Origin of the sequence: Pantoea sp. ANP04, assembly GCF_041982285.1 — a bacterium.
Taxonomy (GTDB): Bacteria; Pseudomonadota; Gammaproteobacteria; order Enterobacterales; family Enterobacteriaceae; genus Pantoea; species Pantoea eucalypti.
In genome coordinates, this window is the sequence record NZ_JAUTYS010000003.1 from 1 (window position 1) to 57,671 (window position 57,671).

Annotated in this window: 50 protein-coding genes (1 of these 50 running past the window's edge); 17 read left to right on the forward strand and 33 right to left on the reverse strand. The window is 55.2% G+C overall.

From position 1 onward, the window contains the following. Positions 1-397: 397 nt before the first annotated feature. On the reverse strand, positions 398-958 hold the full coding sequence (gene gmhB / locus Q7C21_RS04860) for a D-glycero-beta-D-manno-heptose 1,7-bisphosphate 7-phosphatase (RefSeq protein WP_003852609.1): 561 nt from the start codon (positions 956-958) through the stop codon (positions 398-400). Positions 959-1,147: 189 nt separating this feature from the next. On the opposite strand from gmhB, the gene metN reads away from it, so the two are divergent. The 6 genes from metN (at position 1,148) to proS (ending at position 6,707) form a co-directional block, all read left to right on the forward strand. After that, positions 1,148-2,179, forward strand: a complete 1,032-nt coding sequence (gene metN, locus Q7C21_RS04865) for a methionine ABC transporter ATP-binding protein MetN (protein WP_003852611.1) — start codon at positions 1,148-1,150, stop codon at positions 2,177-2,179. Continuing rightward, on the forward strand, positions 2,172-2,825 hold the full coding sequence (locus Q7C21_RS04870) for a methionine ABC transporter permease MetI (protein ID WP_003852613.1): 654 nt from the start codon (positions 2,172-2,174) through the stop codon (positions 2,823-2,825). Before metN ends, Q7C21_RS04870 begins: the two co-directional genes overlap by 8 nt. A 30-nt stretch (positions 2,826-2,855) precedes the next feature. Further along, positions 2,856-3,671, forward strand: a complete 816-nt coding sequence (locus Q7C21_RS04875) for a MetQ/NlpA family lipoprotein (protein WP_003852616.1) — start codon at positions 2,856-2,858, stop codon at positions 3,669-3,671. 128 nt (positions 3,672-3,799) lie between these two features. Beyond that, the gene (gene rcsF, locus Q7C21_RS04880) at positions 3,800-4,198 is read left to right on the forward strand and encodes an Rcs stress response system protein RcsF (RefSeq protein WP_003852619.1); all 399 of its coding nucleotides are present in this window, start codon (positions 3,800-3,802) and stop codon (positions 4,196-4,198) included. Then, on the forward strand, positions 4,195-4,899 hold the full coding sequence (tsaA, locus tag Q7C21_RS04885; protein WP_182629974.1) for a tRNA (N6-threonylcarbamoyladenosine(37)-N6)-methyltransferase TrmO: 705 nt from the start codon (positions 4,195-4,197) through the stop codon (positions 4,897-4,899). Before rcsF ends, tsaA begins: the two co-directional genes overlap by 4 nt. Before the next feature lie 89 nt (positions 4,900-4,988). Beyond that, positions 4,989-6,707: a proline--tRNA ligase gene (gene proS / locus Q7C21_RS04890; RefSeq protein ID WP_003852621.1), complete on the forward strand. Its 1,719-nt coding sequence runs from the start codon at positions 4,989-4,991 to the stop codon at positions 6,705-6,707. Positions 6,708-7,057: 350 nt separating this feature from the next. Here the strand turns inward: proS and arfB are convergent, their stop codons facing one another. After that, positions 7,058-7,468 carry an alternative ribosome rescue aminoacyl-tRNA hydrolase ArfB gene (gene arfB, locus Q7C21_RS04895; RefSeq protein WP_003852622.1) on the reverse strand — a complete coding sequence of 137 codons (411 nt, stop codon included), beginning with the start codon at positions 7,466-7,468 and terminating at the stop codon, positions 7,058-7,060. A 217-nt stretch (positions 7,469-7,685) separates the two neighbouring features. Between arfB and Q7C21_RS04900 the strand changes: the two genes are divergently transcribed. After that, on the forward strand, positions 7,686-7,886 hold the full coding sequence (locus Q7C21_RS04900) for a YaeP family protein (protein ID WP_003852623.1): 201 nt from the start codon (positions 7,686-7,688) through the stop codon (positions 7,884-7,886). Further along, on the forward strand, positions 7,873-8,133 hold the full coding sequence (gene rof / locus Q7C21_RS04905; RefSeq protein ID WP_008925644.1) for a Rho-binding antiterminator: 261 nt from the start codon (positions 7,873-7,875) through the stop codon (positions 8,131-8,133). Before Q7C21_RS04900 ends, rof begins: the two co-directional genes overlap by 14 nt. A gap of 40 nt (positions 8,134-8,173) precedes the next feature. Here the strand turns inward: rof and Q7C21_RS04910 are convergent, their stop codons facing one another. From Q7C21_RS04910 to rpsB, 21 genes are all read right to left on the reverse strand, one after another. Next, the gene (locus Q7C21_RS04910; protein WP_003852625.1) at positions 8,174-8,482 is read right to left on the reverse strand and encodes a cytochrome c; all 309 of its coding nucleotides are present in this window, start codon (positions 8,480-8,482) and stop codon (positions 8,174-8,176) included. After that, positions 8,482-9,801 carry a tRNA lysidine(34) synthetase TilS gene (gene tilS / locus Q7C21_RS04915; protein WP_110411634.1) on the reverse strand — a complete coding sequence of 440 codons (1,320 nt, stop codon included), beginning with the start codon at positions 9,799-9,801 and terminating at the stop codon, positions 8,482-8,484. Before tilS ends, Q7C21_RS04910 begins: the two co-directional genes overlap by 1 nt. Before the next feature lie 52 nt (positions 9,802-9,853). Further along, positions 9,854-10,243, reverse strand: coding sequence for a VOC family protein (locus Q7C21_RS04920; RefSeq protein WP_003852628.1), 390 nt, complete (start codon positions 10,241-10,243; stop codon positions 9,854-9,856). 64 nt (positions 10,244-10,307) lie between these two features. Next, entirely contained in the window at positions 10,308-12,458 is a 2,151-nt protein-coding gene (locus tag Q7C21_RS04925; protein WP_375150481.1) for a lysine decarboxylase LdcC, read from the reverse strand. 171 nt (positions 12,459-12,629) lie between these two features. Then, a complete protein-coding gene (accA, locus tag Q7C21_RS04930; protein ID WP_003852630.1) occupies positions 12,630-13,586 on the reverse strand; it encodes an acetyl-CoA carboxylase carboxyl transferase subunit alpha in 957 nt (318 codons plus the stop codon). Between the two features lie 12 nt (positions 13,587-13,598). Beyond that, positions 13,599-17,081, reverse strand: coding sequence for a DNA polymerase III subunit alpha (gene dnaE / locus Q7C21_RS04935; protein ID WP_003852631.1), 3,483 nt, complete (start codon positions 17,079-17,081; stop codon positions 13,599-13,601). Positions 17,082-17,112: 31 nt separating this feature from the next. Then, positions 17,113-17,739: a ribonuclease HII gene (gene rnhB, locus Q7C21_RS04940; RefSeq protein WP_008925641.1), complete on the reverse strand. Its 627-nt coding sequence runs from the start codon at positions 17,737-17,739 to the stop codon at positions 17,113-17,115. After that, a complete protein-coding gene (gene lpxB, locus Q7C21_RS04945) occupies positions 17,732-18,880 on the reverse strand; it encodes a lipid-A-disaccharide synthase (RefSeq protein ID WP_003852634.1) in 1,149 nt (382 codons plus the stop codon). The genes rnhB and lpxB overlap by 8 nt, the downstream gene beginning before the upstream one ends. Before the next feature lie 3 nt (positions 18,881-18,883). Further along, positions 18,884-19,672 carry an acyl-ACP--UDP-N-acetylglucosamine O-acyltransferase gene (gene lpxA, locus Q7C21_RS04950; protein ID WP_003852636.1) on the reverse strand — a complete coding sequence of 263 codons (789 nt, stop codon included), beginning with the start codon at positions 19,670-19,672 and terminating at the stop codon, positions 18,884-18,886. 3 nt (positions 19,673-19,675) lie between these two features. After that, positions 19,676-20,131, reverse strand: coding sequence for a 3-hydroxyacyl-ACP dehydratase FabZ (gene fabZ, locus Q7C21_RS04955; RefSeq protein WP_003852639.1), 456 nt, complete (start codon positions 20,129-20,131; stop codon positions 19,676-19,678). A gap of 152 nt (positions 20,132-20,283) precedes the next feature. Next, the gene (gene lpxD, locus Q7C21_RS04960; protein WP_008925640.1) at positions 20,284-21,309 is read right to left on the reverse strand and encodes a UDP-3-O-(3-hydroxymyristoyl)glucosamine N-acyltransferase; all 1,026 of its coding nucleotides are present in this window, start codon (positions 21,307-21,309) and stop codon (positions 20,284-20,286) included. A gap of 3 nt (positions 21,310-21,312) precedes the next feature. Then, positions 21,313-21,810 (reverse strand): molecular chaperone Skp, encoded by a 498-nt coding sequence (gene skp, locus Q7C21_RS04965; RefSeq protein WP_003852644.1) that lies wholly within the window; start codon positions 21,808-21,810, stop codon positions 21,313-21,315. A gap of 110 nt (positions 21,811-21,920) precedes the next feature. After that, entirely contained in the window at positions 21,921-24,332 is a 2,412-nt protein-coding gene (gene bamA, locus Q7C21_RS04970; protein WP_003852645.1) for an outer membrane protein assembly factor BamA, read from the reverse strand. A gap of 51 nt (positions 24,333-24,383) precedes the next feature. Beyond that, on the reverse strand, positions 24,384-25,730 hold the full coding sequence (rseP, locus tag Q7C21_RS04975; RefSeq protein WP_003852647.1) for a sigma E protease regulator RseP: 1,347 nt from the start codon (positions 25,728-25,730) through the stop codon (positions 24,384-24,386). A gap of 12 nt (positions 25,731-25,742) precedes the next feature. After that, entirely contained in the window at positions 25,743-26,600 is an 858-nt protein-coding gene (gene cdsA / locus Q7C21_RS04980) for a phosphatidate cytidylyltransferase (RefSeq protein WP_033743116.1), read from the reverse strand. 18 nt (positions 26,601-26,618) lie between these two features. Beyond that, on the reverse strand, positions 26,619-27,371 hold the full coding sequence (gene ispU, locus Q7C21_RS04985; RefSeq protein WP_003852651.1) for a (2E,6E)-farnesyl-diphosphate-specific ditrans,polycis-undecaprenyl-diphosphate synthase: 753 nt from the start codon (positions 27,369-27,371) through the stop codon (positions 26,619-26,621). Positions 27,372-27,552: 181 nt separating this feature from the next. After that, entirely contained in the window at positions 27,553-28,749 is a 1,197-nt protein-coding gene (ispC, locus tag Q7C21_RS04990; RefSeq protein WP_008925638.1) for a 1-deoxy-D-xylulose-5-phosphate reductoisomerase, read from the reverse strand. A gap of 111 nt (positions 28,750-28,860) precedes the next feature. After that, complete coding sequence (gene frr / locus Q7C21_RS04995; protein WP_003852653.1) at positions 28,861-29,418, reverse strand: ribosome recycling factor; 558 nt, start codon at positions 29,416-29,418, stop codon at positions 28,861-28,863. Positions 29,419-29,561: 143 nt separating this feature from the next. Continuing rightward, a complete protein-coding gene (pyrH, locus tag Q7C21_RS05000; protein WP_003852654.1) occupies positions 29,562-30,287 on the reverse strand; it encodes a UMP kinase in 726 nt (241 codons plus the stop codon). Positions 30,288-30,444: 157 nt separating this feature from the next. Then, positions 30,445-31,296 (reverse strand): translation elongation factor Ts, encoded by an 852-nt coding sequence (tsf, locus tag Q7C21_RS05005; RefSeq protein WP_008925637.1) that lies wholly within the window; start codon positions 31,294-31,296, stop codon positions 30,445-30,447. Between the two features lie 182 nt (positions 31,297-31,478). After that, a complete protein-coding gene (rpsB, locus tag Q7C21_RS05010) occupies positions 31,479-32,204 on the reverse strand; it encodes a 30S ribosomal protein S2 (protein ID WP_008925636.1) in 726 nt (241 codons plus the stop codon). Between the two features lie 318 nt (positions 32,205-32,522). Between rpsB and map the strand changes: the two genes are divergently transcribed. From map to Q7C21_RS05030, 4 genes are all read left to right on the forward strand, one after another. Continuing rightward, positions 32,523-33,317, forward strand: coding sequence for a type I methionyl aminopeptidase (map, locus tag Q7C21_RS05015; RefSeq protein ID WP_105099578.1), 795 nt, complete (start codon positions 32,523-32,525; stop codon positions 33,315-33,317). Between the two features lie 66 nt (positions 33,318-33,383). Continuing rightward, positions 33,384-36,038, forward strand: coding sequence for a bifunctional uridylyltransferase/uridylyl-removing protein GlnD (glnD, locus tag Q7C21_RS05020; protein WP_105099577.1), 2,655 nt, complete (start codon positions 33,384-33,386; stop codon positions 36,036-36,038). An 83-nt stretch (positions 36,039-36,121) separates the two neighbouring features. Continuing rightward, positions 36,122-36,946 (forward strand): 2,3,4,5-tetrahydropyridine-2,6-dicarboxylate N-succinyltransferase, encoded by an 825-nt coding sequence (gene dapD, locus Q7C21_RS05025; RefSeq protein WP_008925633.1) that lies wholly within the window; start codon positions 36,122-36,124, stop codon positions 36,944-36,946. A 224-nt stretch (positions 36,947-37,170) separates the two neighbouring features. After that, positions 37,171-37,563 (forward strand): DUF3461 family protein, encoded by a 393-nt coding sequence (locus Q7C21_RS05030; RefSeq protein WP_008925632.1) that lies wholly within the window; start codon positions 37,171-37,173, stop codon positions 37,561-37,563. A 61-nt stretch (positions 37,564-37,624) separates the two neighbouring features. Here Q7C21_RS05030 and Q7C21_RS05035 read toward each other — a convergent pair whose 3' ends face one another. The 3 genes from Q7C21_RS05035 to dgt form a co-directional block, all read right to left on the reverse strand. Beyond that, complete coding sequence (locus Q7C21_RS05035; protein WP_105099576.1) at positions 37,625-38,782, reverse strand: CdaR family transcriptional regulator; 1,158 nt, start codon at positions 38,780-38,782, stop codon at positions 37,625-37,627. Positions 38,783-38,966: 184 nt separating this feature from the next. Then, a complete protein-coding gene (gene degP / locus Q7C21_RS05040) occupies positions 38,967-40,412 on the reverse strand; it encodes a serine endoprotease DegP (protein ID WP_008925630.1) in 1,446 nt (481 codons plus the stop codon). Between the two features lie 133 nt (positions 40,413-40,545). Beyond that, on the reverse strand, positions 40,546-42,036 hold the full coding sequence (gene dgt, locus Q7C21_RS05045) for a dGTPase (RefSeq protein ID WP_008925629.1): 1,491 nt from the start codon (positions 42,034-42,036) through the stop codon (positions 40,546-40,548). A gap of 92 nt (positions 42,037-42,128) precedes the next feature. On the opposite strand from dgt, the gene mtnN reads away from it, so the two are divergent. The 3 genes from mtnN to Q7C21_RS05060 all read left to right on the forward strand — a co-directional run bounded on the left by mtnN (position 42,129) and on the right by Q7C21_RS05060 (position 43,988). After that, positions 42,129-42,827: a 5'-methylthioadenosine/S-adenosylhomocysteine nucleosidase gene (gene mtnN, locus Q7C21_RS05050; protein ID WP_008925628.1), complete on the forward strand. Its 699-nt coding sequence runs from the start codon at positions 42,129-42,131 to the stop codon at positions 42,825-42,827. Continuing rightward, positions 42,820-43,614, forward strand: a complete 795-nt coding sequence (btuF, locus tag Q7C21_RS05055) for a vitamin B12 ABC transporter substrate-binding protein BtuF (protein ID WP_008925627.1) — start codon at positions 42,820-42,822, stop codon at positions 43,612-43,614. The genes mtnN and btuF overlap by 8 nt, the downstream gene beginning before the upstream one ends. 122 nt (positions 43,615-43,736) lie before the next feature. Further along, entirely contained in the window at positions 43,737-43,988 is a 252-nt protein-coding gene (locus Q7C21_RS05060) for a hypothetical protein (RefSeq protein WP_008925626.1), read from the forward strand. Between the two features lie 30 nt (positions 43,989-44,018). Here Q7C21_RS05060 and erpA read toward each other — a convergent pair whose 3' ends face one another. Next, positions 44,019-44,366, reverse strand: a complete 348-nt coding sequence (gene erpA / locus Q7C21_RS05065) for an iron-sulfur cluster insertion protein ErpA (RefSeq protein ID WP_008925625.1) — start codon at positions 44,364-44,366, stop codon at positions 44,019-44,021. Positions 44,367-44,569: 203 nt separating this feature from the next. On the opposite strand from erpA, the gene hemL reads away from it, so the two are divergent. Then, the gene (gene hemL / locus Q7C21_RS05070; RefSeq protein WP_187512973.1) at positions 44,570-45,850 is read left to right on the forward strand and encodes a glutamate-1-semialdehyde 2,1-aminomutase; all 1,281 of its coding nucleotides are present in this window, start codon (positions 44,570-44,572) and stop codon (positions 45,848-45,850) included. A gap of 46 nt (positions 45,851-45,896) precedes the next feature. Here hemL and fhuB read toward each other — a convergent pair whose 3' ends face one another. The 6 genes from fhuB to hrpB all read right to left on the reverse strand — a co-directional run bounded on the left by fhuB (position 45,897) and on the right by hrpB (position 57,123). Further along, positions 45,897-47,876, reverse strand: coding sequence for a Fe(3+)-hydroxamate ABC transporter permease FhuB (gene fhuB, locus Q7C21_RS05075; protein WP_187512972.1), 1,980 nt, complete (start codon positions 47,874-47,876; stop codon positions 45,897-45,899). Further along, positions 47,876-48,754 carry a Fe(3+)-hydroxamate ABC transporter substrate-binding protein FhuD gene (gene fhuD, locus Q7C21_RS05080; RefSeq protein WP_008925622.1) on the reverse strand — a complete coding sequence of 293 codons (879 nt, stop codon included), beginning with the start codon at positions 48,752-48,754 and terminating at the stop codon, positions 47,876-47,878. Before fhuD ends, fhuB begins: the two co-directional genes overlap by 1 nt. Before the next feature lie 10 nt (positions 48,755-48,764). Beyond that, a complete protein-coding gene (gene fhuC, locus Q7C21_RS05085; protein WP_039658726.1) occupies positions 48,765-49,559 on the reverse strand; it encodes a Fe3+-hydroxamate ABC transporter ATP-binding protein FhuC in 795 nt (264 codons plus the stop codon). 43 nt (positions 49,560-49,602) lie between these two features. Beyond that, the gene (gene fhuA / locus Q7C21_RS05090; RefSeq protein WP_008925620.1) at positions 49,603-51,810 is read right to left on the reverse strand and encodes a ferrichrome porin FhuA; all 2,208 of its coding nucleotides are present in this window, start codon (positions 51,808-51,810) and stop codon (positions 49,603-49,605) included. Between the two features lie 199 nt (positions 51,811-52,009). After that, positions 52,010-54,541 carry a bifunctional glycosyl transferase/transpeptidase gene (gene mrcB, locus Q7C21_RS05095; RefSeq protein WP_008925619.1) on the reverse strand — a complete coding sequence of 844 codons (2,532 nt, stop codon included), beginning with the start codon at positions 54,539-54,541 and terminating at the stop codon, positions 52,010-52,012. A gap of 98 nt (positions 54,542-54,639) precedes the next feature. Further along, positions 54,640-57,123, reverse strand: a complete 2,484-nt coding sequence (gene hrpB, locus Q7C21_RS05100) for an ATP-dependent helicase HrpB (protein ID WP_375150482.1) — start codon at positions 57,121-57,123, stop codon at positions 54,640-54,642. 30 nt (positions 57,124-57,153) lie between these two features. Between hrpB and thpR the strand changes: the two genes are divergently transcribed. Continuing rightward, positions 57,154-57,671, forward strand: partial view of an RNA 2',3'-cyclic phosphodiesterase gene (thpR, locus tag Q7C21_RS05105; protein ID WP_192377820.1) — the 5' portion only. 40 nt of this gene lie beyond the right edge of the window; 518 of the gene's 558 nt are visible here — the first part of the coding sequence; the start codon lies at positions 57,154-57,156; its stop codon lies off the right edge, out of view.

Here is a 57,671-nt window from a genome sequence, read left to right on the forward strand (position 1 = left end):
TTTGCTTAAACAAGTTAAGCGGTGCTCATCTGTAAAACGTCATAATGAATTTCATTATGTGTTCACTCGTGAGGCTTGATATTTTTTTACGTCCGGAGACGCTGATATCAATCCTGCGAGTGCCCACACAGATTGTCTGATAAATTGTTAAAGAGCAGTGCGAACAGTGCGTTAGCGTCCTGTCGCGAGGTGGCGTATATTACGCTTTCCTCCTGCAGAGTCAACCTCTATTTCAGAAGTTTTTCTCCGGCGGCGCAGTCTCCTGTGCCTGCTGACCCGTTTTCCGTTGCCGGTTTGCCGTGTCAGTGGAGGCGCATTATAGGGAACGGCTGAGATAGCGCAAGTGCAAATTACAACTTTTTCACTGTTCGCCTGAAATTTGCACAAAAGCGCCGTTTTAACCCTTTTTAATGCGTCCTGGCAGCTCTGCAAGGCTATTAATTACCCAATCTGCTGCGGCTTCACCTTCAGCGGTAATCGGTTTGCCACTGCGCACCAGCACTTTGGTGCCGACACCGGCAGCCTGCCCGGCCAGCATATCCTCCAGCTTGTCACCCACCATATAAGAAGCAGCCATATCAATGTGCAGCTCTTCCTGTGCCGTCAGCAGCATGCCTGGCTGCGGCTTACGGCAGTCACATTCCTGACGAAACGCTTCAACTGTTGCTTCAGGATGGTGAGGACAGAAATAGATGCCATCAAGATCAACGTCGCGATCGGCCAGCGACCAGTCCATCCATTCAGTCAGCCGCATAAAGGTATCTTCGGTAAACATACCGCGCGCGATACCAGACTGATTGGTCACAACCACCAGCGCATATCCCATTGCCTTCAGTTGTTGCAGCGCTTCAATGGTGCCGTCAATAAACTGGAAGTCATCAATCTCATGGACATAGCCATTATCGACATTAAGGGTGCCATCACGATCAAGAAAAATAGCGGGGACTTTATTCGCCACGTAGAAACTCCTGCTGTAAAAATTGCCGATCAGTATCGCATGATTGCTATAAAAGGGAGAATGTCAGATTGAATCACTTTCATTGATTTAGACGTCTGGATGCCTTAACATCCATCCAGCTTTTATAATGAACAAAAGCGACGAGGTTTCCCACACCACGGACAACGCAATACGATAATTAATAACATAATGATTAAACTTGAAAATATCACCAAAGTGTTTCAGCAAGGCTCGCGGACTATTCCGGCATTAACGGATGTGAGCCTGCATGTGCCTGCCGGACAGATTTATGGCGTTATCGGCGCTTCCGGTGCCGGTAAAAGTACACTGATTCGTTGCGTTAACCTGCTGGAGCGCCCAACCTCGGGCCGCGTACTGGTCGATGGGGCGGATTTAACCGCACTCAACGAACGCCAGTTAACCCAGGCGCGCCGCCAGATCGGCATGATCTTCCAGCATTTTAACCTGATGAACTCACGAACGGTTGCGGGCAATGTCTCTCTGCCACTGGAACTGGGTAATCTCTCGCGTGCGCAGATCAACGCTCGCGTCACTGAGTTGCTGGAACTGGTGGGATTATCCGATAAGCATGATGCCTGGCCCGCCAATCTGTCGGGCGGACAGAAGCAGCGCGTCGCGATTGCTCGTGCCCTGGCCAGTAATCCCAAGGTCCTGCTGTGTGATGAAGCGACCAGCGCACTGGATCCCGCGACCACACGTTCAATTCTGGAATTGCTCAAAGACATCAACCGCCGCCTGGGGCTGACGATTCTGCTGATTACCCATGAGATGGATGTGGTGAAACGCATCTGCGATCAGGTTGCGGTCATCAGTCACGGTGAGCTGATTGAGAAAGATAGTGTCAGCGAAGTCTTCTCTCATCCTAAAACGCCACTGGCGCAGCAGTTTATTCAGTCCACGCTGCATCTGGATATCCCGGATGATTACCAACAACGTCTTTCTGCCACCGCATCTGAAAATACCGTGCCGCTGCTGCGACTGGAATTCACCGGTAAATCGGTTGATGCGCCGCTGCTTTCCGAAGCGGCCCGCCGTTACAACGTGAATAACAACATTATCAGTGCGCAGATGGATTACGCCGGTGGCGTGAAGTTCGGCATTATGCTGGCAGAAATGCACGGCACAGAGAGCGATACCCGCGAGGCGATTGCCTGGCTGAAGGAGAATCATGTGAAAGTAGAGGTGTTAGGTTATGTCTGAAGCGATGATGTGGTTGCTGGGACGGGGCGTGTGGGAAACGCTGATGATGACCTTCGTCTCCGGTTTTTTCGGTTTTGTGCTGGGCCTGCCGGTCGGCGTTTTACTCTATGTGACCCGTCCAGGACAGATTCTTCAGAATCAGGGTCTTTATCGCGTGCTTTCTGCGCTGGTAAATATCTTCCGCTCGATTCCTTTCATTATCCTGCTGGTCTGGATGATTCCCTTTACCCGCGTGATCGTCGGCACCTCAATCGGACTGCAGGCGGCTATCGTGCCGTTGACCGTCGGTGCTGCGCCGTTTATTGCGCGTATGGTTGAAAACGCCTTACTGGAACTGCCAACCGGCCTGATTGAAGCGTCACGTGCCATGGGTGCCACGCCAATGCAGATCATCCGTAAAGTTCTGCTGCCGGAAGCGATGCCGGGCCTGGTGAACGCGGCGACCATCACGTTGATTACGCTGGTCGGTTACTCCGCCATGGGTGGCGCGGTGGGTGCTGGTGGCCTGGGCCAGATCGGTTATCAGTATGGTTATATCGGATATAACGCCACTGTGATGAATACGGTATTAGTGTTGTTAGTGGTTTTAGTGTATCTCATTCAATTCTGTGGCGACCGCATCGTGCATGCTGTGTCCCATAAGTAAGCAATATCACATTATTAAGAAGGAAAGGATATGTCTTTCAGATTCAAGAAAATTGCCGCTGTGGGTGCACTGATTGGCGCGATTGCGCTGGCAGGTTGCGATCAAAAAGAGAAAGACCCTAACCACATCAAAGTGGGCGTGATTGTCGGTGCTGAGCAGCAGGTTGCTGAAGCCGCGCAGAAAGTGGCTAAAGATAAGTATGGTCTGGACGTTGAGCTGGTCACTTTCAACGATTACGTTCTGCCGAATGAAGCGCTGAGCAAAGGCGATATCGACGTTAACGCCTTCCAGCACAAACCTTACCTTGATCAGCAGATCAAAGATCGTGGCTACAAGCTGGTTTCAGTGGGTAATTCTTTCGTCTACCCAATCGCGGGCTATTCGAAGAAGATCAAATCACTGGATGAGCTGCAGGATGGCGCGCAGGTTGCTATTCCAAACGATCCGACCAACCTGGGCCGTACACTGCTGCTGCTGCAGAAAGTCGGTCTGATCAAACTGAAAGATGGCGTGGGCTTGCTGCCAACCTCACTGGATATCACTGAGAACCCTAAGCATCTGAAAATTGTTGAGCTGGAAGCGCCGCAGCTGCCACGTTCACTGGACGATCAGCAGATTGCTCTGGCGGTGATCAACACCACTTACGCGAGCCAGATTGGCCTTACACCCGCGAAAGATGGCATTTTCGTCGAAGATAAAGATTCACCTTATGTGAACCTGATTGTCGCGCGTGAAGATAATAAAGATGCGGAAAACGTGAAGAAATTCGTTAAGGCTTACCAGTCTGACGAAGTTAACGCAGAAGCTAATAAAGTCTTTAACGGCGGCGCGGTTAAAGGCTGGTAATTCAGTCCGTGATCTCCTTAAGGGCGGCGCTATGCCGCCCTTTCTGCTATTGGGTGCCCTGCCCGACTTGTTATTTATTCTTGTCCTTGTTTCAATAACGCCACTTTTTGAAACCTGAGGATGTTGCCATGCGTTTTTTACCGCTCTGCTTGTTAGCATTGATGCTGACAGGGTGTGTTCATGAGTATCACCCGATAAGCAGCGCACCGTCCCGGCCGCAGCAATCCAGTGAACCGACCCATAAGCCTGTGGCACGACCCGCACCCGTTAAGCTCTATACCGATGCCGCCGATCTGGTCAGTAAGCCGTTCCGCGATCTGGGTGAAGTCTCCGCTGAAGATTGCCAGATGAGCAATCAGAACTCCCCGGCCAATATCGCTACAGCACGGAAACGTCTGCAGATCAAAGCATCACAGATGAAAGCCAATGCAGTGCTGCTGCATCAGTGTGAAATCGTTACCGGCACACCAGGCTGTTATCGCCAGGCGGTGTGTCAGGGTTCAGCGCTGAAAGTCAGCAATCAATGAGTGAATTCGCCTTTGCGCAAATTGGGGTAATTCGTTCGCCGTGGAAGGAGAAGTTTGCCGTACCCCGCCAGCCAGGCCTGGTGCAGGATGGCGGCGGCGAACTTCATCTGCAGCCACCTTACAATCAGCCGGAAGCGGTGCGAGGGCTGGAAGCGTTCAGCCATCTCTGGCTGCTGTTTGTATTCCATCAGACGATGGAAGGTGGCTGGCGTCCCACGGTTCGCCCTCCCCGTCTGGGCGGCAATGCGCGCATGGGTGTTTTTGCGACACGTTCAACGTTCCGTCCCAATCCCATTGGGATGTCGCTGGTTGAACTGAAAGGTATCAGGATTGAGAAGCAGCAGGTGATTCTGCAGCTTGGCAGTCTGGACCTGGTCGATGGTACTCCGGTAGTGGATATCAAACCTTATCTGCCTTTTGCCGAAGCGCTGCCTCATGCCCAGGCAGGTTTTGCTCAGGCGGCCCCTGCGGCTGATATGCCGGTTCGCTTCTCCGCACTGGCCCAGCAGCAGCTTCAGCAGCAGTCGCGCTACCCCAATCTGGCACGCTTTATCCGTGAAGTGCTGGCACAGGATCCCCGTCCGGCTTATCGTCAGGGCGAAACGCAGGCGCGGGAATATGCGGCCTGGCTGATGGATTTTAATGTCCGCTGGCGCATTGATGATGCCGGTACTGAAGTGATCGCTATCGACCCGCGTTAAAACCCGCTTTTGAGGCGGTGATCTCACTGGTACACTAGCCGCCAGCAAAATTCTGTCTGTGACTTTCCGATCAACTGGAACCGTAATCAATGCGTACTACTCAATATCTGCTCTCTACTCAGAAAGAGACGCCTTCCGACGCTGAAGTGATCAGCCACCAGCTGATGCTGCGCGCCGGTATGATCCGCAAACTGGCTTCTGGCTTGTACACCTGGTTACCGACCGGGGTTCGCGTGCTGAAAAAAGTCGAAAACATCGTGCGTGAAGAGATGAACAACGCGGGCGCTGTTGAGATTTTAATGCCGGTTGTGCAGCCCGCCGACCTGTGGCAGGAGAGCGGTCGCTGGGAGGAGTATGGCCCGGAACTGTTACGTATTGCCGATCGCCACGAGCGTCCGTTCGTGCTGGGTCCGACGCATGAAGAGGTGGTCACTGACCTGATCCGCAACGAACTGAGCTCTTATAAGCAGTTGCCGCTCAACCTGTATCAGATTCAGACCAAATTCCGTGATGAAGTGCGTCCACGTTTTGGCGTGATGCGTTCACGTGAGTTCATCATGAAAGATGCTTACTCGTTCCATACGTCGCAGGCGTCGCTGCAGGAAACCTATGACGCGATGTACCGCGCCTATAGTCAGATCTTCAGCCGTATGGGACTGGATTTCCGTGCTGTGCAGGCCGATACCGGCTCTATCGGCGGCAGCGCATCACATGAGTTCCAGGTGCTGGCGCAGAGCGGTGAAGATGATGTGATTTTCTCTACCGATTCTGATTACGCCGCTAACATTGAGCTGGCCGAAGCCGTCGCACCGGCCGGTGAACGTGCCGCACCATCTCAGGAGATGCAGCTGGTCGAAACACCAGACGCAAAAACCATCGCGGAGCTGGTTGAGCAATTCAATGTACCTGTCGAAAAGACAGTGAAAACGCTGATTGTTAAAGGTGCAGAAGAGAGCGGTCACGCGCTGGTTGCCCTGCTGGTTCGCGGCGATCATCAGCTGAATGAGATCAAAGCAGAGAAGTCAGCCATCGTTGCATCGCCGCTGGTGTTCGCGACGGAAGAAGAGATTCGCGCCGCAGTGGGTGCGGGTCCGGGTTCAATCGGGCCTGTGGGTCTGCAGATGCCGATCATTGCTGACCGTACCGTGGCGAAGATGAGCGATTTCAGCGCCGGTGCCAACGTCGATGGTAAACACTACTTCGGCATTAACTGGGAGCGCGATCTGCCGCTGGCCAGCGTTGCGGATATCCGTAATGTGGTCGAAGGCGATTTAAGCCCGGATGGCAAAGGCACGCTGCAGATTAAACGTGGTATTGAAGTCGGTCATATCTTCCAGCTCGGTACTAAGTATTCTGACGCGCTGAAAGCTTCCGTTCAGGGTGAAGATGGCCGTAATCAGGTGATGAGCATGGGCTGCTACGGCATCGGCATCACTCGCGTGGTGGCGGCAGCCATTGAGCAAAACCATGACGATCGTGGCATCATCTGGCCAGCCGCACTGGCACCGTTCGAGGTGGCGATTCTGCCGATGAATATGCAGAAATCGTTCCGTGTTAAAGAGCTGGCAGAAGAGTTATATGCCACGCTGCGTGCCAAAGGCGTTGAAGTTATCCTGGATGACCGCAAAGAGCGTCCGGGCGTGATGTTTGCCGATATGGAACTGATCGGGGTACCACACACCATCGTCATCGGCGATCGCAATCTCGACAACCAGGAGATTGAATACAAATCACGTCGTGCCGGTGAGAAGCAGATGATTAAGCAGGATGAAATTGTTGAGTTCCTGCTGAAAGCACTGAACAAGTAAATTGTGAAGGAAAGGTCAGATAACTTGCTTGTGTGGCCTCTAACAGCTTAAGAGTTTGCCCGGTTGCTGTAATTCCGTATCTGCTCAGGAAACAGGGTCAGATCGGAAAGACGCAAAAGCCGCCATCCATGGCATGCTCGGCCCGCGCGATTACGCACCTCATCCATGAGGTGCGCCCTGACCGGGCCAACGCATGGCGTTGTTCAAAAACGCTCCCGGCGTTTTTGTCCATGGCGCGGGACGCTTTCCTCTTCTGACCCTGTTCCCTTCGCCATGCGCTTATTCGTTGCTGCCAGAGTCACGCTGAGCTGCCTGATCAGTACTCAAACGCCCCGCCTGCGGGGCGTTTTTTATTGCACCTTGCCGCGCATCGATTTCGTCGAACTGCGACGGGCTTTTCCTTCCAGACGACGCTCTTTCGAGGCGCGGGTCGGCCGCGTAGCGCGCCGGGCTTTTTCCACGGTACTCAGCTCCTGGATCAGATTGACCAGACGTTGCAGTGCCGCTTCACGATTCATCTCCTGACTGCGATACTCCTGCGCCTTAATCACCACCACGCCATCTCCGGTAATCAAATGATGACTGGCAGTGAGCAGCCGCTCTTTATAAAACGCGGGCAGCGAAGAAGCAGCAATATCAAAGCGCAGATGAATGGCCGTGCTGGCTTTGTTGACATGTTGTCCACCAGCGCCCTGAGCGCGAATAGCCGTCAGCTCGATCTCACTCTCCGGAATCTCAACCGAACGGGATAGCATAATCATCAGCTTGCTCCCCACACCTTAATCACGTTGACCTCCGATAACCTGTTCATCAAATTAACCTTTTGTGCTCTGATTCATTCCGTCCCAGACAGCGGAATCTGTCACTTTAGCAGTGATTCGCGCACTGTTCCTGCTTTACGCAGGCTGATTTCCTCTAAATGGCTATGATATAGTCGCCAGTTAACCAGAGTATCGACGCTCTGCTGAGGGGGGCCATGTGCAAAATTATTGTGAGTTAGTTCGCCGGAAATATGCCGAAATCGGCAGCGGAGACTTAGGTTACATTCCGGATGCGATTGGCTGCGCATTGAAGGCACTTAATGATATTGCCGCAAATACTGAGCTAAACTCTTCTGTCAGGGAACAGGCGGCCTACGCCGCTGCTAACTTATTGGTGAGCGACTATGTTGATAAATGAAGCGTACCAACCTATCAATTGTGATGACTACGATAATCTGGAACTCGCCTGCCAGAATACCTGGATGCTGTCGCTGGAAATGAAAGATGGCGAACAGCTCAAGGCAAAGGCCAAAGAGATTTTTTCACGCAAGAACGTGGAATATCTGGCTATCGATCTTTCCGGTGAACATCGCGAATTACGTCTCGACCATATTGCCAGCTTTACCCATCCCGAACTGGGTACGGTGGTTGTCAGCGCTGAGTAATAGACGCATCACGGGCGGGACCTTCCCGCCCTGTTAACCCTCAGGGCTGCAACGAACTGTAGTACGCCGCCAGATCAGCTATATCACTGTCACTCAATCCCGCTACAAATGCCTTCATCACCTCAGCCTGGCCGCCAGTGCGCTCGCCCTTTTTGTAGGCGTGCAAAGCCTGTTCCAGATAAGGTGCGTGCTGCCCGGCCAGATTGGGATAGAGGGGCACAGCCGCTTTACCTGCTGCACCATGGCAGGCCATGCAGCTCCCTGCTTTTTGTGCGCCGCGTTGCGCATCGCCCGCAGCCCACGCCGGTAATACGGCGCCCACTAAAAAGGCGATAAACCATTGCTTCATTATTGTTGTTCCCCTGCGCTGCATGCCCTGTCCCAGACTATCTGACAGCCCTGTTGATCAACAGCCGCGCCAGCGTGGGTGACAAACAGATTCGGAACACAGATCAGCGTCTGGTTATAAAAGATTAACGGCAGCCGTTCTCGCTGCCACGGAGGTATCTGCAACTCCTGCCACAACTTTTTCATTTCCCTTCCACCCTGACGGCCCACCAGATGAACGTGACCCTGCGCATGAAAGCGTACGCTGACCTGCTCATCCGGCTGAGGATAACGCAACAGGCTCTGCGCCTGGCTGGCGCATAACGTGCCGAGATTCTGCGGTAACACCAGCGGCTGGCAGAGATCGGGCCATGCCAGCTCGGTGTAGCGCAGTGAACTGCGCAACGGCAGCCAGTAGAGCTGCTGACGGTAGCGGCGGAGTTCAGCCTGACCGAATCGCAGCTTCGGCTGTGCATCCTCCCGGCTCGCCATGACTTCATCGCGAATACGTTTCAGCGCTTCACGGGAGGGCATCCTGCCGCCCTGCCCGGCGATCCAGCGGCGCAATAACGCATTAGCACGCAACTCACTCATGACCATCAAGGGCGGAAAGTGCAGGCTGCCATCTGGCTGGATGAGCTCATTGAGTTGTCCGGTGAGCAGTTCATCCAGTAACTGCTCCTGCTCACTGCACAACGCCGCACTTCGGGCTGTCGCCTCGGCAAAATGGGGCCAGCGCTGGTAAAGCGCCGGCAGCAGCCGCTGACGAAGGAAGTTACGGTCGTAGCGAAGATCCTGATTACTTTCATCTTCGATCCACACCAGCTGATGGGTTCTGGCATAGGTTTCAAGCGACTGCCGCGACTGATTCAGCAGTGGACGCAGCAGCTGATGCGAACCCAGCGCACGCGCAGCAGGCATCGCCGCCAGCCCGGCCGGACCGCTGCCGCGCTTCAGCGCCAGCATAAAGGTTTCACACTGATCGTCGAGGTGCTGCGCGGTCAGTAACACTTCACCCGGCAACAATGCCGCACTGAGCGCCTGATAACGGGCGGTGCGGGCGGCGGCTTCAATGCCGTTTTCCCTGCCATCCACGGTAACGTGCAGTACCTCACATGGCAGTTGCCACTGCTCGCATACCGACAGGCAGTGCGCTGCCCAGCAATCGGCATTCGGGCTAAGCCCATGATGAACATGTAACGCCCGCAGATGGGATTCGGGATGCTGCTGCTGCCAGCCGCGAAGCTGATGCAGCAGCACGGTTGAATCGAGTCCGCCACTGAAGGCGACCACCAGCGCGGCATCAGGTTGCAACATGGCGTCAAAAGCGGGCAAAGGCATGGCAGGATCCAGAAAGTCGGGCCACTGAATGTCGCCCGCTGAGCGCGCTATTTTACGCCTGATAAAGCTCCAGCGGCAAACCATCCGGATCGGCAAAGAACGTACACTGTTTACCCGTCAGTTCATCGATGCGAATCGGCTCGCAGATTACGCCTTTACTGGCCAGCGTTGCGACAGCGGCGGCCACATCCGGCACGGTAAAGGCCAGATGACGCAGGCCACACGCTTCGGGATGACTGACGCGCGCCGGCGGCTCAGGAAAAGAGAACAGCTCAATAGTGTAGCGATCCTCCAGGGCCAGGTCGCCTTTCCAGGAGTCGCGCGCTTCACGGTAATATTCGCCCATGAGACGAAAGCCCAGCACGTCACAATAGAACGCTTTGCTGCGCTGATAGTCGGAAGCGATGATGGCGATGTGGTGAATAGCGGTTAACTGCAACATGTTGAATATCCTGATTCGGGCAGGCTGTCCCCAGACACCCTGCCGCTATTAGTCGTTTAAAGATTTATGCCGGATCGTTTTTCAGCACGCGGACGCGATACTCGCCCTCTTCCGTCAGACTGGCACCGTGAATATCGGTCTCGAAGCCCGGATAATGCCGGCCGATACTGCACAGCATCAGCAGGAAATCGAGCACGGCACGGCTCTTCTCCGTAATCATCTCTCCTGGCATCACCAGTGGCACGCCTGGTGGATAAGGCAGAATCATGTTGGCCGACACCCGCCCGACCAGTTCGCTGAGATCCACCGTTTCGATGTTGCCCTTCACCTGTTGCTGAAACGCCTGATGCGGCGTCATCTTCATTTCGGGCAGGACATCAAATGCCTGCAGCATCAGTCGCGGCAGGTCATGATGACGGATCAGTTGATGAATCCCCTGCGCCAGCGTCTGAATGCGCATATTGCGATAGAAGTCGGGATCTTCAGCGTAGAGATCCGGCAGCATGTTCTTTACCCGCAGATTGAGATCGTAGGCGCGTTTGAACTCAGTCAGACCGCGCAGCACGCTCATCGCTTTGGTTTTGTCGATGCCAATACTGAAAAGGAACAGCAGGTTGTAGGGGCCGGTTTTCTCCACCACGATGCCGCGCTCATCAAGAAACTTCGCCACCAGCGCTGCCGGGATCCCCTCGTCTGCCATCTCTCCCAGCTCGCTCATTCCTGGCGTCAGGATAGTGACTTTGATCGGATCGAGGTACATATGATCGCGATCGGCCTGCGTAAATCCGTGCCAATCCTCGTCGCCGGGCTGGATCGCCCAGCATTGCGCTTCGTCGACCTGTTCCGGCTGCCAGATATCGAAAAACCAGCTGTCGGACTCTTCACGCAGGCGCTGAACCTCACGACGAAAGTGCAGCGCACGCTCAACCGAGCGATTGATCAGCCGCTTGCCGGGATTACCACGCAGCATTGCAGCAGCAGTTTCAATAGAGGAGACGATGGCGTAATTGGGCGACGTGGTGGTGTGCATCATATAGGCTTCGTTAAACGTCTGTTCGTCGTAGTCGCCTTTAATGTGAATCATGGATGCCTGCGAAAACGCCGCCAGCAGTTTATGGGTCGATTGCGTTTCATACACCACTTTGCCCGGGGTGCGCTCGCCACTCATACCACTTTTCCCGGCATAAATCGGATGGAAATTGGTGTAAGGCACCCAGGCTGAATCGAAGTGAATCGACGGCACATCCAGCGTCTCTTTAATGTACTGGGTGTTATAGAGCAGCCCATCGTAAGTGGAGTTGGTGATTACCGCATGAACCGGCCACGTGGCGCGATCGGTCGTCGCGACTTTTTGTGTAATGCTCTCGCGGGTGAATTCATGCTTTGGAATCCCGCCAAGAATCCCCAGTGCATTGCGGGTCGGCTTCAGCCAGATGGGGATCAGATCGCTCATCATCAGCAGATGCGTCAGTGACTTGTGGCAGTTGCGATCGATCAGCACGATGCTGCCCGACGGTGCCGCATACATGCCGACAATTTTGTTCGACGTTGAGGTGCCGTTGGTCACCATGTAACTCTGTTCGGCACCAAAAGTGCGTGCGATATACTCTTCCGCTTCAAGATGTGGACCGGTGTGATCCAGCAGCGAACCCAGCTCGGTAACGGAAATTGAGATATCTGACTTCAGGGTATTGGCCCCGAAGAAATCATAAAACAGGCAGCCTACCGGGCTCTTCTGAAACGCGGTACCCGCCATATGGCCCGGCGTGCAGAAGGTGTACTTGCCCTCTTTCACATAGGTGAACAGCGCTTTAGTCAGCGGTGGCGTAATGTGGTCGAGATAGTCATCGGTATACTGCCGGATATGCAATGCAATATCGTCGGCGGCATTCAGCGCATATTCAAAAAAGTGCAGTGGCATGCGCATCTCATTGATGCTGATGTCCATCTGAGAGTGGGTGTTGATAAAGGCATACAGTGGCAGGTATTCGTTGAGCTGATTAATCTCACCGCACAGTTCCGGGCTGTTGTGCGCGTCCCAGTCGAAGATGACGCCGCTGATACGCGGATTGTGTTCGATCAGTTTCAGCAGATCGTCACTGTTTTTTGGGTAAAGCAGCTGGAAGCCTTGCAGATTTAACGCCGCGTCGAGTTCGCGTAACGGTTCATCTTTATAAAACACGCCGTGCGCGCCCATGATCGCCAGAATATTCAATGCCCATCTCCGTGATTGTTGTGCAACCGGACAAGCATAACCGCTAACCCGGGGAAGGTGTAGCAAGGGGACGATCAGATGAGGCTGAAAGGCATCAGGCAGCGTAGCGCGTTAAACCCACGGCATAAAAAAAGCGGACCGAAGTCCGCTTCCTGATTGGCTGAGCCTGAATCAGGCGTAGCCGTAGCTCATCAGGCGCTGATAACGACGATCCAGCAGCTCTTCAGTGCTTAATCCATCGAGATCGGCCAGATCAGCCAGCAGCTGTTGCTTCAGAGACTGCGCCATATCAACCGGACGGCGATGTGCACCCCCCAGCGGCTCAGGGATCACTGAGTCAATCAGCTTCAGCTCTTTCAGACGGTGAGCGGTAATGCCCATCGCTTCAGCAGCCAGCGGCGCTTTGTCAGCGCTTTTCCACAGAATGGAGGCACAGCCTTCCGGCGAGATCACTGAATAGGTGCTGTACTGAAGCATATTCACTTTATCGCCCACGCCAATCGCCAGCGCACCGCCAGAACCGCCCTCACCGATAACCGTACAGATAACCGGTACTTTCAGGCCAGACATTTCACGCAGGTTGCGGGCGATCGCTTCAGACTGCCCACGCTCTTCCGCGCCCACGCCAGGATACGCACCCGGTGTGTCGATGAAGGTGATGATTGGCATTTTGAAACGCTCAGCCATCTCCATCAGGCGCAGCGCTTTGCGATAGCCTTCCGGTGCTGGCATGCCGAAGTTACGGCGAATCTTCTCTTTGGTTTCACGGCCTTTCTGATGCCCGATGATCATCACCGGACGTCCATCAAGACGCGCAATCCCGCCCACAATAGCTTTGTCATCCGCATAAGCACGGTCGCCCGCCAGCTCATCGAAATCGTCGAAGGCGTTGCGAACATAGTCAAAGGTGTAAGGACGTAACGGATGACGCGCCAGTTGAGCAATCTGCCATGCGCCCAAATCAGCGAAGATTTTACGGGTCAGCTCAACACTTTTCTCACGCAGACGCTGAACTTCTTCATCCAGATTAACGTGTTTATCATCCTGACGACCAATTGAAGTCAGCGAATCGATCTTCGCTTCCAGTTCTGCAATTGGCTGTTCAAAATCCAGGTAATTAAGACTCATAATGTTCCTGTTCTAGTCAAACTCCAGTTCCACCTGCTCCGATCCAATCAACGAGCGCAGATCGTTAAGTAAACGATCGCTGGGCGAAATTCGCCACGCTGCACCAAAGCGCAGCTTCGCTCGCGCGTCGGCTCTCTGATAGTAGAGATTCACCGGAATAGTCCCTGAACGATGAGGTTCCAGGGACTGACGGAGCCGGTTTAATAGCTGGTCATCAATTTGCCTGTCCGTCAGCGAGATAGCAAGTCCGCGCGCGTATTTTTCGCGAGCTTCGTCGATGTCCATGACTTCACGCGCGGTCATTTTAAGCCCGCCACTGAAGTCATCAAAGCTGACCTGTCCGCTGACGATCAGGATTCGGTCTTTCTCCAGCAACTGCTGGTATTTATCTAACGCATCGGTAAATAACATCACCTCAAGACGACCGGAGCGATCGTCCAGAGTACAGATACCAATTCGGTTGCCGCGCTTGGTGACCATTACCCGCGCGGCGATCACCAGACCAGCCGCCACAGTAATTTTACCCCGATCGGTAGGATGCATATCTTTCAGACGCACCCCGCCAACATAACGCTCAATTTCTTTCAGATACTGATTAATAGGGTGGCCGGTAAGATATAGCCCCAGCGTTTCCCGCTCACCATCCAGCTGCACCTGCTCAGGCCACGGCGTGACGCTGGCGTACGATTTCTCAACCTGCTCCGGCTCCTCCGCCAGCACGCCAAACATATCTGCCTGGCCAATCGCCTCCGCTTTCGCGTGTTGATCGGCGGCTTTTAACGCGTCACTGAGTGAACTCATCAGGGCGGCGCGGTGCGGTCCAAGGCGATCGAAAGCCCCGGACATAATCAGTTTTTCCATCACCCGACGGTTGATCTTTTTAGTGTCAGTACGGGCACAGAGATCAAACAGTTCGCGGAAATAGCCACCTTCATTACGGGCGTCGATAATCGCTTCAATCGGGCCTTCACCCACGCCTTTGATCGCGCCGATACCGTAAACGATCTCGCCCGCGTCATTAACATGGAAGGGATAGAGACCCGAGTTAATATCGGGCGGCAGGACTTTCAGCCCCATCCGCCAGCACTCATCGACCAGGCCCACCACTTTCTCGGTGTTATCCATATCGGCGGTCATCACCGCCGCCATGAACTCGGCCGGATAGTGCGCTTTCAGCCACAGGGTCTGATAGGAGACCAGTGCGTAAGCCGCAGAGTGTGACTTGTTAAAGCCATAACCTGCAAATTTTTCTACCAGATCGAAGATCTTCATCGACAGTTCGCCGTCGATGCCCATGCTTTCGGCACCATCGCGGAATATGGAGCGCTGTTTGGCCATCTCCTCGGGTTTCTTTTTACCCATGGCGCGTCGCAGCATATCTGCGCCGCCCAGGGTGTAACCGGAGAGAACCTGGGCGATCTGCATCACCTGTTCCTGATAGAGGATAATGCCGTAAGTCGGTTCCAGCACCGGTTTCAGGCTTTCGTGCTGCCACTGAATGTCGGGATAAGAGATCGCTTCACGGCCATGCTTACGGTCGATAAAGTTATCTACCATGCCGGACTGCAGTGGGCCAGGACGGAACAGCGCCACCAGTGCGATCATATCTTCGAAGCAGTCGGGCTTCAGACGCTTAATCAGATCTTTCATGCCGCGCGATTCAAGCTGGAATACCGCTGTGGTTTCCGAGCGCTGCAGCATATCGAAGCTTTTCTTATCATCCAGCGGGATTGAGGCGATATCGATCGGCTCCAGCCCCTGCTTCTCCCGGCGCGGGTTGATCATCTTCAGCGCCCAGTCGATGATGGTCAGCGTACGCAGACCCAGGAAGTCGAACTTCACCAGGCCGGCATATTCCACATCATTTTTATCGAACTGAGTGACCGGAAACTGCCCGTGTTCATCGCAGTAAAGCGGCGCGAAATCCGTGATTTTCGTTGGCGCAATGACCACGCCACCCGCATGTTTACCGGCGTTTCGCGTGACCCCTTCCAGCTTACGCGCCATATCGATCAGCGCCTTCACCTCTTCATCTGCGTCATACATCGCAGGAAGCTGCGGTTCAGCAATAAAGGCTTTTTCCAGCGTCATGCCGGGATCGGGCGGGATCAGTTTTGAAATGCGATCAACAAAGCCGTAAGGATGACCCAGCACGCGGCCCACATCGCGGATAACCGCTTTCGCCGCCATGGTACCGAAGGTGATAATCTGGGAAACCGCTTCACGTCCGTACATATCAGCGACGTGTTCGATTACCTGATCGCGCTTCTCCATGCAGAAATCGACGTCGAAGTCGGGCATCGAGACGCGTTCCGGGTTCAGGAAACGTTCGAACAGCAGGTCAAATTCCAGCGGATCGATATCGGTGATTTTCAGCGCATAGGCCACCAGCGAACCGGCACCGGAGCCACGGCCTGGGCCCACCGGCACGCCGTTATCCTTGGACCACTGGATGAACTCCATCACGATCAGGAAGTAGCCGGGGAATCCCATCTGGTTAATAACGGTGAGCTCAATCTCCAGACGCTCATCATATTCTGGACGTTTTTCTGCGCGCTCAGCTTCGTCCGGGAACAGGAACGCCAGGCGCTCTTCCAGCCCCTCGCGGGATTTCACCACCAGATAATCTTCGGTAGTCATATCACCGGTCGGGAACTGTGGCAGGAAATATTCGCCCAGTCGCACCGTCACGTTACAACGCTTAGCAATCTCTACGCTGTTCTCCAGCGCTTCCGGGATGTCCGAGAACAGCTCGCACATCTCCTCTTCGCTGCGCATATATTGCTGAGGACTGTAGTTGCGCGGACGCTTGGGATCATCCAGCGTATAGCCGTCATGAATGGCAACGCGAATTTCGTGCGCATCGAAATCTTCTGCATTGATAAAGCAGACTTCATTGGTGGCAACGACCGGTATTCCCTCTGCAATCGCAAGTTCAACGGCTGCATGCAGATAGCTCTCTTCGTCCTGTCGGCCAGTACGGATCAGCTCCAGGTAGTAGCGATCGGGAAAATGTTGCTGGTAAAACGACAGGCACTGCGACACCAGCGCATTGTTACCGCGCAGCAGGCTACGACCTACATCGCCGCGTCGCCCACCCGACAACAGTATTAATCCTTCCTGCAATTCGATCAGCCAGTCGCGATCGATAATGGGTCCGTCCACGCCATAACCGCGCTGATAGGCGCGGGAGATCAGCAGCGTCAGGTTCTGGTATCCGGTATTACTGGACGCCAGCACGGTAAGCTGTGTCAGTTCATCCCCCATCAGCTCACTGGCCACATTGAAATCGGCACCAATGACCGGCTTTATCCCTGCGCTGTGCGCGCCACCGTAGAATTTCACCAGGCCACAGAGGTTAGTGAAGTCGGTAATCGCTATCGCCGGCATGCCAAGGGCAGCCGCTTTCTTGATTAGCGGCCCGGTTTTTGCCAGGCCATCAACCATCGAATAGTCACTGTGGACACGCAGATGTATAAAACGGGGTTCAGCCATATCAGTTTCCGGTTAAAACAGCGTCAGGCTATTAAAGCGTAAGGGTCTGGCGGGCAGCCAGTACTTCAGCATCGAGCAGCGCATTACGTACGGGCGCAAAACTACGACGGTGGTGCGGCGTGGCGCCATATTGTGTCAGCTTTTCCATATGCAGCGCCGTTGGATAGCCTTTGTGTTGTGCAAAACCATACTGCGGGAACAGCAGATCCAGTTCGGCCATCTCACGATCCCGCGAGACTTTGGCGATGATCGATGCTGCACTGATTTCGGCAACCAGGCTATCCCCTTTGACGACGGCCTGTGAAGGCATAGGCAATGCCGGGCAACGGTTACCATCAATCAGCACATAGTCGGGCTGGATACTCAGGCCAGCTACCGCACGCTGCATCGCCAGCATGGTAGCGTGCAGAATGTTGAGCTGATCGATCTCTTCAGGTTCTGCGCGTCCCAGACTCCATGCCAGCGCCTTCTCTTTGATTTCGTCGTACAACGCCAGGCGGCGTTTTTCCGACAGTTTCTTCGAGTCCGCCAGGCCGGTAATCGGATTTGCCGGATCGAGGATCACCGCAGCAGTGACCACCGCGCCAACCAGCGGACCGCGCCCCACTTCGTCCACACCGGCAATCAGTCTGGCGACAGGATAGATAAAATCAGGCATTCACCAGCTCCAGTACTGCATCCGCTGCCTGCTCATCGGCGTTCCAGCGGATCTGTTGATGTAATTCATGAAACGTCTGCAGCAAAGTTTCGCGCTCAGGCCCGGCATGCAACAGCGGATCTAACGCTGCAGCCAGGGCGTCGGGCTGACACGCATCCTGTAGTAACTCTTTGACCAGCTCACGCCCTGCCAGCAGGTTTGGCAGCGAGACGTAAGGGGTTTTCACCAGCCGTTTCGCCAGCCAGTAAGTGGCCGGTTTCATGCGATAACCGACGACCATCGGGCATTTTGCCAGCATGCACTCCAGTGCGGCAGTCCCGGATGCCAGAAGTGCGGCATCGCTTGCAATCATCGCCTCACGACCCTGTCCATCCAGCAGATGCATCGGCAGTTCAGGCGCAACGTCAGCTTTAATCTTCTCAAACTGTTCACGGCGACGGGCGTTAACCAGCGGCACCACGATTTCCAGCGCCGGATAGTGACGACGCAATAATTGGGCTGTTTTCAGGAAGTCAGCACTGAGCATTTCCACTTCCGCACCACGACTGCCCGGCAGCAGTGCCAGACAGAGCGCATCGTCCGCAATGCCGAGATGACGGCGCGCAGCCTGCTTATCAGGTTGCAGCGGCATGGCATCCGCCATGGTGTGACCGATAAAGCGGCAGGGAACGTTATAACGATCGTAGAAGGCTTTTTCAAACGGCAGGAAGGCCAGCACCAGATCGGTATTTCGGCCAATCTTAAACACGCGCTTTTGCCGCCATGCCCACACCGAAGGACTGACATAGTGGATCGTACGGATGCCCGTACGTTTGAGATTGCCTTCCAGCGTGATATTAAAATCGGGCGCATCAATACCGACAAAAACGTCGGGTCTGAGCTCGCTAAAACGTCGGGTGAGATCGCGGCGGATTGTCAGCAGGCGTCGCAGGCGACCCAGCACCTCGACAATGCCCATTACCGCTAACTCTTCCATCTCATACCAGGCTTCACACCCTTCAGCCTGCATCAGTGGGCCCGCCACACCGACAAAGCGTGCATCAGGATGGCGCACTTTCAGGGCACGAATCAGACCTGCACCAAGAATATCGCCGGAGGTTTCTCCGGCGACCAGGGCAATCGTTAAAGGACGCGCTGACATGGATTAACGAATTAATCCACGGGTTGAACGGGTAAAGAAGTCGTAGAAAGGCTGCACTTCGCTGTGCTGTTGCGCAATGGCTTCGATCTCCGGCTTCACTTCTTCCAGCGTTCTGCCACTGCGATAGAGCAGCTTGTAAGCGTTGCGAATCGCATGCAACGACTCTTTGCTGAAGCCACGACGCTTAAGACCCTCAATATTGATACCGAACGGCGTCGCATGGTTACCCTGCGCAATAACGTAAGGCGGAACATCCTGCGCCACGCCGGAACAGCCACCAACCATCACGTGCGCACCGATGATGCACCACTGATGTACCGCTGTCATGCCGCCAATAATGGCGAAATCATCGACCGTCACGTGACCACCCAGGGTGGCATTGTTCGCGAAGATACAGCGGTTACCAATCACGCAGTCATGCGCAATGTGGACATTGACCATCAGCAGATTATCGCTGCCCACTGTGGTGACATGGCCACCCTGCGTGGTGCCGCGATGAATCGTCACGCTTTCACGAATACGGTTGCGATCACCGATCTCAACCCGTGTTGGCTCACCGGCATATTTCAGATCCTGATTCACTTCGCCAATTGAGGCAAACTGGTAGATCTGATTATCTTTACCGATACGCGTGTGGCCATTCACCACAACGTGTGACTTCAGTACTGTTCCTTCACCAATCTCAACATTCGCGCCGATAAAGCAAAACGGGCCAATGTGAACACGGGCGCCAATGATAGCGCCCTCTTCGATGACAGAACTGGGATGGATAGTGGCGGTTGGATCAATCACGAATTATGCCTCCCGGCTGCGGGCACACATCATGGTCGCTTCACAAACGATTTTACCGTCAACAGTCGCCACGCCTTTAAAGCGGGTCAGACCACGGCGGGTTTTCTCGAAAGTGACTTCCATGATCATTTGGTCACCTGGTACCACAGGACGCTTAAAGCGGGCACTGTCGATACCGGCAAAGTAATAGAGTTCGCCTGGCTCCAGTTTACCTACGCTTTTAAACGCCAGAATACCGGTGGCCTGCGCCATCGCTTCCAGGATCAGAACGCCAGGAAAAATCGGTTTACCAGGGAAGTGCCCCTGGAAAAACGGTTCATTAACAGAAACGTTCTTCACTGCACGCAGGTATTTGTGCTCTTCAAATTCCAGCACACGGTCTACCAGCAGAAACGGATAGCGATGCGGCAGCAGCTCTAAAATCTCTTCAATTTTCAGAGTATGAGTTTCAGTAGTCAAAATACTCTTCCTGTCCTAAAAATCTGATGACATCAATAACACGGCCTGCACAGATCAAAATGATCTTCCGCAGGCCGCAAATAGGTACTGTGGCGCCGGGCTTCCCTGCTTAACATTTTTATTATGAAAGCCGGTCAGTTTTGGGATGGCGGTTAGTCGTCTTTGCCGACCTTGCGCTCGATGGCTTTTAAGCGTTTGCTCATATCATCGATGTTCATCACCAGCGCTGCAGTTTTACGCCAGGTTTTGTTGGGTTGCAGCGGAATGCCTGACGAATAAACGCCTGGCTCTGTGATAGGACGCATGACCATACCCATACCGGTCACCGTTACTTTGTCACAGATTTCCATATGGCCGTTAATGACGCTGGCACCGCCAATCATACAGTAACGTCCAATCTTCAGACTACCCGCCATGATCACACCGCCTGCAACCGCAGTATTGTCGCCAATAACTACGTTGTGAGCGATCTGGCACTGGTTGTCTATGATAACACCATTGCCGATCAGAGTGTTATCAAGCGCACCGCGATCGATGGTGGTGCAGGCCCCTATTTCGACGCGATCGCCGATAATTACCGCGCCTAACTGCGGGATTTTCACCCAGTTACCGCGATCGTTGGCATAGCCGAAACCATCAGAACCGATGACGGTACCTGACTGAATCAGACAATCCTGGCCAATTTCGATCTCGTGATAAACAGAGACGTTGGCCCAGAGACGGGTGCCACTGCCAATACGGGTTTTTTTGCCAACAAAACATCCCGCACCAATAACTACGTTGTCACCCAGCTCAACATCCGCTTCGATCACTGCATTGGCGCCAATGGCGACATTGTTGCCGAGTCGGGCTGAGGGGTCAATTACCGCGCTGGGGGCGATATTTTGCGCCGGCTGTGGCGTGGTATCGAGTATTTGTGCCATACGCGCATAAGTCAGGTAGGGATTTTTCACTACCAGCGCTGCGGTATTACACCACTCCAGATCCGCTTCCGTCAGCACCACGGCTGAGGCCTTAATCAGGGCGAGTTGCTCGCGGTAACGGCTGTTTGCAAGAAAAGTGATTTGGCCAGTTGTGGCGGATTGCATAGAAGCAATGCCGGAGATGACGATATCGCCATCTCCGTGCAATTCTGCATCCAACTGCTGGGCTAAATCAGCCAGTCGAATAGATGACATGAATTATTTAACCTGTTTCAGCACGTCAGCTGTGATGTCTTTTGCGTTTGATGCATAAGCCACCGCGTTGGCGTCGATCACGACGTCGTAACCATCGCTGTCAGCGACTTTCTTAACGGCATCCTGAATACGGCTCAGCAGCTTGTTACGCTCTTCCATCTGACGACGACGGTTATCCTGCTCAAAAGCCTGTGCTTTTGAAGAGAACGCTTCACGCTGAGACATGACATCTTTTTCCATGCGGCTGCGTTCGCTTGCCTTCATGGTAGAACCGTCACGCTGCAGACGCTGCATTTTAGTTTGCAGATCGCGCTCCTGGCTCTGCAACTCAGTTGCACGGCCTTTGAACTCGTTTTCCAGCTGTTTAGCAACAGTCGCACGTTGCGGTAACTGTTGGAAAATGCTGGACACGTTTACCACTGCAATTTTGTCAGCAGCCTGAACACCAGCGGAAACCGCTAAAGCAAGACCCAGACCTGCGGCACACAACAACTTTTTCACTATAAACTCCTTACCATCAACGTTTGTGTCAGCGACACAGTGTTTGCGCCGGAACAGCAACAGGTGCTGCCCGGCAGCAATACTTCAGCTATGCATCCTTGCTCAGAACATTACCAGGTTTTACCAATGTTAAACTGGAACTGCTCTGACTTGTCTCCATCGACTTTCTTGAACGGCTGGGCGTAAGAGAACACCAGCGGGCCAAGCGGTGACATCCACTGCAACGCAACACCGCTTGATACACGAATGTTGTTTGGATCGCTGTAGTCAGGAATGCCTGCCGCACGCGTTTCCGCTGTATTTTCCCAATGGGTATCCCACGCGGTACCGGCATCGACAAACACCGAGGTACGCACCGAGTTAGCATACTTCTCGCTCAGGAACGGCGTTGGCGTGATCAGCTCAAGGCTGGCGATCGCCATGGCGTTACCGCCCACCGCATCGTCAGACTTACAAACGCCATTTGGATCAGCGATTCGGCAGTTCGACGAGTTGTTATTAAAGTAGGCTGCTTTCGGTCCAATGGTGTTGGACTGGAAGCCGCGAACCGTGCTTGAACCACCGGCATAGAAGTTCTCGTAGAACGGCATCTCTTTGCCGCCGAGTCCATCGCCATAGCCGATACGACCACGTCCCAACAGCACCCAGGTACGATCCTGGTTAATCGGCACATACTGCTGACTATCGAGCGTGGCCTTATAGAAGCTGTTATCTGAACCAGGAATCGTCACTTTACCATTCAGGTTAGTGCGGTTACCGGATGTCGGGAAGAATCCGCGGTCCAGGGTGTTGTAAGTCCAGCCGTAGTTAAAGGTGAAGTCATCTGCTGAGAATTCGCCTTTGTCATTAAGCTGCTGCGGCTTACCAACCGAGTCAAGGTAACGCCACATCGCAACCTGCGGCTGCATGTTTGACAGGTCATTGTGGACATAGCCCAGACCGACACGCAGGGTGTTGTTTTCGTTAACCGGGAAGCCAAGTGTGCCATCCAGACCATAACTCTTGTTGGTATAGTCAGAAAGGTCAGCATTGTCTGCTTTGAAGTCGTTGTAGAACAGACGACCACCCAGACTCACACCGTCAACGGTGAAGTAAGGGTCAGTAAGCGAGAATTCAGCATAGGTCTGGTAATCGTTTTTGGTCCCGCTGATGCCCACGGTATTACCGGTGCCCAGCCAGTTATCCTGCGTTACGCCAACCTGGAAACTCACACCACTTTCAGTGCCGTAACCGACGCCGAAGTTGAAAGTACCGGTGTTACGCTCTTTAACTTTGTAGACCACGTCAACCTGGTCAGGCGAGCCTGGTACACGCTGGGTATCCACATCCACGGTTTCAAAGTAACCGGTGCGGTTCAGACGCTCTTTACCCTGTTCAACCAGATCGCTGCCCAGCCATGCGCCTTCCATCTGACGCATTTCGCGACGTAACACCGAGTCTTTTGACGTGTCATTACCTTCGAAACGAACATTACGCACGTAGTAACGGTTACCCGCATCCACGTTGATGTGCAGTTTCACGGTTTTGTCGGCGTCGTTGATTTCTGGCTGTGTGACTACACGCGGATAGGCATAGCCGTAGCGGCCCAGCAGTTTCTTGATGTCATCTTCCATTTTCGTGACTTTGGCGCCGTTATAGAGCTCGCCTGCCGGAATTTTGGTCAGATGTTCAATTTCTGCGGAGTGACCCGCCATGCTGCCATTGACGATTACGCCAGCAATTTTGTACTGGTCACCCTCGGTGATGTTCACCGTGATGTAGATGCCTTTTTTATCTGGCGTCAGGCTGACCTGTGTCGAATCGATATTGAAGCGTGCATAGCCGCGATCCAGATAGAAGCTGCGCAGAGTCTCAAGGTCACCTGCCAGTTTCTGCTTCTGGTATTTACGATCGCCTACTACGTTCCACCACGGCACTTCATCACGCAGCTGGAAACGGGAGATCAGTTCATCAGAGCTAAAGGCTTTATTACCGACAATGTTGATCTGCTGAATTTTGGCAGAGACACCCTCGGTAAAGACCAGCTTCAGATCGACACGGTTACGCGGCAGGGGTGTCACCACCGCTTTCACGTTGGCGGTGTATTTACCGACGCTGTAGTAGAAATCCTCAAGGCCTTTCTCAATAGAAGAGATAGTGGTGCGGTCCAGCGCTTCGCCGACACGCACACCTGAGGCTTCCAGATTTTGTTTGAGCTGATCCTCTTTCACCGCTTTGTTACCGGTGAAGGTAATGCTGGCAATGGTAGGACGTTCTTTGACCTGGACAATCAGCGTTGTACCGTCTCGCAGGACCTGAACATCCTCAAAGTTGCCAGTAGCAAACAGCGAGCGAATGGTATTTCTGACATCATCGTCATTCACCGTATCGCCAACCCGTACTGGCATGCTCAGCAGAGCCGCGCCGACGGCGACTCGCTGCAGCCCTTCGAAATGAATATCCTTCACCACGAAATCGTCTGCACCGTAAACGGTGGCGCTGCTAAACAGCAGCGACGCTATGAGCAACTTTTTCATCGCCATCGTTGTTATGCGTTTTCCTAACACATCCCTCGAATGTTCGCGTTCCAGCGGTTACAAACGTGAGAAATCATTGAAAAGTGCAAGCCCCATTAACAGCACCAGTAAAATCGAACCGATGCGATAACTAAAGTCCTGAACTCGCTCGGACACCGGTCCACCTTTGATCTTTTCGATCGCAAGGAAGAGCAAGTGCCCACCATCTAAAACCGGCAAAGGGAACAGGTTGATGATGCCCAGGTTGACGCTAATCAACGCCAGGAACATCAGGTAGTAAATCAACCCGTACTCAGCTGACAATCCTGCACCCTGCGCAATCGAAATTGGCCCGCTCAGGTTGTTCAGCTTCACATCACCCGTTATTAACTTGCCCAGCATGGAAACAGTGAGCTTCATCAATTGCCAGGTTTTTACACTGGCCTCACCGATTGCCGCAAATGCGCCATACTGCCTTACCGTCTTGTACTCTTCTGGCAGCGGGACGATACGCGGAATCACTCCCGCAAAGCCCGCCTTACTGCCATTTTTCGCTTCTGGCGTCATCGTCAGCGCAATTGATTCACCGCCGCGATCCACTTCAAGCGCCATGCTTTTACCGGGATTATCCCGGACCTGCGTGACAAAAGTCTGCCACTGCGATAATGGCTGACCATCGACTTTAACGATCCTGTCGCCTGCTTGCAAACCGGCTTCACTCGCTGGCGAGTTCGCCTGCACTTCTGCCAGTGTGGTCTCAATTTGCGGACCGCGTGGCTGAATCCCTAATGCAACGACCGGATCCTGCTTATCAGGCTCAAACTGCCAGTTACGCAAATCCAGCTGCTTCTGCTGGGTTGCATCTTCGCCAAATCGGGCCACGGTTAACGTGGTGCTGCTATCGCCGATTTTACCCACCAGCGCCATACGCACAGCATCCCAGTCAGGCGTTTCGATACCGTCAACAGCCTTAAGTTCCATGCCGGGCGTAATTTGCGCTTCTGCAGCGACCGAACCGTTTAAAATTTCACCGATTACCGGGCGTACACCCGGTACGCCGTGAATAAACACAACCCAGTAGGCAAAGATGGCAAAGATAAAGTTAGCGACAGGCCCTGCCGCAATAATGGAGGCGCGTTGCCAGACGGCTTTGTTATTAAAAGCCTGATGACGCAACTCGGCGGGCACGCTTTCGACGCGTTCGTCGAGCATTTTAACGTAGCCGCCGAGCGGGATCAGCGCGATGACAAATTCGGTGCCGTGGCGGTCACGTCGCTGCCAGAGCGCCTTACCAAATCCAATGGAAAAGCGCTCAACTTTGACACCACAGCGACGAGCGACCCAGAAGTGGCCAAACTCATGCACGGTAATCAACACGCCCAGCGCAACGATAAAGGCGAAGAAACTCCAGATTATGCTCAACATCTTTGCCTGTCCTTAAAGGGTGCGGAACACCAGCAGCAATAAACAGGCAAACACCGGCACCGCCGCAGTCAGACTATCAATACGATCAAGCATGCCGCCATGACCGGGAATCAGATTACCACTGTCTTTAATGCCCGCTTCACGTTTAAACATACTCTCGGTGAGGTCACCCAGAACAGAGGCCAGCGTCGCGATAACCGCGCAAATCACCAGCGTACCGGTGGAGACCGTCAGCGGCGCCAGCGTGGCAAACAGCAGCGCAATCAGCGCCGATGAAACCAGGCCGCCCAGGAAGCCTTCCCAGGTTTTGCCTGGTGAGACTTTCGGCGCCAGCTTGTGCTTGCCGAACATCTTGCCAAACATGTAAGCACCGGAATCCGCTCCCCACACCAGCAGCAGCACAAACAGCAGCCACCAGGCTCCGGCGAAGTGGTCGGTTTCATAGTGATACTGGCGCAGCGCCACCATGCCCCAGAAAAAGGGCACCAGCGTTAATACGCCAAACAGTAAGCGAAGTGGACGCGAATGACGCCAGAAAGCCGCGGAAGCGGGATAGGTAAGCACCAGCAGCAGTGCCGCGACCCACCACACCAGCGACGCCCAAAGCGATGTCGCAATCTGTGGCAGATGCACCGTGTGTTGATAAGGTGGCAGCGTAAACTGCATCAGCGCCAGCAACAGACCACAAAGTACAGCCAGCCAGACACGCTGTTGCCGTGATGCCATGCCTGCAAACTGACCCCATTCCCAGGCTGCCAGCATGCAGATAACAATCGTTGTCAGGGCGAAGCCAACAGGCGGTAACCAGAATAGTGCAGCTATTACCAGCGGAATTAATATCAACGCGGTAATAAGACGAGACTTCAGCAAAGGTTACCCCCAGATTGCTCAGGCGCCGCCTGGTGCAGCGCCGCCAAAACGACGCTCCCGCAGAGAGAATGCATTCAGTGCACCTTCAAAAACGTGTTCATCGAAATCCGGCCAGAGCACATCGGTAAAATAGAATTCAGCATAGGCAATCTGCCACAGCAGGAAGTTGCTAATCCGATGCTCTCCCCCGGTCCTTATCACTAAATCCACTGGCGCCAGCTCCTGCATGCAGAGCTGCGACGTCAGGCTCTCTTCGGTAATCTGGTCAGGTCGCAGTAATCCTTCCTGAACCTGTTCAGCCAGTTTTTTCACGCCTTCGATAATATCCCAACGGCCGCCATAGTTGGCAGCAATGTTGAGCGTCAGACGGGTATTATTTGCAGTCAGGGTCTCAGAACGACGAATACGTTCCTGAATGCGGGGGCTGAAACGGCTGGTATCGCCAATGACACGTAAGCGAACGTTGTGTTTATGCAGGCTCTTTACTTCACTGTCGAGTGCCCAGACAAACAGTTCCATTAACGCGGTGACTTCCTGCGCAGGACGGCTCCAGTTTTCACTACTGAAGGCATAAAGCGTCAGGGCTTCAAGATTGTTATTGACCGCAAAGCTGACGGCACGACGCACCGATTTAACACCGGCTTTGTGGCCTGAAATACGCAATTTTCCCTGATTTTTGGCCCAGCGACCATTGCCATCCATGATGATAGCGACGTGGCGCGGACCGTTTCCCTGCTGGTCATCAGTGTTGTTGTGATTGTTAGACGACATAACGCTTAACCAATTCCTTTCATCAGAAATGCTGTGTTTTCTGAATACATTGCGCCCGATTCAAATCCCGGCACACGCTTAGTGCCGGGCTACACCGAATTCGGTGACAGACCGTGAAACGCCAGCCAGCGACTATACCATTTTCACCTGAAGCGAACAAATGGCCTCATAACGATCGGTTTCACGACGTGAAGCGCGGCAACATTTCTGTTGCCAGCGCGCGCGCAGTGCGATCGATGTCAAGGACAGCGTCCACCGAATCCGGCTCCGGACACACTTGTGCCGCCATCACTGCGCTATTAAGCGCGGCAATGTCGGTGAAGCGGATCTGGTGATTCAGGAAAGCCGCGACGGCAACCTCATTGGCAGCATTTAGCGTGGTGGTCGCCGCCTGCCCTGCCTCACAGGCATCAATGGCCAGTTTCAGACAGGGATAGCGACTAAAGTCAGGTTCTGCAAAAGAGAGCGCCGACATGCGGGTAAAATCCAGCGGCGTCACACCTGCATTGATGCGCGATGGCCAGGCCATGCTGTGGGCAATAGGCGTACGCATATCGGGAGAACCTAACTGAGCCAGCACGCTGCCATCGCAGTATCGCACCATGGAGTGAATCACCGACTGTGGGTGAAGTATCACTTCCATCTGCGCTGCGCTGGCATTAAACAACCAACGGGCTTCAATGTACTCAAGACCTTTATTCATCATGGTGGCCGAATCAACAGAGATTTTTCTCCCCATCGACCAGTTCGGATGTGCACAGGCCTGATCCGGCGACATAGCGCTAAGATCAGCTAAATCTGTGTCACGAAAAGGACCACCCGATCCCGTAAGGATAATCGACTCAATGCCATTATCCCGCAGGTCAGCGTAACCTAACTGATGCTGGATGGTAGCCGGTAAACTCTGAAAAATGGCGTTATGCTCACTGTCGACTGGTAGTAACTGCGCGTTATGATGACGCACCGCCTCCATAAACAAACGGCCGCAGGTGACAAGCGATTCTTTGTTGGCCAGCAGCACCGTTTTTCCGGCGCGAATGGCTGCCAGCGTCGGCAGCAAACCGGATGCGCCGACAATTGCCGCCATCACCTGATCCACGTCATCCAGCGCAGCCAGCTCACAGGCTGCCTGAACGCCGGAGAGCACTTCAGTATCGATCCTGATTGCTCTCAGTCGCTCACGCAGCGCAGCGGCGGATGCCTCATCTGCCATGCAGGCGTAGCGCGGCGTAAAAGCCGCACACTGTTCGGCCATCAGCGCCACATTGTGGCCAGCGACCAGCGCAGTAATCTGATAAAGCGCCGGGTTGGCGCGAACCACTGCCAGCGTACTGGTGCCGATCGAGCCGGTGGATCCCAGCAGAGTTAATCGCTTCATGAGGCTATCCGTGTGAAGTCAGCGTGCCCTCAGGCACAATGTAAAACGCCGCCAGATGTCGCATTCATACGAATACCTCTCTGTACGGCGTTTTGTCCGGCAGTGATGGGATTAGAAATCCATCAGCTCCGACTCTTTTTCAGACAGTGCGGCATCAACTTTCTTGATGTACGCATCGGTCATTTTTTGCACTTCATCCTGCGCACGACGTTCGTCGTCTTCGCTGATCTCTTTATCTTTCAGCAACGCTTTGATTTTATCGTTGGCATCGCGACGGACGTTACGTACCGACACACGGCCCTGCTCGGCTTCGCCGCGCACGATTTTAATCAGATCTTTACGACGCTCTTCTGTCAGGGCAGGCAGCGGAACACGGATGTCGGTACCGGCTGAACTAGGGTTCAGACCGAGATCAGACTTCATGATCGCTTTTTCGACTGCCGGACTCAGTGAACGGTCAAACACGTTGATTTTCAGCGTGCGTGAATCTTCCACAGTGACAGAAGCCAGCTGACGCAGTGGCGTCGGCGTGCCGTAATATTCGACGACGATGCCGTCAAGCAGCGAAGGTGAAGCACGACCGGTGCGCACTTTGCTGATGGTAGTTTTGAATGCTTCAACGCATTTTTCCATGCGCGTGTCAGCATCTTTTTTGATGTCGTTAATCACGTTGAAACCCTTGGATTCGGTTTGACCTGGCCAGTTCCGGCATAACCGGAAGCGGGATCGATAATCATCGATAATCCTGACTGGTGCGCGATGCATTCTCATCGCGCTGACAGAATATACCTTATTTTATCTCGCCTCGGGTATTAATGCGTAATCAGAGTCCCTTCTTTTTCACCCATCACTACACGACGCAGTGCGCCAGGTTTATTCATGTTGAAAACACGGATAGGCAATTTGTGGTCACGCGCCAGGGTAAAGGCCGCCAGATCCATCACTTTCAGCTCTTTATCCAGTACTTCAGCATAGCTCAGTTGCTCATAAAGCGTTGCGTCCGGGCTTTTCACCGGGTCGGCAGAGTAGACGCCGTCAACTTTGGTCGCTTTCAGCACCACGTCCGCTTCAATCTCAATGCCGCGCAAACACGCCGCAGAGTCGGTGGTAAAGAACGGGTTACCGGTACCGGCGGAGAAAATCACCACGCGGTTGTTACGCAGCAGGCTGATCGCTTCTGCCCAGCTGTAGTTGTCGCAGACGCCATTCAGTGGAATCGCTGACATCAGGCGTGCGTTCACATAGGCGCGGTGCAGTGCATCACGCATCGCCAGGCCGTTCATCACGGTTGCCAGCATACCCATGTGGTCACCCACGACGCGGTTCATCCCTGCCTGCTGCAGGCTTGCGCCACGGAACAGGTTCCCTCCGCCAATCACTACGCCAACCTGGATGCCCAGTTCAACCAGCTCTTTTACCTCTTGTGCCATGCGGTCAAGCACACTCGCGTCGATACCAAAACCTTCAGCGCCTTGCAGAGCTTCGCCGCTGAGTTTAAGCAGGATACGTTGATAAACAGGTTTTGCGTTGGTCGCCATGGTCAGTTCTTCCTGGAAGATTGGGTGTAAAGGAGAAGTAAATTCTGATCGATCATCCGCTTACCGCAAAGAAAATGCTATTGGGATGAAACTGAAAACGTGTCTGTTGCGATTCACAGACAAAAAAGAACCGCCGGATGGCGGTTCTTTCAAAGCATTAAGACTGTTTGGACATTGCTGCAACTTCTGCAGCGAAGTCAGACTCAACTTTCTCGATGCCTTCACCCACTTCGAAGCGGATGAAGTTAATCACGTCAGCGCCCTGCTCTTTCAGAGCCTGGCCAACGGTTTTGCTTGGGTCGATAACGAAAGCCTGACCTGTCAGAGAGACTTCGCCGGTGAATTTCTTCATACGGCCTTCAACCATCTTCTCTGCGATCTCTTTTGGCTTGCCAGACTGCATCGCGATGTCCAGCTGAACCTGGTACTCTTTATCAACCACGTCAGCAGAAACGTCTTCTGGCTTAACGAATTCAGGTTTGCTTGCTGCAACGTGCATTGCGATCTGTTTGATCAGATCTTCGTTAGCGCCTTTCGCTGAAACCAGAACGCCGATACGTGCGCCGTGCAGGTAGCTGCCCAGCTCTGCGCCTTCCAGGATTGCAACGCGACGGATGTTGATGTTCTCACCGATTTTAGCAACCAGTGCAACGCGCTCTTCTTCGAACTGCGCTTTCAGAACTTCAACGTCGGTAACGCGATTAGCGGCAGCCGCTTCCAGAACTTTGTCTGCGAACGCCTGGAAACCGCCATCTTTTGCAACGAAGTCAGTCTGGCAGTTCACTTCCAGAATCACGCCGTAGTCGCCAACGATCTTGGTTTTGATTACGCCATCAGCAGCAACGTTGCCTGCTTTTTTCGCTGCTTTGATTGCGCCAGACTTACGCATGTTCTCAATCGCCAGCTCAATGTCGCCGTTCGCTTCAGTCAGCGCTTTTTTGCAATCCATCATGCCAGCGCCAGTACGCTCGCGCAGTTCTTTTACCAATGCAGCGGTAATGTCAGCCATTCCAGAATCCTCGGTTCGTGCCTGAGTACGTTTGCACCAGCAGACACTTATTTGCGGAAAATTTACTCTGTCCCGCCGTCCGGTTGGGGGCGTGACAGACTTAGATAAAATAAAGGGGCCAGTATAGGCCCCTTACAGATCACATCTGAATGCTAAGGGCTCTTATGCAGAGCAAACCTTAATTAAGCGTTTTCTAAAGACGCTTCTTCAGCTTGCTCAGCCAGGTCCTGAGAGCGGCCTTCGCGAACGGTAGTCGCAACGGCAGTCAGGTACAGGTTTACAGCACGGATCGCATCGTCGTTACCTGGGATAACGAAATCAACGCCATCTGGATCTGAGTTGGTATCAACGATAGCAAATACCGGGATACCCAGGTTGTTTGCTTCTTTGATTGCGATGTGTTCGTGATCAGCATCAACAACAAACAGTGCGTCTGGCAGACCGCCCATGTCTTTGATACCGCCCAGGCTGTTTTCCAGCTTGGCCAGCTCACGCGCACGCATCAGCGCTTCTTTTTTGGTCAGTTTGTCGAAAGTGCCATCCTGAGACTGAATCTCCAGATCTTTCAGACGCTTGATTGACTGACGCACGGTTTTCCAGTTGGTCAGCATGCCACCCAACCAGCGGTGGTTTACGAAGAACTGGTCGCAGCTCAGTGCAGACTCTTTTACTGCCTGGGCAGCAGCGCGCTTAGTACCTACGATCAGGATCTTACCTTTACGGGAAGAGATCTTGTTCAGTTCAGCCAGAGCTTCGTTGAACATAGGTACAGTTTTTTCCAGGTTGATGATGTGAACCTTGTTACGTGCACCAAAGATGAATGGCTTCATTTTTGGGTTCCAGTAACGGGTCTGGTGACCGAAGTGAACACCAGCCTGGAGCATGTCGCGCATGGAAACAGTTGCCATGATAAAACCTCTAAAGTTTGATTGGGGTTGGGCCTCCATGTATCCCATACGACCGACCTCTTTCAAGGCACCCCGGCGTATGTGTCGATACATGTGTGTTTTATTACACATAATGAGAGTTATGCGTTTCCTGCTGACCGAAACAGCCATACAGAGAATCGTCGGCGCGCTTTATACCACAAACCACCATGGGACGCCAATAAATGATCACTGATGAGCGCCAGCGCGTTCTCTATTTGGCAGCCCATTTGCTGGCTGCTAACATGACAGCACAGACCTTATTATTGTCGAAAATTTCGACAACTGCGGATTAATTTAATGGCAATTTCAATCAAAACCCCTGAAGAAATCGAAAAAATGCGCGTCGCGGGCCGACTGGCCGCCGAAGTGCTGGAGATGATCGAGCCTCATGTTCAACCGGGTGTCACCACCGGCGAGCTGGACCGTATCTGCCACGAACACATCACGCAGAAGCAGCAGGCCGTCTCTGCCTGCCTTGGCTATCACGGTTTTCCGAAATCAGTCTGCATCTCGGTGAATGAAGTGGTTTGTCACGGGATTCCCAGTGACGATCGCCCTCTGAAAGATGGCGATATCGTCAATATCGATGTCACCGTCATTAAAGATGAGTACCACGGTGATACCTCAAAGATGTTTATTGTTGGTAAACCCACTATTCAGGGTGAGCGCCTGTGCCGCGTCACGCAGGAGAGCCTCTATCTTTCCCTGCGTCTGATTAAGCCCGGCATCCGCCTGCGCGAGTTGGGTCGTGCCATTCAGAAGTATGTTGAAGCAAACGACTTCTCTGTCGTACGCGAATATTGCGGTCACGGCATCGGCAAGGGGTTCCACGAAGAGCCTCAGGTATTGCATTACGATGCCGATGATAGCGGCGTCGTGTTACAGGCGGGTATGACCTTTACAGTAGAACCGATGGTCAATGCCGGGGATTACCGCATCCGCACCATGAAAGATGGCTGGACGGTAAAAACCAAAGATCGCAGCTTGTCCGCGCAGTATGAGCATACTATTGTGGTGACGGAAAACGGCTGTGAGATTTTAACCCTGCGCAAAGACGACGCGCTGCCCGCTGTGCTCGTCGCCGAAGGGTAATTCCCCCAAAACAGATCAAGCCGGCGCTGAGCCGGCTTTTTTTTGGCTAAAAAAGAGAAGAGCTGCATGAGCGTGAGTCTGTCGGAAGATGTGAAAAACGGTCTGGTTGATTCGCCAGCCGAATGGGGTGACAACCAGCTGACCCGCGACATTCTGAAGCCGAGGCTGGAGCTGTTTCAGCAACATCTGGCTGCCGCGTTTGATGCCGGTGAACCCGTTGAGCCGCTGATCGATGCCCGCACGCTGTTTATTGATCGGCTGCTGCGTCGCCTGTGGCGCTTCTTTGGCTTTGATGAAATGCCGTCTACCGCGCTGGTCGCCGTTGGCGGCTATGGCCGTGCCGAACTGCATCCGCTCTCTGATATCGATGTTCTGATCCTCAGCCGCCAGCCGCTGGATGAACAGGCTGCGCAACGCACCAGCGATCTCTTAACGCTGATGTGGGATCTTAAACTGGAAGTGGGCCACAGCGTCCGCACGCTGGAAGAGTGTCTGCTGGAGGGATTGTCTGATCTGACCGTCGCCACCAACCTGATCGAATCACGGATGCTGACTGGCGATGTGGCGCTGTTTCTGGAACTGCAGAAAAATATCTTCAGCGACGGTTTCTGGCCCTCATCCCGCTTTTTCGCCGCCAAAATTGATGAGCAGCAGGAGCGCCACAAGCGTTATCACGGCACCAGTTATAACCTCGAGCCCGATATCAAAAGCAGTCCCGGTGGCCTGCGAGACATCCATACGCTGCAGTGGGTTGCCCGACGCCATTTTGGTGCCACTACCCTGGATGAGATGGTCGGCTTTGGTTTCCTCACTGACGCTGAGCGCAGCGAACTCAACGAATGTCAGGAGTTTCTCTGGCGCATCCGCTTTGCCCTGCATCTTTCCCTCCCCCGCTACGATAACCGCCTGCTATTCGATCGCCAGCTCAGTGTGGCGCAGCGCCTGAATTACCAGGGCGAAGGCAATGAGCCGGTCGAACGCATGATGAAGGATTTCTATCGGGTCACACGGCGTATCGGTGAACTGAACCAGATGCTGCTGCAGCTGTTTGATGAGGCGATTCTGGCGCTCTCCACCAGTGAAAAACCCAGGCCTATCGACGACGATTTCCAGCTGCGGGGTGATTTGATCGACCTGCGCGACGAAACGCTGTTCACCCGCGAGCCGCAGGCGATTCTGCGTATGTTCTACGTGATGGTACGTAACGACAGTATCAAAGGGATCTACTCCACCACCCTGCGTCACCTGCGCCATGCACGTCGACATCTTAAACAGCCGCTGTGTCAGATTCCGGAAGCGCGACGCACGTTTATGTCAATTCTGCGCCATCCCGGCGCGGTGAGCCGGGCGCTGGTGCCGATGCATCGTCATAGCGTGCTGTGGGCCTATACACCGCTGTGGGGGCATATCGTCGGACAGATGCAGTTTGATCTGTTCCATGCCTACACCGTGGATGAGCATACTATTCGTGTCCTGCAGAAGCTGGAAAGCTTCGCCAATGAAGCCACCCGTCCTCAGCATCCACTGTGTGTCGAGTTATGGCCACGCCTGCCGCAGCAGGAGCTGTTACTGATGGCTGCGCTGCTGCATGACATTGCCAAAGGGCGCGGCGGCGATCACTCTATTCTTGGCGCGCAGGATGCGCTTGAGTTCGCTGAAATGCATGGCCTTAACTCGCGTGAAACTCAACTGGTGGCCTGGCTGGTTCGTCATCACCTGCTGATGTCTGTCACGGCGCAGCGTCGCGATATTCAGGATCCGACGGTGATCCAGCAGTTTGCTGAGGTGATGCAGAATGAGAACCGGCTGCGCTATCTGGTTTGTCTGACCGTGGCCGATATCTGCGCCACCAATGAAAGTCTGTGGAACAGCTGGAAGCAGAGCCTGTTACGCGAGCTGTTTTTCGCCACCGAGAAGCAGTTACGACGCGGTATGGAAAACAGTCCGGATTTGCGGGAACGGGTGCGTCATCATCGCCTGCAGGCACTGGCACTGCTGCGGATGGATAACATTGATGAAGAGCGTCTGCACCAGATCTGGAATCGTTGCCGCGCGGACTACTTCCTGCGCCATACGCCGAATCAGATTGCGTGGCATGCCCGCCACCTGCTGGTTCACGATCTGAAAAAACCGCTGGTGCTGGTCAGCCCGCAGGCCACCCGTGGCGGGACCGAAATTTTTATCTGGAGTCCCGATCGGCCTCATCTGTTTGCTGCTGTGGCCGGTGAACTCGACCGTCGTAACCTCAGCGTTCACGACGCGCAAATCTTCACCAGCCGGGACGGCATGGCAATGGATACCTTTATTGTGCTGGAACCGGATGGCAGCCCGCTCTCCCCCGATCGCCATCCGATGATCATTCAGGCGCTGGAACAGGCAATCACTCAGTCAGATTGGGTGCCGCCGCGTACCCGTCGTCCGTCGGCCAAACTGCGGCATTTCAGCGTGGATACCGAAGTGAACTTTCTGCCAACGCACACTGACCGTCGCAGCTACCTGGAACTGGTGGCGCTGGATCAGCCAGGCCTGCTGGCGCGGGTCGGCGAAGTCTTTGCCGATCTGGGTGTCTCACTGCACGGTGCACGCATCAGCACCATCGGCGAGCGGGTCGAAGATTTATTTATTCTGGCCAACAGCGAACGTCAGGCACTGGATGAAGAAATGCGCAAAGCGTTGCAACAACGGTTGACAGAGGCCCTTAATCCAAACGATAAAGTGTGACCAGATTCAATTTGTAGACATTACTCTATTTACTTGTGTCGGGCTGTTGTCCGGCACCGCACATGACAGATCAGGAAAAAAATATGCAACAGTTACAGAGCGTTATTGAATCCGCCTTCGAACGTCGCGCTGACATTACCCCTGCCAGCGTCGACAGCGAAACCCGCGATGCCATCAACCAGGTTATCTCCCTGCTGGACAGCGGTGAGCTGCGCGTTGCTGAGAAGATCGACGGCGAGTGGGTAACGCATCAGTGGCTGAAGAAAGCAGTGCTGCTCTCTTTCCGCATTAATGACAATCAGGTAATGGAAGGTTCAGAAACCCGCTTCTACGACAAAGTCCCGATGAAATTTGCTGGCTGGGATGAAGCGCGTTTCAAAGAAGCGGGTTTCCGCGTCGTGCCGCCTGCAGCTGTTCGTCAGGGTGCTTATATCGCCCGCAACACGGTCCTGATGCCTTCTTACGTCAACATCGGCGCCTTCGTGGATGAAGGCACTATGGTGGACACCTGGGCGACTGTCGGCTCCTGTGCGCAGATTGGTAAAAACGTTCACCTTTCTGGCGGCGTGGGTATCGGTGGTGTGCTGGAACCGTTGCAGGCAAACCCGACCATTATCGAAGACAACTGCTTCATCGGTGCACGCTCTGAAATCGTTGAAGGCGTGATTGTTGAAGCAGGCTCAGTGATCTCAATGGGCGTTTACATCGGTCAGAGCACCAAAATCTATGACCGCGAAACCGGTGAAGTCCACTACGGCCGTGTTCCTGCCGGTTCCGTCGTGGTCTCAGGTAACCTGCCGTCTAAAGATGGCAGCTACAGCCTCTACTGTGCCGTGATCGTGAAGAAAGTGGATGCGAAGACGCTGGGTAAAACCGGCATTAACGAACTGCTGCGCACCATCGACTGAGTAAAATGACGGGCTGGAAAGCAGCCCGTCATCTTTTCTTTACAGCTATTCCTGAACAACATGCTTCGCGTCGCGAATTAACTGGTGCGTTTAGTTTTCATCCAGGTCATAATCCGCGCCAGTTAAATCCTGTCGCGCAATGTTCATCCCGCTTATTTATGTCTACAGTTGACGGACGTCATGAACAAGTCTGCGCGCTTCTCACTTTTGATGGAAACAACGCTATGTATGACAATCTGAAAAGCTTAGGTATCAGTAACCCGGACGACATTGACCGCTACAGCCTGCGTCAGGAAGCCAACAACGACATTCTGAAGATTTACTTCCGCAAAGATAAAGGCGAGTTTTTCGCAAAGAGCGTCAAATTCAAATATCCGCGTCAGCGCAAAACTGTTGTTGCCGATCACGCAACCCAGGGCTACAAAGAAGTTCAGGAAATCAGCCCGAATCTGCGTTATGTCATCGATGAACTGGACCAGATTTGCCAGCGTGACCAGGTTGAAGTGGATCTGAAACGCAAAATTCTGGATGACCTGCGTCACCTGGAAAGCGTGGTTTCCCACAAGATCACTGAAATTGAATCGGATCTGGAAAAATTAACCCGTAACAGCCGTTAATTTTTTGTCCGACGAGAGAGGCCAGCTTTGCTGGCCTTTTTTTATGCCCTGAATTCGGCTCCTATCCCTGCTCATCCAGCTGTAAAGCCACATAGAGCAACAGCCTGTCATCGAAATGGCCAAGATTCAGTCCGGTGAGTTCAGAAATCCGGTTTAGCCGATATTCCAGCGTATTGCGATGAATGAACAGCGCACGCGCGGTGGCGCTTGGCTGGACATTATGGGTGAACCACGCGATTAACGTGCGTCGCAGCAAGCCGTTGTTATCCATGCTCTTAAGCTTCGCCAGTGGCCGGGCCAGTTCGTTGGCCTGCCAGCCGCCACGCAGGCTGTCGAGCAGCACCGGCAACACCAGATCCTGATAAAAATAGCTGCGTAACTCGGGCATACGTTGCTTGCCCACCATCATTGTGGTGCGTGCGGTCCGGTAAGAGCGTGCAATGCTGCCAGGCCCGCTAAAGAAGTTGCCCAGTGCGATACGCATCCGTAAATGTCCGCTCTCTTTCATCCGCTGCAGTAACTGTTCCACGCGGCGGCGATGATCCTCCTGGTCGTAGCGTCCATGTCCATTCAGTGCGGGCTTCAGCACCACCATTTCGGTCAGCGACACAATAGCGATCAGATTATCGCGCTCCGGCGTGGTCAGCAGCGTTTGCAGCTGCTGTAATTCTGACATCGCGCTGTCGACGCCGAGCTGACCGCTGTCCACTTCCAGCACGGCGACCACACGCGGCTGATTGAGATCGATGCCCAACCGCTGTGCCCATTCAGTCAGTTGTGGCGACAGGGTATCGCTGCGGATCAGGTTCAGCACCAGCTCTTCACGCAGACGGCTGTCCTGCGCCAGCATATGCAGCAATCGCGCCTGTTCCAGCATCATCTCTGCGGTCATGCAGACCAGTTCGCCATAATGTCGCAGCGCCAGTGGCTCGCCCGTCAGCCCAATGACCCCGACAATGTCACCGTCGATGCGCAGCGGCAGATTAATGCCGGGCCGCACACCATGAAGATGTTTAGCAACCGCCTCATCAATATCGACAACACGCCCCTGAGAGAGCACCAGCAACGCACCTTCGTGCAACTCCCCAATACGCTCCCGGTCACCGCTGCCGATGATCCGGCCCCGCGCATCCATCACGTTGACATTACTGTCAATAATTTTCATGGTGCGTGCCACGATATCCTGCGCCAGCCGGGCATCAAGGTGATAGGTAGCCATCCATTACTCCTGGAAAAGAGGGTGAGAAACAGAATACGCATGGGTTGCGCACAGAGCATTGTGCAACTGCACAGAGCCGGGCAATCATTTACCGAATTTGCGGAGAGCATCACACTCTGGCGGCGCGGAAGGCGGGCATAAAAAAGGCGGACCGCAGTCCGCCTCATGAACAGTTGTTATACCGTTACTGCATCAGCAGATAGATGCTGCTGTCACCACGTTTCACATTCAGCGCCAGAACGGCTGGTTTGGTGTCGAGGACTTTTCGCAGCTCACCGAGGTTGGTTACCGGCTGCTGGTTAACTCCCTGGATCACGTCACCCTTTTTCAGGCCGATACGCGCTGCGGCGCTGCCGGGTTTCACATTATCCACGCGAACACCTTTATCACCGGTTTCAACATTGCTGAGGTCAGCCCCTTCAATGCCGTTGTAAATGGTGGCGGACTGCACTTTCGCCTGGCTGCTCTGCTGCAAGGTAACCGAGACATCAACGGGTTTGCCGTCGCGCAGCAGGCCCAGTTTCAGTGTGGTGCCAACCGGCAGCGAACCCACTTCCGCACGCAGAGAAGCAAAGCTGCTCAGCGGTTTGCCATTCATTGAAACAATCACGTCACCCGCTTTAATACCCGCTTTAGCCGCCGCAGAGTCTGGCAGCACCTGGCTGACAAAGGCACCACGCTGTGCATCAACCTTCATCGCTTTTGCCAGCTCGGAGTTCAGTTCAGTCCCCTGCACGCCCAGCTCGCCACGTTTCACCTGACCAAACTCAACCATCTGAGCCGTCAGGTTTTTAACCATGTTGCTTGGGATAGCAAAGCCGATACCGATGTTGCCGCCATCCGGCGCCAGAATAGCGGTGTTAATCCCTATCAGTTCACCATTAAGGTTAACCAGCGCACCACCGGAGTTACCCCGGTTAATTGCCGCATCCGTCTGGATAAAGTTTTCGTAGTTTTCCACGTTCAGGCCGCTGCGTCCCAGCGCCGAGACGATCCCGGAGGTGACGGTCTCACCCAGACCATACGGGTTGCCGATCGCCACGGTGTAGTCACCGACGCGCAGGCTGTCGGAGTCAGCGATTTTCACAGCAGTCAGATTTTTAGCGTCCTTCAGCTGAATCAGTGCAATGTCAGAGCTGGGATCTTTACCAATGACTTTGGCGTCATAATGACGACCATCGCTGAGCTGCACCTGAATTTTAGTGGCGTTGTTCACCACGTGGTTGTTCGTCACCACATAGCCTTTTTCAGCGTTGATGATGACGCCCGACCCGAGAGCCCGGAATTTTTCCTGCTGGGTATCAGGGCCTGGCGCGCCACCGTTACCGCCCGCGCCGTCACCGCTCTGACACATGGGTGATCCCTGGAACGGAGAACCGTCCTGGCAGAAGGGCGAGTTGTCGCCAAAGAATTGCTGAAACTGCTGCGGCATGCGCGGGGTTTTCACGGTGGTGGTACCCTCAACGCTGATACTGACCACAGACGGCATTACCTTTTCCAGCATGGGCGCCAGGCTAGGGAGTTGCTGGCTATCGGAAGAGGCCGTTTGCGCAGCAAAAACAGTAACTGGGGCGAGCGCCATGCTCAGGCTCAACGCCAGCGCACTTAACACTAAAGTCTTTTTTTTCATTTTCATTTCTCGATAAGATTACTGTTCAGACCATTGCTGTGGTCGAAAGGTGAGATAAATGTTTTAGCGCGAAATTCCTTTAAAAGTTTAAGTCAAAGGTAAAAATTTATTCGCGGCCTTTACAAACGCCGGCTTATTCTACAGCCATCAGTCGGCGATACTCATCCCAGGCATAGAGATCGGTCATTCCACTGATATAATCCTGAATAAGCCGGAAGCGATAATAACGTTCCCACAGCAGCCGCTGATATTTATGCTCTACCACAAGGGTACGCATCTTTTGCAAATAGGCTTTACGGTGTTTACCAGAAAGCTTATGAAAAAGCCGGGTTTCAATCGGATGCTGACGCAGGAAGTCTTCATTTATCAGCGTGGTGAAAGCCTCATAGTTCAGGCGCATCAGCGGCTGATAGATCTCCAGCAGCCCTTTGATTACGCGGTATCCCTGCAACTCCAGCTGCTCGACTTCAGAGTGATTAAAGACCTGCTGGCGCGCAACAGTTTTAAACAGTTGCAGTAACCGGCCCTCTTCACCCTCATCTTCCAGCAGCGCGTGATTGAAACTGCCATCGAATATAGCAGGCAGATTATCAACGAAACGTTTCACGGCATAACTTACCAGCACGCTCTGAACATTTACGCGTAATGACATAAAAAATTGATCGCTGCGGCTTCGCCGTTTTTTACTGCAGGCTTCGCGCCAGGCTTCACCAATAGTCCGGCTGAAGGCGTCATTATTTTTAACCGGCCCCCAGGCTTTATTGAGAAACTCAAACAAACTCTCAACATTAAAGATATCTTTTTCTACAGCGTCGTCCAAATCGGCAATACAATAGGAGATATCATCCGCCGCTTCCATTATATAGGTAAGCGGAAAGCGATGGTGTTCTTCCATATTGGTGGCAGCACGTAAATCCGCAATATACTCCTGCTCAGAGAGATAAAAGCCGGGTTTCTTCATTAAGACGCTAAATTCGGCAGGTTTTTCACCCTGCCACCAGGCGGGTGCGGTATATTTCAGGATGCAGGCGACCTGAGAATAACTGAGATTGAGTTGCAGCAGCGTATGCACCATACGAATGGCCTGCGCATTGCCCTCAAAATGGCAGAGGTCCTGGCGGATCATGGCATTCAGCTGATCAAAAGCCTTCCGCTGTTCTTCTCCTTCAACGCCCGCTACCAGCGGATCCACCAGTTCGGCAGAGAGGTTCTCTTCAAACCAGTCGTTAATGGCGGCCTCGCCAAAATGGCCAAACGGCGGATTACCGACGTCATGCAGCAGACACGCCATCTCGATCAGACTTTCAAACGCGCCTTCCATCTCATCCAGTCCATACTGCGCCAGCCCGCCCTGCATCTTCAGGGTTTGCAGAATCTCTTTGGTGATGTAGCGCCCGGTTTGCTGCACCTCCAGCGAGTGCGTCAGGCGGGAGCGAACGGCGGCGTTGCGCTCCAGTGGAAAGACCTGCGTTTTCTGCTGCAGACGCCGGATAGCGGCCGAGTTGATAATTCGTCCACGGTCGCTCTCAAAATGGCGGGTAATGTAATATTCACCTTCCGGATCTTTTCGGCTGTTATAAGGGCGTGAGAAGCTGATCTTCTTCCTGAAATTGATCGCCGACATGAATTACCCCTGACTTTTTCGTGAATTAATCCCCTGAATGCCATGGTAGACTATGCCCTAAATTTTGATTCTTTACATTAGCGGAACTCACTATGAAAGCAGGCATTATTGGCGCGATGGAGCAGGAAGTCACACTGCTGCGTGACAAAATTGAAAACCGTCAAACGCTGACACTGGCGGGTTGTGAAATCTATACCGGCACCCTGCAGGGCGTTGAAGTGGCACTGCTGAAATCGGGCATTGGTAAAACCTCTGCCGCGCTGGGTACCACGCTGCTGCTGCAGCTCTGCAAGCCGGATGTGGTGATCAACACCGGGTCGGCAGGCGGTTTAGCACCGTCACTGAGCGTCGGCGATATCGTGGTATCAGATGAAGTGCGTTATCACGATGCTGACGTCACCGCTTTTGGTTATGAGCCAGGCCAGATGGCGGGTTGCCCTGCTGCGTTTGTGGCAGACAGCAAGCTTATCGCGGCTGCCGAAGCCTGCATTAAGCAGCTGGACCTGAATGCTGTACGCGGTCTGGTGGTAAGCGGTGATGCCTTTATCAATGGCGCTGAGCCGCTGGCGCGCATTCGTAGTCTGTTCCCGCAGGCGATTGCGGTTGAGATGGAAGCGACCGCTATCGGTCACGTCTGTCATCAGTTCCAGGTGCCGTTTGTGGTGGTCCGCGCGATTTCAGACGTGGCCGATAAAGAATCGCACCTTAGCTTTGATGAATTCCTGAGCGTTGCAGCGACGCAATCGTCGCTGATGGTGGAGAACCTGCTGGCGCATCTGGCGCGTGGCTAAAACGCTGCTGTTCTGCTGGCTGCTGCTATTAAGCGGCAGCCTGCTCGCTTCCCCACCGCGTGTTATCACCCTCGCTCCACACCTTACCGAACTCGCCTTTGCTGCCGGGATTACGCCGATCGCAGTCAGCGCCTGGTCCGACTATCCGCCGCAGGCGAAACAGATTGAACAGGTCGCCAACTGGCAGGGCATCAAAGCCGAACGTATTCTGCAGCTCAAGCCGGATCTGGTCCTGGCCTGGCGCGGCGGTAATCCGCAGCGGCAGATTGAGCAGTTGCAGCAGCTCGGCGTACCCATTAAATGGATTGATCCACTGACACTGGATGAGATGTTCACGGCACTGGCCGATCTGGGCCGCTGGAGTCCCAGGCCAGAGCAGGCCGCCAGCGCGGCCAGAGCGCTACGACAGCAGGCAGCGGCGCTGCGACAGCGCTATACTCATCTGACTGCGGTTCCGCTTTTTTTGCAGTTTGGTCAGCAGCCGCTTTTTACCGCCGCCAGAGCCACGCTGCAAAATGAAGTTATTACGTTATGTGGTGGCAGGAATATTTTTGCTGACAGCCGCGTCAGCTGGCCGCAGGTCAGCCGTGAGCAGGTGCTGATGCGCCATCCTCAGGCCGTAGTTATAGCCGGAGGTGCACAGCAGGCGGAGAACATTCGTGCTTTCTGGCGGCCACAGCTCACGGTGCCGGTGATCGCCATTAACGAGGACTGGTTAAGCCGGCCGGGTCCGCGGCTGCTGCTGGCGGCGCAGCAACTCTGTTCCGCGTTGCATCCCGCACAATAAGTTCACGCATCGATTAAAGAAACAGCCTTTTTTGCCGTTAATCAATACCAGAGACGAGCGGGCCACGTATGCTCGCCGTCCTTTTAGCGCCGCGGCGCTTTTTAAAACACCAGGAACCTTATATGACCAGAGCACTGCTGCTGGCCATAGGGCTTTTGATCACCGGATCTGCTTTTGCGGGATCGATAAATGGCTCTATAGGCGCCAGGCTTGTCATCTATTCACGCTGTGAAATCAACACGGCTAACGGTCCGCTTTTGCCGCAAATCAACTGTGGCAGACAGGCAAGCGCGCAGCCACGCGTAACCCAAAGTCAGATTCAATCGCAGGGAAGCCTGAAGCAGAGTAACCGGCTGGTCACAATAGAGTGGTAAATGAGGCCGTCGGAGTGACGGCCTGCGCGATCAGATACTGAAGGATGAGCCACAGCCACAGGTGGTTTTGGCATTCGGGTTGGTCACGATAAAGCGCGATCCTTCCAGGCCTTCCGTATAATCAACCGAACCGCCCACCAGATATTGCAGGCTCATTGGATCAACGACCAGTGAGACGCCCTGCTTTTCAATTGTCATATCGCCATCGTTCAGCTGGTCGTCAAACGTAAAGCCATACTGGAAACCACTGCAACCGCCACCGGTGATATAGACGCGAAGTTTCAGCGCCGGGTTCTCTTCATCGGCAATCAGGTTTTTCACCTTGGTGGCTGCGGCGTCGGTAAACTGCAACGGCAGTGCTACTACTTCATCACTCATGTTTTACTCCGGTAAACGCCCAGGTCAGAAAACGACCTTAATAACGCTATTATCAGTCAGCACCTCAGCGCAATCAAGCTCTGCCCTTCGCACTCTGTGCCGCTTTCCCCTCCGTTCAGGTCGCTGTGGGTGAATCCACCTTTCGTCTGCTGCTGCTCTTCCGTAGAATGGCGCCATATTTTTCTGAAACGCTGGAGCCGAAAATGAGTAAGTCCGAACAACTGTTTGCCGAGGCACAACGCCTGATTCCGGGTGGGGTAAACTCGCCAGTACGCGCATTTACCGGTGTGGGCGGCGTTCCACTGTTTATTGAACATGCTGATGGTGCGTATCTGTATGACGCTGATGGCAAAGCCTATATCGACTATGTCGGCTCATGGGGACCGATGGTGCTGGGCCATAACAACGCGGCGATCCGTAATGCGGTGATCGAAGCAGCCCAGCGCGGCCTGAGCTTTGGCGCACCGACCGAAATGGAAGTGACCATGGCGCAGCTGGTGTGTGAGCTGGTGCCGAGCATGGAGATGGTGCGGATGGTTAACTCCGGTACCGAAGCGACCATGAGCGCAATCCGTCTGGCTCGAGGCTTTACCGGCCGCGATAAAATTATTAAGTTTGAAGGCTGCTATCACGGCCATGCCGATCATTTGCTGGTGAAAGCCGGTTCCGGTGCCCTGACGCTGGGTCAGCCAAACTCGCCGGGCGTACCAGCAGATTTCGCTAAACATACCCTGACCTGCACTTTCAACGATCTCGTCTCCGTGCGCAGCGCCTTCGAGCAATATCCTGATGCCATCGCTGCCATCATCGTTGAGCCGGTTGCCGGTAATATGAACTGCATCCCGCCGCAGCCAGAATTCCTGCCGGGCCTGCGCGCGCTCTGCGATGAGTTCGGCGCACTGCTGATTATCGATGAAGTGATGACCGGCTTCCGTGTGGCGCTGGGTGGTGCGCAGGCTCACTACAATGTGCGTCCTGATCTGACCTGCCTCGGAAAAATTATCGGTGGCGGGATGCCAGTCGGTGCATTCGGTGGCCGTCGCGACGTGATGGCTGCACTGGCGCCGACCGGCCCGGTTTATCAGGCAGGAACGCTCTCCGGTAACCCGATCGCGATGGCTGCCGGTTTTGCCTGCCTGACGCAGATCGCGCAGCCGGGCACGCACGAGAAGCTCGATACCCTGACCCGCAAGCTGGCAGAGGGTCTGCGCGAAGCCGCACAACAGCAAAATATTCCGCTGGTGATTAACCATGTTGGCGGGATGTTTGGCCTGTTCTTCACCGATGCTGACAGCGTGACCTGTTACGCCGATGTGACCCGCTGCGATGTGGAACGCTTTAAAACCTTCTTCCATCTGATGCTGGAGGAAGGCGTTTACTTTGCGCCATCAGCTTATGAAGCGGGCTTCATGTCACTGGCGCACAGCGAAGAGGATATTCAGCGCACGGTTGATGCCGCGCGTCGTTGTTTCGCGAAGCTGTAATTTCGGTAACGTTAAAGATGAAGACCGGCTTGCGCTGGTCTTTTTTTTAACCTGAACGACGCAGCAACCAGATAAAGTAAGGTGCACCTAAAAATGTCGCCATCAGCCCGGCAGGAATTTGATCCGGGAATGCCAGCATCCGCCCGCACCAGTCAGCCAGCACCATCAGTCCCGCCCCCAGTAATCCCGACAGCAGCAGTTGCGGCAAGGCACGCCGGAACCCCAGCATGCGCGCCATGTGCGGCGCCATTAATCCAACAAAACTCAGCGGACCAATAGTCAGCGTTGCGCTGGCGGTCAGCGCGGCTGCCAGCAGCAGCAGACTCAGCCGCGCGGGCGTTAATGCCATGCCGGCCGAGCGTGCGGTAGCACTTCCCAGCGGCAGCAGCGTCAGCCAGCGGCTCGCCAGTGGTGCCAGCGAGACCAGCAGCAGCGCACAGAGTGCGCTCTGGATCGCCTGACTGCCGCTGATGTTATAGGTTGAGCCGGAGATCCAGCTCAGCAGCCCGCCCATGCGGGGATCGCCACTTGCCAGCAGCAGCATCAGCAGGGTGACAAAGGCGCTGTTAAGCGCCATACCCGCCAGCAGCATTCTCTCAGGTGAGAAGCCGCCACGACTGGCTACCGCCATGATCACCAGCAGCGTCAGCGCGGCCCCCATCGCACCGGCGGGCAGCAGCCATGCCATCGCATCGCCCGGCACTAAGAACATCATGACGACGACGCCACAGGCGGCACCTGAACTGATGCCCAGCACTTCCGGGCTGGCCATAGGATTACCGGTCAGCCGCTGGATCAGGCTCCCCGCCACGCCCAGCATCAGGCCGGTCACCAGCGCAGCCAGCACGCGCGGTGCACGCCACGGAAGCAAAGAGTGCAGCATCTCGCCCGATGACCCGACCCAGCCCAGCGCATCACGCCCAAACGCCAGCGCACCCCACACCAGCAGGGCAAGCACCGCGAGACCCGTCAGCGTCCAGCGCAACAGGTTTTGTCGCTCGGCGGGTACGTTGTCGCCCTGATTCAGGGCGGGCGGCACTGAACCCGTTCGCAGTCGCGGCAGCAGCCACAACAAAATGGGTACACCGAGCAGTGCCGTGGCCGTTCCGGTCGGGATATCGCGCCAGTGTGCGCTAAGCCATAACACGCAACTGTCGGCCAGCCACAGCAGCAGCGCGCCGGTAAGCGGTGCCAGCAGCATCCGGCTGAGGAGCCGTCGACCACCCAGCAGCTTCGCCAGCAGCGGCGCAAACAGTCCGATAAAACCGATGATACCGGCGACATTCACCAGCTGTGCGCTGAGCAGGATTGCCAGCCCGAGGCCACCAACACGCGCCACCGAGAGCGCCAGCCCCAGATTTTTTGCTACACCATCATCCAGCCCCATCAGTGTCAGCGGACGCAGCAGCGCCAGCGCCAGCAGAAACGCCAGCAGCAGGCGCGGCCAGAGCTGCTGCACATTTTCCCAGCTCATCTGATTCAGCGCGCCGGTGCTCCACAGAAACATGTTCTGCAGCTGATCGTGATTGAAGATAGCGAAGATTTGATTTACCGCGCCGCTGTAGAAGCTCAGCACCAGCCCGGCCAGAATCAGCGTCACCGGCGACAGACGTTTGCCCCAGGCCACACCAAACACCAGCGCGGCCACCAGCAACGCTCCGCCAAGCGCGGCAAACTGCTGTGTCAGCGCGCCGCCCGGCAGATGCCACAGCGTCGCCACGGTAATACCCAGCTGCGCGCCGGAAGAGACACCCAGTGTGGTGGGTTCGGCCAGCGGGTTCCGCAATATCTGCTGAAACAACAGGCCGGCAAGCCCCAGCCCGGCGCCCACCAGCAGCGCCAGCGCCGTGCGCGGCAGCAGGCTGTAGTGAAACACCATCTGCGGCAGGCTATCGACCGTCGGTGACCAGAATGCCTGCCACCACTCATGCTGCGGCAGCGCATGGTGCAGATTAACCAGCGTCAGGCTGAGTGAGAGCAGAAAAAGCAGGCTGAGGAGACCTGCGGGAAACAGAGCATGGCGCATCAGTGCGTCTCCAGCGCGCGTTCCAGCACGCGAACAAAGTGCAGCGCCGAAAGCGTAGCACCGTAATACCAGACTGCAGGGACGCGCTGAAAGCGTCCGGTGCGAACAAACGGCATGGCCTGCCACAGCGGGCTGCGCATCAACTGCTGCATCTCTGCGTCATTGTCATGATCAAAACAGATGACATCCACATTTCCAGCCTGCGCCAGCTGCTCGATGCCGATTACCGCGCTACCCCAGAAATTTGTTTCGCCCTGCCAGCCATTTTTCAGGCCCAGCAGCGTCATTACTTCCAGGAACAGACTGTTTTTACCAAAGGTGATGGCGTGACGGCTGTCGAGCAGCGACATCAGCAGAATCGTGCGTCCGGCATAGGGCGCCAGCCGCTGACGCGCCTGTGCCAGTTGCGCATCGACCTCGCGCAGATGTTGCTCAGCGCGATCGCGTAATCCAAGTCTCGCCGCCAGCTTACGCAGCGATGCCCGCGCGGCGGTGAAGGGTTTCCCGTCGCCGCTGTGAAGGTCAAAGCCCATGATCGGTGCGATGCGTGTAAGTTTCTCTTCAGGCGGGCCATAGCCATTTGAACAGAGGATCAGCGACGGCTGCATTTGTGCCATCAGCTCAAGATTAGGTTCGGTGCGCAGACCCACATCGATCACGTCCGCAGGCAGCGGCGGCTCCCCGACCCAGATGTTGTAGTTGTGCAGATCAGCCACGCCCCAGGGCGTAACGCCCAGAGCGATCAACAGTTCGGTGGGAAGCCACTCCAGTGCAATAATCCGGCCCGGATTGGGCGTGGCAGCACGCAGGGGAAGTGCACAAAACAGTGGCGAGGCCGCGAGTGCCAGCAACAGTCGGCGGCGATAAAGATCGGGCATCATCCTTTCCTTAACAAACAAAACTGACCGGCGCGCCGCCCTGCGGATGCGGTAAAATGCCCATCGGGATGCCATAGATCGCGCCGAGCACCTCAGGCTGCATAATCGCCTGCGCGTTACCTTCGGCAATCATCGCGCCCTGACGCAGTGCCACCAGATGATCGCAGTAGCGGGCTGCCATATTGATATCGTGCAGCACCGCAATCACGGTTAAGCCGCGCTGCTGGCTCAGATCTTTTATCAGCGCCAGCACCTCAACCTGATGAGCGATATCCAGCGCCGACGTCGGTTCATCCAGCAGCAGACAGCGACTGTTCTGCGCCACCATCATCGCCAGCCAGGCGCGCTGACGCTCACCGCCCGACAGACTGTCCACCAGTCGCCCGGCAAAGGGCTTTAGCCCGACCTGGGCAATCGCATCTTCTACCCTGTCCCGATCGTCCTGCCCGAAACGGCCCAGCGCGCCGTGCCAGGGATAGCGACCAATCGCCACCAGTTCACGCACCGTCATCCCTTCGGCTGCCGGTAACTGCTGCGGCAGATAGGCCACCTCGCGGGCAAACGCTTTGCTGTTCCAGCGCCCGACCGGCTGCTGATTCAGCAGCACCTCTCCGCCGCTGGCCACGTGATGACGGCCCAGCATTTTCAACAGCGTCGACTTACCGGAACCGTTATGACCAATCAGCGCGGTCATTTTGCCAGGTGGAAAGGTCAGCGAGAGGGGCTGAAGGAGAGTTCGGCCGGGCACTTCAAAACTGGCGTTTGCCAGCGTAAAAGTCGCCTCTTCTGCGTGCGGATGCGGCATGGTTATCCCTGTGAACGAACGGGCGCCGAAGCGCCCGGTTAAATCAGAATCTGAAGGTCGCGGTGCCGACAATCTTACGCTCCGCGCCCCAGTAGCAGGCGTATTCCCGGTAGCAGCTGGCGACATACTCGCGGTTGAACAGATTGTTGACGTTAACGCCCACCGTTGAGCCCGGCAGACCGAAACGACCGAGGTCATATTTAAGCGCCGCATCTACCGTGGTGTAACCGGCAACCTTAAAGTTCTGGTTCTGCTCGGTGCCAGTGCTATAGAGACCCTGGCTCTCGCCGACATAACGCACACCCGCGCCCACTGTCACGCCCGACAGGGCTGTCTCGTGGAAGGTGTAGTCGCTCCACAGTGAGGCCATATTTTTAGGGACGCTCACCGGCGTTTTGCCTTTCAGCTGCGTGTCTTCGGTATATTCCGCATCGGTGTAGGTGTAGGACGCCGTGAGGTTAACGTTGGCATTGAGTGCCGCTTTCGCTTCCAGCTCTACGCCGCGCGACCGGATTTCACCGCTTTGAACACTAAAGTTTGGGTGATTCTTCGTATCAGGATCGGCCGTCAGGTTTTTGGTTTTGGTCAGCTGATAAAGTGCTGCGGTAAGCACCACCGGGCGATCTTTCGGTACATATTTCACGCCCGCTTCATACTGTTTAGCGCGTGACGGATCAAACGCCTGACCATCATAGGTCGAACCCGCGTTTGGAATAAAGGCTTCGCTGTAGCTGAAATAAGGTGCGATGCCGTTATCAAACACATAGTTCACACCGCCGCGCCAGGTAAACGCCTGATCGTTCTGGCGATCAACGCTATCCGCCACCCGATCGTAAACCGAGTTCATGGCATAGTCGTATCGGCCGCCCAGCGTCAGCACCCAGCGGTTCCACTCCATCTGATCCTGCGTATAGAGGCCGGTCTGACGTTGCTTGTTGAGATGCTGATAAGGATCGGCAAAAGGTGTGACGCTGTTATCGCCATATTGCGGATTTACCGCGTTCAGGTTCGATGCCGAGCCAAACTGTGCGTCGATATCATTGCGGGTCCGCTGGAAGTCCACCCCCAGCAGCAGCGTATGATCAACCTGGCCGGTGGCAAACTTCGCCTGCGCCTGGGTATCGACCGCCAACTGGTTGAGCTTCTCATGGGAAACGGCCGAACCACGGGTAATTTCCTGAGTCTCCGGGGTAAACCCATTGCCATAGATACTGCGGTAATCGGTGCGCAGGTCGGCGTAACGCAGGTTCTGGCGCAACGTCCAGGTGTCGTTGAGGCTGTGCTCGGCGTTATAGCCCACCATTTTGGTGGTGCGTGAAATCTTGTTGCTCTGCTCGCCTTCATCGAAGTTGGTCGGCAGCTTGTACTGGCTGCCATCGGCACGGGTGATAGGCACTACGGTGCCCTGACGCGGCAGCCAGCCGTAGTAGCCGGTTTCTGGCTCGTTCTGGAAATAGGTCAGCAGGTCAACGCGAGTGCGATCGTCGGGACGCCAGCTGAAAGCCGGTGCGATGGTGTAGCGCTTCTCTTTGTTCATCGCCTGTTGCGCATCCTGACTGCGCGCCTGACCGGTCAGACGATAGCTGTAGACACCGTCATCATCCAGCGCGCCGCCAAAGTCAAAGCCAGTCGAGAAGAGGTTATCGTTGCCCATCTGGAACTGCACTTCGCGCAGGGTTTCCTGGGTCGGACGCTTGCTCACCAGCGAGACCACACCGCCAGGATTGCTTTTGCCGTAGAGTACCGATACCGGACCGCGCAGCAGTTCGGCGCGCTCCAGGAAATAAGGATCGATAGCAAACTCAGAGTAGTTATCCCCCTGCAGTTTCAGGCCATCCATATACTGATTGGTATTAGTTTCGCTGAAGCCGCGAATCGACAACGCATCAATCACATCTGAGCTGCCACGGTTACCGGTCAGTACGCCAGGCGTATAGTTAAATGCCCCTTTCACGCTGGTGACATTGCGCATTTCCATCTCTTCGCGGGTGACCACGGAGACAGACTGCGGATTTTTTTCAATCGGCGTATCGGTTTTCGTACCGGTGGCGCTGCGTTTGGCTGCCACAGTGGGTGCCGGGCCCCAGGCGCTTTCCGCCTCGGCGCCGCTGCCGCCATCCGCTGAAACCACCATCGTCTCCGCCTGTGCGGCGTAAAGTGAGGTGCTCAGACTGAGAGAGATCATGATGCCCAGAAGCGGTCGGGAAAATGTTTTTTTGGTGTCGGCTGCAAAAGTCGTTCGCGCATTCATAAATGTGTCTCAGAAAATAGGCCCTTAAGGGCGAATCGAAACGATAATGATTATTATAACGGATTAGATAATATGCGAACTTCAGCGGACACTGCAAGAAGAAATCCCAGTCGTGACGCCGTTTGCAGGGCGATTGATGCGTATTAATCAGCAACAAAAAAAGGGCGCCGAAGCGCCCTTATAAACCTGTCTGACTGATTTATTTGCCAAACATATCTTTGATCCAGCCTGCTACGCCGTCGCTGTCTTTCTGCTCCTGCGGTTGCTGGGCCGGTTGTTGTTGCGGCTGCTGCTGCTGCTGTTGATCAAACAGCTGTTGCTGCTGCTGAACCTGCTGCTGCTGTTGCTGACACAGCGCATTCGGATCCAGCGCCCACACCGGCAGAGAACGCCAGGTGCTGCTGCCCGTGCCACAGACAAAGTTACCGGCTGAATCGACATTCATCATCGACACATCCTCCGGTGGCGTCAGCTGCAACGGCATCGGTGCCTGAATGTCGAGGTAACGACGATAAAGCTGCATCGCGCCACTGGCACCATAGAGTTTGGTCGGCTGGTTGTTATCGCGCCCCACCCAGGTGATCGCGACTTCTTTGCCATCAATACCGGCAAACCAGCTGTCGACCAGGTCGTTGGTGGTACCGGTTTTACCGGCCAGATGCGCATTCGGGAAGCGCGCACCCAGTGCACGGGCGGTACCGTGGTCAGCAACCTGCTGCATGGTGTAGAGCGTCAGATAGGCCGCCTGCGCGGGTTCAACCCGTTCTGCCTGCGGATAGCTCTGATAGAGCACGCTACCATCTTCCGCAATCACCGAACGTACTGCAGAGAGCGATGCGCGGTTACCGCCGCTGGCGATTGACTGGAACGCCTGCGCCACTTCAACCGGCGTCAGGTTCATGGCACCCAGCAGCATCGCCGGAACCGGATGCAGCTGATCTTTCGGCACACCCAGCTTGCTCCAGGTATCCACCACCGCATCCAGCCCCAGCGTCATACCGAGGTTAACCGTCGGCACGTTCATGGAGTTGGTGAGCGCATCCACCAGCATCACTTTTCCGCTGAAGCGACGATCGTCGTTCATCGGTTTCCAGACGCTGCCGTTTGGCTGCTTCAGCGCAATCGGCTCATCGGCGATCCAGCTGTTCAGCCGGTAGCTGTTTGGCTGGCTCAGCGCGGTGAGGTAGGTGGCGGGTTTCGCCAGTGAACCAATAGAGCGGCGCGCCTGTAACGCACGGTTGTAACCGGCGTACTGCGGATCGGCACCGCCGACCATGGCGCGGACTTCACCGCTAAAGCGGTCAACCACCACCATCGCGGTTTCCAGATCTTTCAGGCCACGCTGTTTTTTCAGCGTCGGAATACCATCAATAACGGCTTTTTCGGCTGCATCCTGTGACACCGGATCCAGCGTAGTGAAGATTTTCACGCCGGAGAGATCTTTAATCTTATCGCCCAGTTTCGCCTGAAGCTCGTTACGCACCATCTGCATAAAGGCAGGCTGCGGCGTGATCACGCCCCCTTTCGGCTGCACGCCCAGCGGACGCGCCGACAGCATGTCATACAGCTCCTGGTCGATCACTTTCTGCTGCTGCAACAGGCGCAGCACCAAATTGCGTCGTTCCAGCGCCAGTTTCGGGTTACGCCACGGGTTATAGAGCGACGCACCTTTCACCATGCCAACCAGCATCGCCTGCTGATCCAGACTGAGCTCATCCACCGGGCGGCCAAAGTAGTAAAGGCTCGCCAGCGGGAAGCCGCGGATCTGATCACTCCCTGCCTGACCGAGATAGACCTCGTTCAGATAGAGTTCCAGAATGCGATCTTTGCTGTAGCGCGCATCCATGATCACCGCCATATAGGCTTCACGCGCTTTACGCCACAGTGAACGCTCGTTGGTGAGGAACAGGTTCTTCACCAGCTGCTGGGTCAGCGTACTGCCGCCCTGCACCGCTTTCCCGGCCGTGATGTTCGCCAGGAAGGCGCGACCAATGGAGTACGGGCTGATGCCATCGTGCTCATAGAAATGGCGATCTTCGGTAGCGATCAGCGTATCGACCAGCAGATCCGGGAAACCGGCGCGTGGCACAAAGAGACGCTGTTCACCATTCGGCGACTGCAGCATGGTGATCAGGCGTGGATCGAGGCGGAAAAAGCCAAAATCACGGCCGGTTTCGAGGTTTTTAATCTCGCTCAGCTCATCTTTCGTGAAGCTCATGCGCGCGTGGATCTGTCCCTCTTTACTGTCGGGGAAATCAAACGGGCGACGCAGCAGATCGATGGTGTTGCCCTTCACCGAAAACTCGCCAGGGCGGGTAATTCGGGAGACTTCGCGATACTGGGTTCCTTCCAGCAGCGCCACCATTTCACTTTTGTTGTAGGCCATACCCGGTTCCAGGCTGACCATGCGACCATAGACGGTCGCGGGCAGTTGCCACACTTTACCGTCAATACGGCTGCGAATTTCTGAGTCGAGGTAGATGCCCCATGCGACCATGACCACCACAAACACCAGGAACAGTTTAATTAACCATCCCAGCCAACGGCGTTTGCCGCGCGGTGGTTTTCCACCTTTACCTTTACGTGGCACCGGCGCTTCCTCCTCGTCATCATTAAAATCGTCCTGATCGATATCCTGTTCGATATCCCTGCGTCGTCCCCGGCCCGCACTGCTGCGCGGCGGCAACGGTTTACCTTTGCGCCCTATTGGTTCGCGATCGTTCCCAGACATGACTTTTTTTCTCCAGGCAGTGCTTACGGCAGCGCCGCTACTCTAACTGCTTTCTCGCGTGCCGCATGGCAGAACCCTCTGAATTCGATCCAGCGGACTCAACCCTGCGGGGACATTTTTTTGGTTCGCCTTGTTGGCAAGGCATTGGCCGGATCCTCTGGCCAGGGATGTTTAGGATAACGCCCCTTCATCTCTTTCCTGACTTCAGGCCAGGCACCGCGCCAGAACGCCGCCAAATCGCGGGTGATCTGCAATGGGCGCTGGGCGGGCGATAACAGCTCCAGCACCAGCGGAATACGTCCTTCCGCCACGGCAGGATTCGTCGCCTCACCAAACATCTCCTGAATCCTGACCGCCAGCGCGGGCGGCTTGTCCGCATCATAGCGGATCGGCAGCCGGCTTCCGGTCGGCACAGTGTAATGAGTTGGCAGCACAGTATCCAGCCGCTGACGTTGCGACCATGTGAGTAAATGTAAGAGTGCCGTCGTCAGGTTCACCGCCTGCAGGCTGCGGAGATCGCGCACTGCTGACATCTGCGACAATAGCCACTGTGGCAGGCTCTTAAGCAGGCTCTCATCGTCTGTGGCGGGCCAGCTCTCTTCCGGCAACCACTGCGCCGCACACTGGATGCGCAGGCGCAGCTGTTCGGCATCCGGCGTCCAGCCCAGCACCGACAGACCTTTTTCGGCAATCCAGCGCAACATGGCTGCGTGCAGCACCGCCGGTTCCGGGCGCGCCATCGGCTGGGTCTTCAGTATCAGCGCGCCAATCTGCTCGCGTCTGAACGCGCGCAGTGTGCCTTTCTCTTCGTCCCACTCCACTTCAGTGCGGCGCTCAATCAATGCGGGCTGCTGCTGGCACAACGTCTCAATGTCGACCGGTAGCGCCAGCAACATCCGGGCATCCGGCGTGGTACTGCCCTGTAACAGAGCAGGCGCAATCAGCCATTCATTGCGTGTCAGGCCATCCTGCTCATCCAGTCTGGCACCCAGGCCGTTGGCCAGTTGATAACGGCCACTCTGGTCACGTCGCCGCGCCAGCCGATCGCCAAAACCTGCCGCCAGCAAGCCAGCGAAACGATCTTCATCGACCCGTCCGCCACGAATTTTGAGTCGTTGCTGCCACTGCTGCGCGCGTCGCTGCCATGGAGACTGTGGCCGATGCAGGGCATCCCGCAGATCGGCACTGCCGCTACGCGGAGGATCTTCCAGAATCGCCACCAGCAGCGCGGCGCTGGCAACCGCATCCGGTTCATCGCCTGCGGCACAGAGCATAGCAGCCAGTCGGGGATCGCAGCCCAGCTGCGCCATGCGCCGTCCCAGCGTGTTGAGCAGGCCGTTGCTGTCCAGCGCACCCAGGCGAGTCAGCTGCTGTTTTGCGGCATCCAGATTTCTGGCGGGCGGCTGATCCAGCCACTGTAACTGGTGCGGCTCGGTACAGCCCCACTGCAGCAGATCCAGCCACAGCGACGAGAGATCGCTGTTCACAATTTCCGGTTCGCTCTGCGCCGCCGCACGGGATGCCTGCTCCTGCGGTAACAGATGCAGACAGAGTCCCGGCATCAGTCGCCCGGCGCGACCTGCACGCTGGATCATGGATGCCTGGCTGATTCGCTGGGTCTGCAGCCGCGTCACGCCGCTGCGGGCGTCAAACAGAGCGCTGCGCTCAAGCGCGCTGTCGACCACCAGCCGGATCCCCTCAATGGTCAGGCTGGTCTCAGCGATATTGGTGGCAAGCACCACTTTGCGGCGTCCGGCAGCAGCGGGAAGTATCGCCCGGCGCTGCGCCGCCAGCGGCAGTGCCCCATAGAGCGGTGTCAGGTCCACGTCGTCGCTGATGCGTGATTCCAGTTCGCGTTTCACCCGTTCAATTTCCGCCACGCCCGGCAGAAACAGCAGAAGTGATCCGGCTTCATCGCGCAGCAGCTGGGCGACTTCACGCGCGACCGCCTCTTCAAAACGCACGTTCTGATTCAGCGACGCATAACGACGCTCAACCGGATAGCTGCGCCCTTCTGAGACAATCAATGGCGCATCCGGCAGCAGCGCCGCCAGTCGGGCATTATCCAGCGTGGCGGACATCAGCATGATTTTAAGGTCGTCGCGCAGCCCCTGCTGCACATCGAGCAGCAGCGCCAGCGCCAGATCGGCCTGCAGGCTGCGCTCGTGAAACTCATCAAGGATCACCAGCGACACGCCCTCCAGCATCGGATCGTGCTGAAGCATGCGCGTGAGCATGCCTTCGGTCACCACTTCAAGCCGGGTCTGTGGCCCGACGCAGCTTTCGCCACGCATCCTGAACCCCACCGTGGCTCCCGGCTGCTCACCGAGCTGCTCCGCCAGCCGCTGCGCGACATTACGCGCCGCCAGCCGGCGTGGCTCCAGCATAATGATTCGTCCCGGCAAGGCTGCATGCTGTAGTAACTGCAAGGGCAGCCAGGTCGATTTTCCCGCGCCGGTGGGCGCGGCCAGCAGGATTTGAGAGGCGTCACGCAGCGCCGCCAGGATGTCAGGCAGCACCACGCTGACCGGTAAATCGCTCACAGCAAACTCCGCTTCTGCCTGTGCTAAGATGGCGCGCATTGTAGCACGTGATATTTGCCGGAGAGCGCCATGGCGACACAACGCTTATTTTTTGCCATCAGCCTGCCTGACGAGATGCAGCAGCAGCTGGTGCACTGGCGGGCAGACAACTTTCCTGCCGAGGCGGGCCAGCCAGTGGTCGCAGCGAATCTGCATCTGACGCTGGCATTTCTGGGTGAGGTCGCGCCGCAAACCTCCCAGCAACTGCAAACGCTGGCTTCCCGCATTATCCAGCCCGGTTTTGATCTCGACCTGGATGATGCCGGACACTGGCCACGTCCGGGCGTGGTCTGGCTGGGTTGCCAGCGCGCACCACGGGGTCTGCTGCAGCTCGCCAGCCTGCTCCGTGCGCAGGCCGCCCGACATGGCTGTTACCAGAGTCCGCAGCCGTTTCATCCACATATCACGCTGTTACGCCATGCCACTCAGCCGGTTGCGTTACCGCCACGCGGCTTTCACTGGCGTTTTCACGTCTCCACGTTTTCCCTGTTTGCCTCTGAATATGCCCGGGGCCGCACCCGCTATCGCGCTCTGGCCAGTTGGCCATT

Coding starts and splice junctions, on each gene's coding strand:
- Q7C21_RS05060 (WP_008925626.1), top strand. CDS start 43,737: ATGACCAGAGCACTGCTGCTGGCCATAGGGCTTTTGATCACCGGATCT.
- mrcB (WP_008925619.1), bottom strand. CDS start 54,541: ATGTCTGGGAACGATCGCGAACCAATAGGGCGCAAAGGTAAACCGTTG.
- tsaA (WP_182629974.1), top strand. CDS start 4,195: ATGAGTGAATTCGCCTTTGCGCAAATTGGGGTAATTCGTTCGCCGTGG.
- rcsF (WP_003852619.1), top strand. CDS start 3,800: ATGCGTTTTTTACCGCTCTGCTTGTTAGCATTGATGCTGACAGGGTGT.
- dapD (WP_008925633.1), top strand. CDS start 36,122: ATGCAACAGTTACAGAGCGTTATTGAATCCGCCTTCGAACGTCGCGCT.
- ispC (WP_008925638.1), bottom strand. CDS start 28,749: ATGAAGCGATTAACTCTGCTGGGATCCACCGGCTCGATCGGCACCAGT.
- mtnN (WP_008925628.1), top strand. CDS start 42,129: ATGAAAGCAGGCATTATTGGCGCGATGGAGCAGGAAGTCACACTGCTG.
- Q7C21_RS05035 (WP_105099576.1), bottom strand. CDS start 38,782: ATGGCTACCTATCACCTTGATGCCCGGCTGGCGCAGGATATCGTGGCA.
- fhuD (WP_008925622.1), bottom strand. CDS start 48,754: ATGCCCGATCTTTATCGCCGCCGACTGTTGCTGGCACTCGCGGCCTCG.
- hemL (WP_187512973.1), top strand. CDS start 44,570: ATGAGTAAGTCCGAACAACTGTTTGCCGAGGCACAACGCCTGATTCCG.
- rof (WP_008925644.1), top strand. CDS start 7,873: ATGTTGATAAATGAAGCGTACCAACCTATCAATTGTGATGACTACGAT.
- glnD (WP_105099577.1), top strand. CDS start 33,384: ATGAGCGTGAGTCTGTCGGAAGATGTGAAAAACGGTCTGGTTGATTCG.
- Q7C21_RS04920 (WP_003852628.1), bottom strand. CDS start 10,243: ATGTTGCAGTTAACCGCTATTCACCACATCGCCATCATCGCTTCCGAC.
- Q7C21_RS04910 (WP_003852625.1), bottom strand. CDS start 8,482: ATGAAGCAATGGTTTATCGCCTTTTTAGTGGGCGCCGTATTACCGGCG.
- fhuA (WP_008925620.1), bottom strand. CDS start 51,810: ATGAATGCGCGAACGACTTTTGCAGCCGACACCAAAAAAACATTTTCC.
- fhuC (WP_039658726.1), bottom strand. CDS start 49,559: ATGCCGCATCCGCACGCAGAAGAGGCGACTTTTACGCTGGCAAACGCC.
- rpsB (WP_008925636.1), bottom strand. CDS start 32,204: ATGGCAACTGTTTCCATGCGCGACATGCTCCAGGCTGGTGTTCACTTC.
- dgt (WP_008925629.1), bottom strand. CDS start 42,036: ATGTCGGCGATCAATTTCAGGAAGAAGATCAGCTTCTCACGCCCTTAT.
- tsf (WP_008925637.1), bottom strand. CDS start 31,296: ATGGCTGACATTACCGCTGCATTGGTAAAAGAACTGCGCGAGCGTACT.
- Q7C21_RS04875 (WP_003852616.1), top strand. CDS start 2,856: ATGTCTTTCAGATTCAAGAAAATTGCCGCTGTGGGTGCACTGATTGGC.
- map (WP_105099578.1), top strand. CDS start 32,523: ATGGCAATTTCAATCAAAACCCCTGAAGAAATCGAAAAAATGCGCGTC.
- Q7C21_RS04870 (WP_003852613.1), top strand. CDS start 2,172: ATGTCTGAAGCGATGATGTGGTTGCTGGGACGGGGCGTGTGGGAAACG.
- Q7C21_RS05030 (WP_008925632.1), top strand. CDS start 37,171: ATGTATGACAATCTGAAAAGCTTAGGTATCAGTAACCCGGACGACATT.
- degP (WP_008925630.1), bottom strand. CDS start 40,412: ATGAAAAAAAAGACTTTAGTGTTAAGTGCGCTGGCGTTGAGCCTGAGC.
- rseP (WP_003852647.1), bottom strand. CDS start 25,730: ATGTTGAGCATAATCTGGAGTTTCTTCGCCTTTATCGTTGCGCTGGGC.
- tilS (WP_110411634.1), bottom strand. CDS start 9,801: ATGCCTTTGCCCGCTTTTGACGCCATGTTGCAACCTGATGCCGCGCTG.
- metN (WP_003852611.1), top strand. CDS start 1,148: ATGATTAAACTTGAAAATATCACCAAAGTGTTTCAGCAAGGCTCGCGG.
- proS (WP_003852621.1), top strand. CDS start 4,989: ATGCGTACTACTCAATATCTGCTCTCTACTCAGAAAGAGACGCCTTCC.
- hrpB (WP_375150482.1), bottom strand. CDS start 57,123: ATGCGCGCCATCTTAGCACAGGCAGAAGCGGAGTTTGCTGTGAGCGAT.
- erpA (WP_008925625.1), bottom strand. CDS start 44,366: ATGAGTGATGAAGTAGTAGCACTGCCGTTGCAGTTTACCGACGCCGCA.
- pyrH (WP_003852654.1), bottom strand. CDS start 30,287: ATGGCGACCAACGCAAAACCTGTTTATCAACGTATCCTGCTTAAACTC.
- dnaE (WP_003852631.1), bottom strand. CDS start 17,081: ATGGCTGAACCCCGTTTTATACATCTGCGTGTCCACAGTGACTATTCG.
- bamA (WP_003852645.1), bottom strand. CDS start 24,332: ATGGCGATGAAAAAGTTGCTCATAGCGTCGCTGCTGTTTAGCAGCGCC.
- accA (WP_003852630.1), bottom strand. CDS start 13,586: ATGAGTCTTAATTACCTGGATTTTGAACAGCCAATTGCAGAACTGGAA.
- rnhB (WP_008925641.1), bottom strand. CDS start 17,739: ATGCCTGATTTTATCTATCCTGTCGCCAGACTGATTGCCGGTGTGGAC.
- arfB (WP_003852622.1), bottom strand. CDS start 7,468: ATGATTATGCTATCCCGTTCGGTTGAGATTCCGGAGAGTGAGATCGAG.
- lpxD (WP_008925640.1), bottom strand. CDS start 21,309: ATGTCATCTATTCGACTGGCTGATTTAGCCCAGCAGTTGGATGCAGAA.
- ispU (WP_003852651.1), bottom strand. CDS start 27,371: ATGTCGTCTAACAATCACAACAACACTGATGACCAGCAGGGAAACGGT.
- fhuB (WP_187512972.1), bottom strand. CDS start 47,876: ATGCGCCATGCTCTGTTTCCCGCAGGTCTCCTCAGCCTGCTTTTTCTG.
- lpxB (WP_003852634.1), bottom strand. CDS start 18,880: ATGTCAGCGCGTCCTTTAACGATTGCCCTGGTCGCCGGAGAAACCTCC.